61 protein-coding genes and 2 pseudogenes (1 of these 63 running past the window's edge) are annotated in these 53870 nt (G+C 53.3%); 40 read left to right on the top strand and 23 right to left on the bottom strand.

Translation table 11 applies throughout. From position 1 onward, the window contains the following. Positions 1 to 842 precede the first annotated feature (842 nt). Genes ACWR1S_RS21825 through ACWR1S_RS21840 form a run of 4 tightly spaced genes read left to right on the top strand, consistent with a single transcriptional unit; the run spans position 843 to position 2533 of the window. Complete coding sequence (locus ACWR1S_RS21825) at positions 843 to 1292, top strand: hypothetical protein (RefSeq protein WP_454564936.1); 450 nt, start codon at positions 843 to 845, stop codon at positions 1290 to 1292. A gap of 21 nt (positions 1293 to 1313) precedes the next feature. Continuing rightward, positions 1314 to 1709: a DUF6957 family protein gene (locus tag ACWR1S_RS21830; RefSeq protein WP_454564937.1), complete on the top strand. Its 396-nt coding sequence runs from the start codon at positions 1314 to 1316 to the stop codon at positions 1707 to 1709. A 41-nt stretch (positions 1710 to 1750) separates the two neighbouring features. Next, entirely contained in the window at positions 1751 to 2125 is a 375-nt protein-coding gene (locus tag ACWR1S_RS21835; protein WP_454564938.1) for a hypothetical protein, read from the top strand. A 12-nt stretch (positions 2126 to 2137) separates the two neighbouring features. Continuing rightward, entirely contained in the window at positions 2138 to 2533 is a 396-nt protein-coding gene (locus tag ACWR1S_RS21840; protein ID WP_454564939.1) for a hypothetical protein, read from the top strand. Positions 2534 to 2829: 296 nt separating this feature from the next. Here ACWR1S_RS21840 and ACWR1S_RS21845 read toward each other — a convergent pair whose 3' ends face one another. The 5 genes from ACWR1S_RS21845 to ACWR1S_RS21865 all read right to left on the bottom strand — a co-directional run bounded on the left by ACWR1S_RS21845 (position 2830) and on the right by ACWR1S_RS21865 (position 10895). Then, the gene (locus ACWR1S_RS21845) at positions 2830 to 5118 is read right to left on the bottom strand and encodes a DEAD/DEAH box helicase (RefSeq protein WP_454564940.1); all 2289 of its coding nucleotides are present in this window, start codon (positions 5116 to 5118) and stop codon (positions 2830 to 2832) included. After that, positions 5093 to 6388 carry an ATP-binding protein gene (locus ACWR1S_RS21850; RefSeq protein WP_454564941.1) on the bottom strand — a complete coding sequence of 432 codons (1296 nt, stop codon included), beginning with the start codon at positions 6386 to 6388 and terminating at the stop codon, positions 5093 to 5095. The genes ACWR1S_RS21845 and ACWR1S_RS21850 overlap by 26 nt, the downstream gene beginning before the upstream one ends. Continuing rightward, a complete protein-coding gene (locus ACWR1S_RS21855; protein ID WP_454564942.1) occupies positions 6385 to 8832 on the bottom strand; it encodes a tellurite resistance TerB family protein in 2448 nt (815 codons plus the stop codon). Before ACWR1S_RS21855 ends, ACWR1S_RS21850 begins: the two co-directional genes overlap by 4 nt. 364 nt (positions 8833 to 9196) lie before the next feature. Beyond that, complete coding sequence (locus ACWR1S_RS21860; protein WP_454564943.1) at positions 9197 to 10477, bottom strand: Y-family DNA polymerase; 1281 nt, start codon at positions 10475 to 10477, stop codon at positions 9197 to 9199. Then, a complete protein-coding gene (locus tag ACWR1S_RS21865) occupies positions 10464 to 10895 on the bottom strand; it encodes a LexA family protein (RefSeq protein WP_454564944.1) in 432 nt (143 codons plus the stop codon). The genes ACWR1S_RS21860 and ACWR1S_RS21865 overlap by 14 nt, the downstream gene beginning before the upstream one ends. 99 nt (positions 10896 to 10994) lie before the next feature. Here ACWR1S_RS21865 and ACWR1S_RS21870 point away from each other — a divergent pair, with 99 nt between their 5' ends. Continuing rightward, positions 10995 to 11705: an SOS response-associated peptidase family protein gene (locus ACWR1S_RS21870; protein WP_454564945.1), complete on the top strand. Its 711-nt coding sequence runs from the start codon at positions 10995 to 10997 to the stop codon at positions 11703 to 11705. Between the two features lie 256 nt (positions 11706 to 11961). Continuing rightward, positions 11962 to 12621 (top strand): hypothetical protein, encoded by a 660-nt coding sequence (locus ACWR1S_RS21875; protein WP_454564946.1) that lies wholly within the window; start codon positions 11962 to 11964, stop codon positions 12619 to 12621. A gap of 146 nt (positions 12622 to 12767) precedes the next feature. On the opposite strand, the gene ACWR1S_RS21880 is transcribed toward ACWR1S_RS21875, so the two are convergent. Continuing rightward, positions 12768 to 13667, bottom strand: coding sequence for a LysR family transcriptional regulator (locus tag ACWR1S_RS21880; protein WP_454564947.1), 900 nt, complete (start codon positions 13665 to 13667; stop codon positions 12768 to 12770). Between the two features lie 113 nt (positions 13668 to 13780). Here ACWR1S_RS21880 and ACWR1S_RS21885 point away from each other — a divergent pair, with 113 nt between their 5' ends. From ACWR1S_RS21885 to ACWR1S_RS21910, 6 genes and pseudogenes are all read left to right on the top strand, one after another. Further along, the gene (locus tag ACWR1S_RS21885) at positions 13781 to 14389 is read left to right on the top strand and encodes an FMN-dependent NADH-azoreductase (protein ID WP_454564948.1); all 609 of its coding nucleotides are present in this window, start codon (positions 13781 to 13783) and stop codon (positions 14387 to 14389) included. Positions 14390 to 14428: 39 nt separating this feature from the next. Further along, positions 14429 to 15025 (top strand): annotated as a pseudogene (locus ACWR1S_RS21890) (NADPH-dependent F420 reductase); the annotation flags it as partial. Between the two features lie 10 nt (positions 15026 to 15035). Further along, on the top strand, positions 15036 to 15881 hold the full coding sequence (locus tag ACWR1S_RS21895; protein WP_454564949.1) for a pirin family protein: 846 nt from the start codon (positions 15036 to 15038) through the stop codon (positions 15879 to 15881). Positions 15882 to 16060: 179 nt separating this feature from the next. Continuing rightward, positions 16061 to 17566, top strand: a complete 1506-nt coding sequence (locus ACWR1S_RS21900) for a DUF1254 domain-containing protein (protein ID WP_454564990.1) — start codon at positions 16061 to 16063, stop codon at positions 17564 to 17566. 11 nt (positions 17567 to 17577) lie between these two features. Continuing rightward, entirely contained in the window at positions 17578 to 18543 is a 966-nt protein-coding gene (locus ACWR1S_RS21905; protein WP_454564991.1) for a SphA family protein, read from the top strand. 149 nt (positions 18544 to 18692) lie between these two features. After that, a complete protein-coding gene (locus ACWR1S_RS21910) occupies positions 18693 to 19742 on the top strand; it encodes a DUF1254 domain-containing protein (protein WP_454564950.1) in 1050 nt (349 codons plus the stop codon). Positions 19743 to 19999: 257 nt separating this feature from the next. Here ACWR1S_RS21910 and ACWR1S_RS21915 read toward each other — a convergent pair whose 3' ends face one another. Then, the gene (locus ACWR1S_RS21915; protein ID WP_454564951.1) at positions 20000 to 20362 is read right to left on the bottom strand and encodes a response regulator; all 363 of its coding nucleotides are present in this window, start codon (positions 20360 to 20362) and stop codon (positions 20000 to 20002) included. A gap of 167 nt (positions 20363 to 20529) precedes the next feature. Here ACWR1S_RS21915 and ACWR1S_RS21920 point away from each other — a divergent pair, with 167 nt between their 5' ends. Beyond that, the gene (locus ACWR1S_RS21920; protein WP_454564952.1) at positions 20530 to 21675 is read left to right on the top strand and encodes a sensor histidine kinase; all 1146 of its coding nucleotides are present in this window, start codon (positions 20530 to 20532) and stop codon (positions 21673 to 21675) included. 21 nt (positions 21676 to 21696) lie between these two features. On the opposite strand, the gene ACWR1S_RS21925 is transcribed toward ACWR1S_RS21920, so the two are convergent. Together ACWR1S_RS21925 and ACWR1S_RS21930 are read right to left on the bottom strand one after the other, a co-directional pair. Beyond that, the gene (locus tag ACWR1S_RS21925; RefSeq protein ID WP_454564953.1) at positions 21697 to 24255 is read right to left on the bottom strand and encodes a response regulator; all 2559 of its coding nucleotides are present in this window, start codon (positions 24253 to 24255) and stop codon (positions 21697 to 21699) included. Between the two features lie 150 nt (positions 24256 to 24405). Next, positions 24406 to 24741, bottom strand: a complete 336-nt coding sequence (locus ACWR1S_RS21930; RefSeq protein ID WP_454564954.1) for a hypothetical protein — start codon at positions 24739 to 24741, stop codon at positions 24406 to 24408. Between the two features lie 470 nt (positions 24742 to 25211). Between ACWR1S_RS21930 and ACWR1S_RS21935 the strand changes: the two genes are divergently transcribed. Then, positions 25212 to 25688: a hypothetical protein gene (locus ACWR1S_RS21935; RefSeq protein ID WP_454564955.1), complete on the top strand. Its 477-nt coding sequence runs from the start codon at positions 25212 to 25214 to the stop codon at positions 25686 to 25688. Between the two features lie 514 nt (positions 25689 to 26202). On the opposite strand, the gene ACWR1S_RS21940 is transcribed toward ACWR1S_RS21935, so the two are convergent. Then, positions 26203 to 26583 carry a hypothetical protein gene (locus tag ACWR1S_RS21940; RefSeq protein ID WP_454564956.1) on the bottom strand — a complete coding sequence of 127 codons (381 nt, stop codon included), beginning with the start codon at positions 26581 to 26583 and terminating at the stop codon, positions 26203 to 26205. An 86-nt stretch (positions 26584 to 26669) separates the two neighbouring features. Between ACWR1S_RS21940 and tnpA the strand changes: the two genes are divergently transcribed. From tnpA to ACWR1S_RS21970, 6 genes and pseudogenes are all read left to right on the top strand, one after another. Next, positions 26670 to 27002, top strand: a complete 333-nt coding sequence (gene tnpA, locus ACWR1S_RS21945) for an IS66-like element accessory protein TnpA (protein WP_443201082.1) — start codon at positions 26670 to 26672, stop codon at positions 27000 to 27002. After that, complete coding sequence (gene tnpB / locus ACWR1S_RS21950) at positions 26999 to 27334, top strand: IS66 family insertion sequence element accessory protein TnpB (RefSeq protein WP_020352221.1); 336 nt, start codon at positions 26999 to 27001, stop codon at positions 27332 to 27334. Before tnpA ends, tnpB begins: the two co-directional genes overlap by 4 nt. A 61-nt stretch (positions 27335 to 27395) precedes the next feature. Next, positions 27396 to 28930 (top strand): annotated as a pseudogene (gene tnpC / locus ACWR1S_RS21955) (IS66 family transposase). A 55-nt stretch (positions 28931 to 28985) separates the two neighbouring features. Beyond that, complete coding sequence (locus ACWR1S_RS21960) at positions 28986 to 29465, top strand: GNAT family N-acetyltransferase (protein WP_454564957.1); 480 nt, start codon at positions 28986 to 28988, stop codon at positions 29463 to 29465. A gap of 788 nt (positions 29466 to 30253) precedes the next feature. Continuing rightward, positions 30254 to 30496, top strand: coding sequence for a hypothetical protein (locus ACWR1S_RS21965; protein WP_454564958.1), 243 nt, complete (start codon positions 30254 to 30256; stop codon positions 30494 to 30496). A 702-nt stretch (positions 30497 to 31198) separates the two neighbouring features. Beyond that, complete coding sequence (locus ACWR1S_RS21970) at positions 31199 to 31258, top strand: hypothetical protein (RefSeq protein WP_454564992.1); 60 nt, start codon at positions 31199 to 31201, stop codon at positions 31256 to 31258. Positions 31259 to 31267: 9 nt separating this feature from the next. Here the strand turns inward: ACWR1S_RS21970 and ACWR1S_RS21975 are convergent, their stop codons facing one another. Then, a complete protein-coding gene (locus ACWR1S_RS21975) occupies positions 31268 to 31594 on the bottom strand; it encodes a hypothetical protein (RefSeq protein WP_454564959.1) in 327 nt (108 codons plus the stop codon). Positions 31595 to 31989: 395 nt separating this feature from the next. Here ACWR1S_RS21975 and ACWR1S_RS21980 point away from each other — a divergent pair, with 395 nt between their 5' ends. Beyond that, the gene (locus tag ACWR1S_RS21980; RefSeq protein WP_116030831.1) at positions 31990 to 32355 is read left to right on the top strand and encodes a histone-like nucleoid-structuring protein, MvaT/MvaU family; all 366 of its coding nucleotides are present in this window, start codon (positions 31990 to 31992) and stop codon (positions 32353 to 32355) included. Between the two features lie 283 nt (positions 32356 to 32638). Then, entirely contained in the window at positions 32639 to 33904 is a 1266-nt protein-coding gene (locus tag ACWR1S_RS21985) for an APC family permease (RefSeq protein WP_454564993.1), read from the top strand. 216 nt (positions 33905 to 34120) lie between these two features. On the opposite strand, the gene ACWR1S_RS21990 is transcribed toward ACWR1S_RS21985, so the two are convergent. The 4 genes from ACWR1S_RS21990 to ACWR1S_RS22005 form a co-directional block, all read right to left on the bottom strand. Continuing rightward, complete coding sequence (locus ACWR1S_RS21990) at positions 34121 to 34795, bottom strand: HAD family hydrolase (protein WP_454564960.1); 675 nt, start codon at positions 34793 to 34795, stop codon at positions 34121 to 34123. Between the two features lie 86 nt (positions 34796 to 34881). Beyond that, complete coding sequence (locus ACWR1S_RS21995; RefSeq protein WP_454564961.1) at positions 34882 to 35064, bottom strand: hypothetical protein; 183 nt, start codon at positions 35062 to 35064, stop codon at positions 34882 to 34884. A gap of 256 nt (positions 35065 to 35320) precedes the next feature. Continuing rightward, a complete protein-coding gene (locus ACWR1S_RS22000; protein WP_454564962.1) occupies positions 35321 to 35641 on the bottom strand; it encodes a hypothetical protein in 321 nt (106 codons plus the stop codon). Between the two features lie 53 nt (positions 35642 to 35694). Further along, positions 35695 to 36192 carry a short chain dehydrogenase gene (locus ACWR1S_RS22005; protein WP_454564963.1) on the bottom strand — a complete coding sequence of 166 codons (498 nt, stop codon included), beginning with the start codon at positions 36190 to 36192 and terminating at the stop codon, positions 35695 to 35697. Positions 36193 to 36376: 184 nt separating this feature from the next. Here ACWR1S_RS22005 and ACWR1S_RS22010 point away from each other — a divergent pair, with 184 nt between their 5' ends. Next, positions 36377 to 36616, top strand: coding sequence for a hypothetical protein (locus tag ACWR1S_RS22010; protein WP_454564964.1), 240 nt, complete (start codon positions 36377 to 36379; stop codon positions 36614 to 36616). A 195-nt stretch (positions 36617 to 36811) separates the two neighbouring features. On the opposite strand, the gene ACWR1S_RS22015 is transcribed toward ACWR1S_RS22010, so the two are convergent. Beyond that, positions 36812 to 37066, bottom strand: coding sequence for a hypothetical protein (locus tag ACWR1S_RS22015; protein ID WP_454564965.1), 255 nt, complete (start codon positions 37064 to 37066; stop codon positions 36812 to 36814). A gap of 115 nt (positions 37067 to 37181) precedes the next feature. Next, a complete protein-coding gene (locus ACWR1S_RS22020) occupies positions 37182 to 37400 on the bottom strand; it encodes a hypothetical protein (RefSeq protein WP_042562089.1) in 219 nt (72 codons plus the stop codon). Between the two features lie 252 nt (positions 37401 to 37652). Between ACWR1S_RS22020 and ACWR1S_RS22025 the strand changes: the two genes are divergently transcribed. Further along, a complete protein-coding gene (locus ACWR1S_RS22025; protein ID WP_454564966.1) occupies positions 37653 to 38768 on the top strand; it encodes a sensor histidine kinase in 1116 nt (371 codons plus the stop codon). Positions 38769 to 38943: 175 nt separating this feature from the next. On the opposite strand, the gene ACWR1S_RS22030 is transcribed toward ACWR1S_RS22025, so the two are convergent. Then, entirely contained in the window at positions 38944 to 39393 is a 450-nt protein-coding gene (locus tag ACWR1S_RS22030) for a low affinity iron permease family protein (RefSeq protein WP_454564967.1), read from the bottom strand. 307 nt (positions 39394 to 39700) lie between these two features. Here ACWR1S_RS22030 and ACWR1S_RS22035 point away from each other — a divergent pair, with 307 nt between their 5' ends. From ACWR1S_RS22035 to ACWR1S_RS22085, 11 genes are all read left to right on the top strand, one after another. Further along, positions 39701 to 40339 (top strand): hypothetical protein, encoded by a 639-nt coding sequence (locus ACWR1S_RS22035; protein WP_454564968.1) that lies wholly within the window; start codon positions 39701 to 39703, stop codon positions 40337 to 40339. Then, positions 40339 to 40767 (top strand): phage holin family protein, encoded by a 429-nt coding sequence (locus tag ACWR1S_RS22040; RefSeq protein ID WP_454564969.1) that lies wholly within the window; start codon positions 40339 to 40341, stop codon positions 40765 to 40767. The genes ACWR1S_RS22035 and ACWR1S_RS22040 overlap by 1 nt, the downstream gene beginning before the upstream one ends. After that, a complete protein-coding gene (locus tag ACWR1S_RS22045) occupies positions 40764 to 41573 on the top strand; it encodes a DUF3618 domain-containing protein (RefSeq protein WP_122595647.1) in 810 nt (269 codons plus the stop codon). Before ACWR1S_RS22040 ends, ACWR1S_RS22045 begins: the two co-directional genes overlap by 4 nt. A gap of 127 nt (positions 41574 to 41700) precedes the next feature. Next, positions 41701 to 41949, top strand: coding sequence for a hypothetical protein (locus ACWR1S_RS22050; protein WP_454564994.1), 249 nt, complete (start codon positions 41701 to 41703; stop codon positions 41947 to 41949). 12 nt (positions 41950 to 41961) lie between these two features. Then, positions 41962 to 42468 (top strand): CinA family protein, encoded by a 507-nt coding sequence (locus ACWR1S_RS22055; protein ID WP_454564970.1) that lies wholly within the window; start codon positions 41962 to 41964, stop codon positions 42466 to 42468. Next, a complete protein-coding gene (locus ACWR1S_RS22060) occupies positions 42468 to 42986 on the top strand; it encodes a hypothetical protein (protein ID WP_454564971.1) in 519 nt (172 codons plus the stop codon). The genes ACWR1S_RS22055 and ACWR1S_RS22060 overlap by 1 nt, the downstream gene beginning before the upstream one ends. Positions 42987 to 42993: 7 nt before the next feature. Further along, a complete protein-coding gene (locus tag ACWR1S_RS22065; RefSeq protein WP_454564972.1) occupies positions 42994 to 43440 on the top strand; it encodes a DUF421 domain-containing protein in 447 nt (148 codons plus the stop codon). Between the two features lie 90 nt (positions 43441 to 43530). After that, the gene (locus tag ACWR1S_RS22070) at positions 43531 to 43758 is read left to right on the top strand and encodes a PLD nuclease N-terminal domain-containing protein (RefSeq protein WP_042559210.1); all 228 of its coding nucleotides are present in this window, start codon (positions 43531 to 43533) and stop codon (positions 43756 to 43758) included. A gap of 132 nt (positions 43759 to 43890) precedes the next feature. Next, positions 43891 to 44775 (top strand): manganese catalase family protein, encoded by an 885-nt coding sequence (locus tag ACWR1S_RS22075; RefSeq protein ID WP_454564973.1) that lies wholly within the window; start codon positions 43891 to 43893, stop codon positions 44773 to 44775. Between the two features lie 219 nt (positions 44776 to 44994). After that, positions 44995 to 45924, top strand: coding sequence for a ZIP family metal transporter (locus ACWR1S_RS22080; protein ID WP_454564974.1), 930 nt, complete (start codon positions 44995 to 44997; stop codon positions 45922 to 45924). 153 nt (positions 45925 to 46077) lie between these two features. Next, complete coding sequence (locus tag ACWR1S_RS22085) at positions 46078 to 46581, top strand: YciE/YciF ferroxidase family protein (protein ID WP_329696263.1); 504 nt, start codon at positions 46078 to 46080, stop codon at positions 46579 to 46581. A 152-nt stretch (positions 46582 to 46733) separates the two neighbouring features. Here ACWR1S_RS22085 and ACWR1S_RS22090 read toward each other — a convergent pair whose 3' ends face one another. Beyond that, a complete protein-coding gene (locus ACWR1S_RS22090; RefSeq protein WP_454564975.1) occupies positions 46734 to 46982 on the bottom strand; it encodes a DUF6555 family protein in 249 nt (82 codons plus the stop codon). A 326-nt stretch (positions 46983 to 47308) separates the two neighbouring features. On the opposite strand from ACWR1S_RS22090, the gene ACWR1S_RS22095 reads away from it, so the two are divergent. Continuing rightward, entirely contained in the window at positions 47309 to 47575 is a 267-nt protein-coding gene (locus tag ACWR1S_RS22095; protein ID WP_454564976.1) for a DUF1652 domain-containing protein, read from the top strand. 350 nt (positions 47576 to 47925) lie between these two features. Here the strand turns inward: ACWR1S_RS22095 and ACWR1S_RS22100 are convergent, their stop codons facing one another. Both ACWR1S_RS22100 and ACWR1S_RS22105 read right to left on the bottom strand, forming a co-directional pair. Beyond that, positions 47926 to 48336, bottom strand: a complete 411-nt coding sequence (locus ACWR1S_RS22100) for a response regulator (RefSeq protein ID WP_042559203.1) — start codon at positions 48334 to 48336, stop codon at positions 47926 to 47928. 267 nt (positions 48337 to 48603) lie between these two features. Further along, positions 48604 to 49827 (bottom strand): zinc-dependent alcohol dehydrogenase, encoded by a 1224-nt coding sequence (locus ACWR1S_RS22105; RefSeq protein WP_158828915.1) that lies wholly within the window; start codon positions 49825 to 49827, stop codon positions 48604 to 48606. 187 nt (positions 49828 to 50014) lie between these two features. On the opposite strand from ACWR1S_RS22105, the gene ACWR1S_RS22110 reads away from it, so the two are divergent. Together ACWR1S_RS22110 and ACWR1S_RS22115 are read left to right on the top strand one after the other, a co-directional pair. After that, the gene (locus ACWR1S_RS22110) at positions 50015 to 50716 is read left to right on the top strand and encodes a glycosyltransferase (RefSeq protein ID WP_454564977.1); all 702 of its coding nucleotides are present in this window, start codon (positions 50015 to 50017) and stop codon (positions 50714 to 50716) included. Between the two features lie 59 nt (positions 50717 to 50775). Then, positions 50776 to 50991: a hypothetical protein gene (locus ACWR1S_RS22115; RefSeq protein ID WP_371924487.1), complete on the top strand. Its 216-nt coding sequence runs from the start codon at positions 50776 to 50778 to the stop codon at positions 50989 to 50991. 67 nt (positions 50992 to 51058) lie between these two features. On the opposite strand, the gene ACWR1S_RS22120 is transcribed toward ACWR1S_RS22115, so the two are convergent. Both ACWR1S_RS22120 and ACWR1S_RS22125 read right to left on the bottom strand, forming a co-directional pair. Beyond that, the gene (locus tag ACWR1S_RS22120) at positions 51059 to 51919 is read right to left on the bottom strand and encodes an alpha/beta fold hydrolase (RefSeq protein ID WP_454564978.1); all 861 of its coding nucleotides are present in this window, start codon (positions 51917 to 51919) and stop codon (positions 51059 to 51061) included. Positions 51920 to 51976: 57 nt separating this feature from the next. Next, entirely contained in the window at positions 51977 to 52186 is a 210-nt protein-coding gene (locus ACWR1S_RS22125; protein ID WP_080896102.1) for a hypothetical protein, read from the bottom strand. Positions 52187 to 52595: 409 nt separating this feature from the next. Here ACWR1S_RS22125 and ACWR1S_RS22130 point away from each other — a divergent pair, with 409 nt between their 5' ends. Further along, on the top strand, positions 52596 to 53039 hold the full coding sequence (locus ACWR1S_RS22130) for a DNA methylase (protein ID WP_454564979.1): 444 nt from the start codon (positions 52596 to 52598) through the stop codon (positions 53037 to 53039). A gap of 45 nt (positions 53040 to 53084) precedes the next feature. Continuing rightward, positions 53085 to 53870: the 5' portion of an alpha/beta fold hydrolase gene (locus ACWR1S_RS22135; protein WP_454564980.1), read on the top strand. It continues 45 nt past the right edge of the window; the window shows 786 of its 831 coding nt (coding positions 1-786); the start codon lies at positions 53085 to 53087; its stop codon lies off the right edge, out of view.

The following is a 53870-nucleotide window of genomic DNA, read 5'->3' on the forward strand; positions in this document are numbered from 1 at the left end:
TGCAAGTGCAAGTGCAAGTGCAAGTGCAAGTGCAAGTGCAAGTGCAAGTGCAAGTGCAAGTCCTATGCCTCTGCAATCTCCTCTCGCGTCATCGAGCAGGCTAACGCTCTAACAACTCAATTCTAGTCAACGACGCAGAGCGCGCTCAAGGCAGGGCATTCCTCAACTTTCCAGAAATCACTGGCTACTTTTTCGTCCAGTATTCTCTGACCGTGGTCAATGCAAGTCCCAGTGTCTCGGCAGTCTGCCGTTGAGTCGCACCGGTCGATTTGAGACTCAGCACGGCTCTCTCATTCTCAGCATTCAACGGCTTACCCCGACCCCGCTTTATAAGCGAGCCATTCCCGTCAAATTGCTCGCTGAGCGCTTCCATTCCTCTACCAGCGTGAAAATCTGATACCTCGACCTCAGCTTCACGCATCACTTCAAGAGGCTGCTTTCCCTCTTGGTGAGCAATGCACAAGCTAAGCATCGCCACCGGACTAATCCCAAGCGACTCCGCTAGATCTGCAAATTGCTCAAGGGTGATGCTCGTCTGGGCATTTTCCAGCGCACTTACCTTTCGCCGGTGTGTGGCATCCGAGACGTCGGCGTACTTCGCACGTCGTATTACGCGGAGCGCACGAAGCACTCCTGCAAATGCGATTCTCAATTCCATGACTTGCCCAAAAGTCAGGATATAGCCACAATTGACCAGTACGAATAAACGTCAATATCGTGTATTATCCGCCAGTTACGGCTAACGTCAGCGCCAGCTATCCCGCGATATTGAGCCGTGGCGCATTGACCCTTGCCCTCAAACCTCAATGCATCGCCGTCGCGATGGATTTAACGAGAACCCGATGTTTAGAACAGACGATAATGATTTGGCAGGCGTCCCAGGAGTTTTCGGGGAGGGCCTTGCGCACTGGCATGCAGTTTCCAGGATGCTCAGGAAGCACTGGTTCCACCTCACTGTAAAAATGATCGTGAAGGGCAGGGCGCATGAGTTTGAGCTGATGGTCAATGACGAGCCCAAGCTCCAACAAGTGCTCAAGTCGCAAGACGATGAGGTCTTCGTCAAAGATATTCAGATTGTCACACCAGCTAACATGAATGGTGGCGACGCTTGGCGGATGGAGAAGGTCGTAAGCTTGGCTCTGGCGCACGATTCGGATGGTGACGCCGTCTGTGTAGTGACGGTTGAGGGTGGCTCGATTTACCACGACTCGTATCGTTCCAGTCTGGATGTGACGACGTTGACCAATATTCGACCCCTTTACGATCGCAGCGCTGTGCAAGGCATGCACTGACTTGTCGGAGGAGCAGCGTGAATGGCTAGCGCGGATGATAATGAGCTGTTGAATGATGACCATACTTTTACTGACGGTGTATCGCTGAGCCTAGATGAGGCTCGCGCACTTGTGTCTGACCGCTTTCAGAGGAAAGCTTATTGCGTGGTCGAGCAGTGGACTCTTTTCCAAGCAGACGTATCCGCTGATGATCTGGCCAAGATTCACGCCGCTGGGCATCTTCCATTGGTGGTCTTTGCCCATCGAGTAATAGAAGATAGCCGTGGTCGCTTTCAGCCAGGCGATTGGGTGCGGTCGAGTATGTGCACATCGTTCGACGGTAGCATCCTGGCTGAGACGAAGAACACGGTGTATGTATTGGTCGGCCCAGGTCGACGTCAAACGGCGAGTCTCAAAACGATTTTCTCTTTTTTCTGATCGCGTACAGCAGTGGTCAGTCCATCTGGTAAGGACACTTAATGCCCGGCTCCATCGATGTAGATTTTCACAGCAAACAGCATTCTGACTTTGATCTCCAGTGCATAGCCGGAGCCGTTTCCCAAGGCTTCGCTGAACCGGTTACTGCCTACCTCACTGAAGCCTTCATTAAGTCCCGGACATGTGTTGGAGTGGTATTCGGACATCAAGGCGATGACGCTCATGGAAGGTTTGAAGATGGTCGCATTATTCAAACTGGTGTTGTGGTGATAGCGCAGAAGGAGGGTGGATATTGGGTGTTATCAGATGAGGCGGGCGGCAGGTACGTGCTTGTTACATTTCGACCGGATGGTGGAAGCGAGAGTCTGCTGAATTACCTAAGAACGGCAGAACCGCAACCAGAGCGATCTTGCTGAGCTGAGCTGTACATGAACGATACTCCAACAAACGGCCATGCCTTACCTGAAATCAAGATTGAAGAGTTCAGAGCGCGTTATCCGCAGCTTTTCTCGGATCCTAGAGTCGATGAGATCTACTGTGATCCAGGTTGGCGCGGTCTACTCTTGGCTCTTTGCGATACTCTGCAGGAGCATCTAACACGGCATCCTAATGTCGTGCCGGTGACTGTAGGTCAGATCAAATCAAAATTCGGCGAGCTTCATTTCTTTTATGAAGGTGGTGATGCGTACTGCCGTGGAGCAGTTGATTTGGCAGCCGGGCTTTCGCTGAAAACTTGTGAAAGGTGCGGGGCTCCTGGCAGGCTTATAGAAGGGCAGTGGGTTAGCACGCTGTGTTCGACCCACGACGGTAGCAGTACTGAATAAAGCCGAGGATCCGACTGATTTAACTGGGGTGGCGTGCCGCTTTCGCGGACGGTTGTCGTAAACCGAGCCACTACGCGTCTCGGCCCTGCCGGGCTTCCATCCTCACGTCTTCGGCCGAAGGCCTACGCGCTCCGCTTGCGGGTGGATGAGCCACGCTCCGGTCAATGCTCCATGAAGCGGAGTGCATTTTGATCAGACGGCTGAACCTCATCGGCCTGATCGATAGGTTTCGCCCTTGCTGACGACAGTATTCTGAATTCACGCGCGGACACGAACTCGGCTACGTGAACTCAGTGTTAATGGACGGTAGTGCTTTCAAAGGCGCCTCCACTGGGCAGCCACCGAGTAGTGAAGAACTTTGCAAACTCTACCGCACCTTTGAAATTCAACTGAGATGACGCATAGGATTTCATGAGTAGTGAACGGGGCAGCGTCCAATCCCACTTTTCCCTGATGAGATTCTCGACTCCTTCTAGTAAGGCTTCGATGTCGTCAGGGTCTAGCTCAGCGATCCTAGCGAGGGCGTCAGCGACATTTTTTTGTGACCCGCCGACGGACAACGCAAGACCTGAGCTCTCGCAACTCATTCCCACATGATTGAACATGAGCACCAGAGCGTCATTGGTTTGGTCACCACGCCAGGTCAGTAGATGAGTTTTCGAGTCAGACCCGTAGGTAAATTCATCTGCCAGCCCGAGAGATTTGAAGGATTTACGGGCTTCGCTCAGTAGCTCCTGCGCTTTGCTATCGATGAAGGGGCAGGGCGTAGTTTCGGTCAGTACGGCCCGCATCTCCTCTCTCACATGGTCATGTACCATCGCACCAAGCCCGTCGAATTGGGGTGGCTGACCGCCCCGAGCGGCGGTTACGACGATCACCTTTTTTTCGATATCTACATCCAGTACGCGCCAACGCCGGCCACCGAAGATAATTCGCTGCCCCTTCATTAGAGGCCGACTGACAGGTATCGACCCAAGCGGCTTACCTTCGCGTATCAGCCGAAATTCTTCATCGCTTGTGAAGGCGCTGTAGAACTCATAATGGTTGATCAATCGCTCGCCGACTTCTCCCGGTAGCAGGTGACCTGAGCTATCCTGCACGATCAGTTTCTTCTCGCCGAGTCCCTTCAGTAGAGCAAAGAAGTCGGGCTTGGAAATGCTTTTGAATGTCCCGCTTTCAACGAGACCACCCCATAGCTGAGCAGCGCTTGCGCCGCCTTGCTGGGCGATCACTGACAAGATTTGCTGTACCAGAGTAGAGGCGTGCAAACCTTCAGCTCTTGGTGGCTCGAACCAGTTACCAATAAGCAGCCTGATCATCGCGATGGTTTGGACGAGGTTCTGGCGAAGTAGGTCTGATAACAACGATTGATCTGTAAGCTCACGTTCCTGACAGTAGGCTCGCAGCGTAGCAGGTTCACCGTTCCGGCGACCTGACCGACCTAGACGTTGGCGAAGGCTTGCGACTGATGGCGGAGAGCCTATCTGGACGACTGTCTTGATGTTGCCGATATCTATCCCCAGCTCCAAGGTAGTGGTGCATACAGCAGATGCTGGCGGCGTACCTGCTTTGAGCGCGCGCTCCGTGTCTTCTCGAAGATCTTTCGAAAGGCTGCCGTGATGAGGCAGAAACTCATTGGGCATACCGCTGATCTCACACAGCCGGCGCAACCGATCTGCGTACCATTCCACTTCTTGGCGGCTATTCGGGAATATCAGGTTGTTGCTGCCGCGCAGCACTTTGTACATGTGCGTCGCGATGGCATGCCTGGAGCCAGATTCGTCTTCCTCTTCGTCTCCATCGACGTCTTGGTCGCTGTCGGCGGCCGGTGGTTCTACCTGTCGGAGCTTTTGCATGGGCGGCATCATGTACCCCCGCACTTGCACCTGAAGATTCTGACCAGATGATTTCGATTCAACCACCTGAACTCGTTGAGGGTGCCCAGGCCTGAGAAACTCACTCGCTAGCGACATGTCTCCCAGCGTGGCGGACAAACCGACCCTCGGTAGGGTTCTCCCCGCTACAAGCTCTACACGCTGCATCAATGACTGGAGCTGTTTTCCACGCTCGCTGCCAATGAAAGCATGCAGCTCGTCAACCACGATGTAACGCAGGTTCTGGAACAGCCCGGCCAAACTCGAGCCCCGGTTTACGAACAATGCTTCCAGAGACTCAGGTGTAATCAGCAGGACGCCGCTGGGAGACTTGAGAAACTTGTGTTTTTTGCTTGCTGACACATCGCCGTGCCACGCCACAACAGGGAGATCCAGTTGTTCACACAGTCGACTCAGTCTGTCCCACTGATCGTTGATGAGTGCCTTTAGTGGGCTGATATAGAGGACAGCACCTGCAGGGGCGGGGTGATTCATCAGGTTCGTGAGGATGGGCAAGAACGCAGCCTCAGTTTTACCCGCAGCTGTTGAGGCCGCGATGATCACATCACGGTCAGCATCGACCAGCGCGGAAATCGCCCATTCCTGGGCGTCCCGCAATGCTGTCCATCCTTGGGCCCAAACCCACTGTTGAACGTCTGGATGCAGGCGCTCGAAAGACGAGGATTCAGAGTTTGAAACTGGTGAGCTCATCGTCTGCCTCGATGCTTAGATCCTGCATGGCGCCGTCGTCCTGAGCAATCTGGACAGCGCCTACTAATGTACGCCAGTCCGCTCCAGGGTTCTGCTCCAGTACGGCGAGCAAGTTGATGAACGCCGTAATAGTCGTACGTGGCGTCCGGAAGTAGGCTTCCCCCAATCGTTGGTTGCAGTGCGACATGAAGGCAGGAATTGCCTCATCCGGCATCAAATACTTGTCCGGGTCGCCGTAAGCATAAACGGTGCGCAGCTTTTGAAGCAGTACGTAGAAGTCTTCCGGAGTCAGGCTGCTTAGGCGGATTACTGGCCCGGAAAGGTCGATCAATCCAGATTTGGCAAACGTGTTTTCAGCAAGCCGTGACTGCAAGGCGGGGTAACTGTAGAGCCCGCGACGCGTATCCATCAAAAACTCTGGCGTACCGCCAAGCACGAAACCTAGACCCTCAGTCGAGCCTTGTAAGGAATCATTCAAAATCCGCAAGATCTGTTCGTAGTTGGCGTTGCGTGCCTGGGTGTTCGCAAGCTTGTACAGGTTCACTAGCTCGTCCAGGCAAATCATGAGGCCGCCAAACCCTGCAAGCCGGATGAAGCGCGACAGCAACTTCAGCTGATCGTAGACCGATGCGTCATCAATAATGGTTCGGACACCAAGCGCCGAACGAGCATCTGTCCTGGTAGTAAATTCTCCTCGTAGCCATCGAATGGCATCTGCCTTCAGCTGCTCGTTGCCTTGTTCAAACCCTTGGCAGTATTTGGCAATTACGTCGGCGAAATCGTAGCCGTTTACCATCTCAGTGAGCTCGGCCAGAAATTCGCGAATAACGGCTTCGCTCTCGACACCTCGAGTTTTGGCTTCAGATTTGGCTTGAGAAATGAATTTCTCAACAATACCTTGCAGCGCGCCACCGTCAGGTTTCGTCCGAGTGGACATGTTTTTAGCGAGCTCTGCATACAGAGAGCGTGCTTGTCCTCCGGATGCATGAAGCCTGCGGTCGGGATTCAAATCGGCATGCATTGTGACCAGCTTTCGCTCCATCGCAATGCCTCTGACAAGGTTGAGAAAAAAGGTTTTCCCCGCACCATATTCGCCTACAACGACCCTAAAAGCGGAGCCTCCGTCAGCTAGTCGATCTATATCTTTCAGAAGAGCGTCCAGCTCTCCCGCTCGACCCACCTGAATTAGATGTTGGCCTGCACGGGGGACTACACCGGCTCGCAATGACTGGATGACCGCATCGCGATCTTTGGCGCGTATCGTGCTCATAAGGCTAATTCTTCCAGGATATCTGGGTTGATCTCGATGGGGTCATCCCCCTCGGAGACTGGCATGTCGAACCGTTCAAACGCCATGTCGTTGATGTGCTCGAGAGCGCCATCCAGCATGAGCTCCATATCAGTGGCAACATCTTCCAGCTCTTGGCGGCTCCATTCTCGGCGTGACACGATCATTCGTAGAAACGCTGAGTGTTCTGTGTCGAGCCCATGTACCGTAGCCGCATGATCAGTAGGCTGATCCCGGATATCCAATTTTACGATAGGTGGTTCAGGAGACTCATCATTGAACACCTCTGCCAGCAGTGCTGACACCGCTGCCGTTTCGCGTTGAAGCTGCGCAATTTTGTCCATGTCCAAATTGAAGCCTCGGGAGGCGTCATTAATGCTTGGCGTACCACCGGCCTGGTTAGGACTAGATTCGGCACCAAGTGCGGGCGTAGAGGACAAGTCCCTAGGAGGGTTGATGGCCGCGCCGTGTAAGTCCCCGTAAAGCATCTGTGGATCCAGCTCAAGTGTTTTATATACACGTTCCAGCAGCCTGACTTCCTGAGGCGAAACGTGTCCGTCAGCTTGAGCGAGATGAACGAGGAATCCAGCTATGGTGCGTTTGGCATCGGCATTAAGAGGGCTTAACTTTTTCTTTAGACTCGCCAGAGTAGGCGGCTGCAGAGTTTGGATTTGCAGGTGGGCTTTGAGCCGTTTCCGATGAGATACGCAAAGATGACTCCAGGAATCGATATGCCGCGCTAGCTGGGTCATCTCATCGCTTGAGCTTTCACCATCTACGGCCGCAACAGCGCTTGCCAAATCCAGTGTTACCACAGCAGCGTGATAGTCCGAAGTTGTCCGCAGGCTTCCATCATCGTCACTCGTCGCGAACAATACGATCGTGTCCGAATTTTTGGGAGTACGGCTACCGGATAGTACATCTGGCTCAAAGCCGATACTCAATGACTCGAGGGCTCTTGCCAAGGCTACGGTTGTCCCGCGAGTCAAAGCTCCTGAAGATCCTGAAGATCCAAAGCGCCCTGCCAGATCCCCGAAAGTCATGACCAACTGCTCATCACCGACTTGGAGTTGCAGTTCAGCGATTACATCCTTCGCCGGTGCCGGCCATAGGGCAACCGGCAGATGCAGAATACCCTCCAGATTTGAGGCTCCTTCAGGGTTTCGACCTAGGTATCTGCTGTATGGGTCGAGCACCATCGTGCATTCATCCACTATAGCCTGCAGCTTGTTGCGCGTTGCTGACGTAGCGGAAACATCCGGTATATCACCCAACGCAATTTCGGGAGCGCTTAAGCGGGAAGAGGCGGAACGATAGGCGATCTTGAGCAGAGTCTTATTTTGGGTGAGTACAAGGCCGTTCGGATAGCGGGCGGAATATTGAGCCACGAACAGCGAAGCAAACTGATCCGCGCATCTGCTCACGGCAGTGCGGCGGCTGATGTTAGGGTCTGACTGTACCCATGCCATTGCCCACGCCGCGTTCAAGGGATGTTTGTCCAGAGCCATTTGGCCTAATGCCAGTCGTAGCGCAATCGGCAGTTCAAAGCCATTCGACTCAAATCGAGGCGGTGCATTCAAGTACATCTGCGGTTCCACATCCATGAGTTGTATGTGGTTGAGCAAATTCGACGCGTAGTTTCGAAACGATGAGTTATCCCCGTAGAGGTTTTTGAGACGATCAATCTCATCAGCGATGGTCGGCAGTTCCGAGCGCGCGGCCTCATCTGTAATTGAATCAACGATTACCCGACGCTCGAGACCGTAAAAGAAGATGAAGACATACCCTATATCCACACTGGGTGCACAGCGTCCCTCGGACAGCCATTGCAGGTACCCACGTCGTGCTGCAGGAGAAATTCCACTGTAACTCGGCCAGTAGCCGGTGAGCTTTTCAGTGAGATCCATGTGCGTAGTTTGCACAGGCAGTTGGCCGTCAATCAGCGAGGGCTCATGGTTGAATGTGCGATCTGTTTTCTCAGCAAAGTAGACCATGCGAACCGTAAGAGCCTGACAACCGACATTGATGGTTTCATCTTTTCCAATCCATCGCGCTTTCGGAGATAGATCTTTAGGCCTAGGAATCGTGAATTGCTGCTCAGGCGTGCTCACCCTGATCGTATGGAAATCTGAGCCAGCGCGGTCTCCGCTGAACACATCAAGACTAATTTCAGATTTTTGCTCGTGATTTGACAAGGAGGCGGTCTGACCTATTGAGTCGGCAAGGATATTCGTTTTCAACCGAGGAGGGCGCTTCGGTAACTCTGCCGAAGATTTCTTGATCAGCCAGATGACGCCAGTGATTCCGACCAAAAATGCAACTGTAAGCCGCAGATTCGATGGAGCAGCTGCGATGGCCCCGACCAATATCAGTATCAAGGTCACCACGCGCCACATGCCTGGGCTGCTTTTTTGCATCCGTGCCATCAAGTGCTCCATGAGGTTCGGCTGGCTTATTGGCAGTATCTGCATTTTTTCGATTGGCGCCAAGCATGGCATACGCTGTCAGATTGCACCGGCGGAGGTTGAATTCCTTAGGCGACGGGCGTTTTCTGCCTCTCGTGATGGGACAAAGACTGCCAGCACGAGATCCACCAAGGGCTTTTCAACTCATTGGGTTTAGCTGAAAGCTCCCCGAGCTGATATTCCGACTAGCTTCGCCAACGAACGATGCTGTCAATTTACGGCTGACTGTTTCCGTTATTGGGGCCGCTCGCAACGGCTGCTCATAACCGAAAGCAGCAGTCACGATATCTCGCTGTGCACGTCAGCGTGAGCTTATGTCGGCCTACTACCGAGCCTTCACTGTCCACAGTTGATCCACCTTCGTCGTATAACTCTGGCTCATCAACTCCCGGCGCATAGCCCAATCAGGCGCCGCCGGCACGCTGGCCAGGCGAAGCACTGCCTTTCCCCAACGGCCATTGATCTCATCGAGGACGGTCATCACCTTGTCCGCCGTAACGGGCTGGGAATACGCAAAAAGGTCATCAGTGAACTCACCGGGCTGTCGCAAATCCATCAAGAGAACCTCCGCCTTGCTGTACTTGAAGCCCGGTCGGAAGAGGCGATTGACCGCTTCGGTCGCAGTCTTGGTCATGAGTCGAACATCGTTTGTCGGGTAGGGTAGTTCGGCAAGTGCGCCATTCGCATACTTCGCTTCTTCGGGATTGAACATGCCTGTCCTGATACTCACGCGGATCTTCTTGCACAGCGAGTTTTGCGCTCTGAGCTTTTCCGCCGCACGCTGGGTGTAGGTCGCGACGGCTTCTTTAATCGGCTCGATCTGCGTGAGTCGCGTACCGAACATCCTGCTACAGCAAATCTCCTGCTTGGGTGGGTCAGCATCACCTAATTCCAAGCATGAGGTGCCGGCGAGCTCGCGAGCAGTCTTCTCGATCACCACACTGAATTTCTGGCGAAGCATCGACGGGTCGGCCTTCGCCAAGTCCATTGCGGTCTTGATGCCCATCGTTTCCAGGTGTGCCTTCATGCGACTACCGATGCCCCAGACCTCGCCGACATCGGTGTTGCGCAGCGTCCAGTCCCGTTTGAACGGGTCGCACAGATCCACCACACCACCGGTGATATCTAACAGTCGCTTGGCAGTATGGTTTGCGAGCTTCGCCAGCGTTTTGGTGCGGGCAATACCCACCCCGACTGGAATCCCCGTGCGCTTGAAAAGAGTGGAACGCATATGCCGCCCAAAAGCAGACAGATCGCCTGGGACGCCGGTCAGATCGGCAAACGCCTCGTCGATGCTGTAGACCTCAAGCGCAGGCACCAACGACTCGATGATCGTCATGACGCGCTCGCTCATGTCGCCATAGAGCGCGTAATTACTGCTGAACGCGACAATACCGTTTCGGCGCAGGTGATCTTTGATTTGAAAGTACGGCTGGCCCATTTTCACAAAAGGCTTGGCGTCGTAGCTGCGCGCAATTACACAGCCGTCGTTGTTAGACAGCACCACGATGGGCGTCTTTGCCAGGTCGGGTCTGAACACTCGCTCGCAGCTCGCATAGAACGAGTTGCAGTCAATCAGGGCAAATACAGGTTCACGTGTTGTCATGATCGCGCACGCTGTATTTCACCACACCCCAGATCACCAGCTCATCGCCCTCCATGACATGCCTTGCAGGATATTTTGGGTTCTCCGATACAAGCATCACGGCGTTCTCACGCAGAAGCAGGCGCTTGCAGAATGGCTCCGAGTTCAGCGCGGCGATGACGATATCGCCACTGACCGCATCGATGCTTCGATCAACAACCACCAGATCCCCTGAATAGATTCCTGCGCCCTGCATGCTGTCCCCATCGATTCTCACCAGGTACACATGCGGGGCTCGAATATCGAACAGCTCATCAAGGGAGATGTGCTTTTCGATGTGATCAGCCGCAGGGGAGGGGAAGCCCGCCGGCACCTTGGATGAATAAAGGGGCAGCTTCATACCGCCAGTAGCGAGTGGGCCGAGGATGGTGATGCTCATGATGCAAGCCTTAAAGTTTTAGACTGTACGTATATACAGTTAACGATTTGCTTCGCTTGCGGTCAATCTCAGAAGCATCACTATTCGACGGGTGACAGCATGTGCGGACGCTACTCGATCTACGAATCGATGGATCATTATCTGAAGGAGCTCGCGCCAGAGCAGGTTGTGATCAACGGCTACGATCTTTGGCCAGTAGAGCGATACAACGTCGCACCCTCGACTCGTGTGGAGATCATTCGGCCAGTGGACGACCAATTGAGCGTAGATAAGGTGAAATGGGGATGGTCGCCATTTTGGGCGAAAGGAAAGCGTCCTGATCCGATAAACGCCAGGGTTGAAACAGTCATGGGCGGGAAATTCTTCAGTCAGCTCTGGCCAAACGGTCGCGTGCTTGCACCGGCGAACGGGTGGTTTGAGTGGGTCAATGATCCGGCTGATTCAAAGAAAAAGCAGCCGTACTTCATAACCCTGAGGGAGCAGGCTCCGATGTTCTTCGCTGGTTTAGCAGAGGTTCACCAGGGCTTGGAGCCAGACCCTCGCGACGGCTTCGTCATCATCACCGCCGCCAGCGATCAAGGGATGGTAGATATCCATGATCGGAAACCGCTTGTTTTGGCTCCTGAGCATGCCCGCAAATGGATCTCCTCAGATACTTCGCCTGAACGTGCGCGGGAAATCGCGACGGATCACTGCCGGCCTGTTACCGATTTTCATTGGTACAAGGTACGCAAGGCTGTGGGTAGTGTTCGTAATCAGGGCCCAGAATTGGTTAAGCCGCTCTCAGAGGCGTCAGACCTCGATGAATGATAAACCTGAGTCGTACATCCCTTTGGCTGTAGATGTTGATGGACGGCAACTGGAGCGTTGTCCTGCCTGTCCATGAGTCGTTCTTGTCAGCTTTCATCAAGAACGGACATCGCTTAGATCAACCACCAGTTTTGACACCCGGCATACCTGAGACCGTCCAGGTAGCGGCTGGTACTGTAGAAGTCATATGGTGGGATTATTCGCCCCGAAGATTTGGACACCATTCGGGTGGCCTGACATAAATTAAGGACAAAATATGTTCAGCAAATCTCAGATTATTACCATTCCTGCGCTGATCTCATCGGTACTTTTACTCACCGGCTGCCCGCCACCAGCGTCCTTCACACAATGGAAACGCGCTTCTACCTCTGTAGAGGGCGTCAAGGCCGCAATGGCTGAATGTGGCGACCCTGTAGCAGGGCCACAAAACCATTTCCCAATAAACGAACAAATAATCCACTTCCAGTGTATGCAGCGTCTCGGTTTTACTCGAAAAGACGGCTTTGAATACTGCGACATAATGAAGAATATGCCGGCCTGTGTGGAAGAAAGGCAGGGCCGTCCGCTCAGCTTGTCCCAGCTCGAAGCGTTACCGTTTGTCGAAGATGAAGCATTTCACCCAATCAAGCCTAATTCAGGCCGGGATGAACGTATGCAGGTCTCATGGCGTAAGGCGGGAGCATCACTCCATTTCTCATTCGAGGTAGCCAATGACAGTGAAGCTCTGCCGGTGATGTATGCCTGCGGCTATGCAAAACCACTAGGGTCAAATCTAGATGTCGCAAGCATCGGGCGCACAGCCAAAGTGCAACGTTGCATGATTGATCATGGCTTTGAGCCCAAAAATAAAAATATGGTGGTTTGCAAGACCTACCCAAAGGTGACGGGCTGTTTGTTGACAGCGCCACGGAGCTGACGCAGGTAGAGAACAGAGCTCAGAGGGGTTCGCTTGATAAAGATAAGAAAGCTCCCTAGACGCATGAAGTTTCAATCATCGCCCCGACTGCGTTTTCTAAATTGATTTAACCGATACCAACTTTACGTACTGATTTCGAACATCCATCAAAAAATTGGATTGAGACTGAGCCGGTCAATCAACCACCGTCCAGCAGGGCCAGGCAGTGAATTTGACGCATGGACTGCAGAGATATCTATTTTTATCCCTTCGTGCGGCATGCTCTCCACATCCAACTTAGCCAGAACGCCGTTTGCTAAATCTTGCTCCACCATGTGTAGCGGCATGCTGCCCCACCCAACGCCGTCTCTGATGAAGGCGTATTTAGTGGATAGATCTGCGAGACGCCAAGTCGATGGTGAGATCACCCCGTAATCCTGGCCAGCCAGTAATTCAGACCGATCCGTCAGTACCAGTTGAACGTACTTGGCGAGTTCGTGCTTGGGGATTTTTCCTTTCAGCGCGGAGAGCGGATGGCCAACCGCTGCCACCATCACCAGCGAGAACTCTCCGATACGCTGACTTGAAAGGGTCGGAAACGTGATCGGTAGCGAAGCTAGAATTCCTAAACTGCATCGACCATCAAGGATCGGTTGATAGCCGGCGCTCAAACCCTCGACGAAGATTTTTAAGCGGGTGAGAGGGAATTGTTCCGCGAACTCCTTCACCACAGCAGTGATGGCAGACGTTGGAAAAAATACGTCCACTACCACCGACAACTCCGGCTCCAATCCAGACGTCATGAGCTTGGCACGCGCTTTTAGAGTATCGACAGCTGAGACAATTTTGCGTGCGTCTATCAGCAGTAGGTTGCCTTGGGGCGTCAGTTTGGGAAAACGTCCGGAACGGTCAAAGAGGGTGATGCCAATTTGATCCTCCAAGCCCCCAATCCAGCCGCTTACAGCCGATTGAACTCGGTTCAATTTTCTAGCCGCCGCAGAAAAACTGCCTTCGTCCACAGCGGCAATGAACGTTCTCAGTTGGTCTAGCGACACCCCGTCGAGCATTGTTCAGTCCATCTCAAATAAAGATACATGGCATCTCAATATACCGTCTATTCAGATGCATATGAAAGGGTCATCGTTCAGTTGTCTCTCAAACCGAAAGCTAGGTGAACGTAATGAAAATCCTCCATCTCGATTCCAGCATTCTGGGTGCCCATTCAGTCAGCCGTAACCTGTCTGCGGAGATCGTAAACCGCTTGGTCGAGCTTCATCCTGACAGCCAAGTGGTTTATCGGGATCTCAGTCAAGACCCTGCGCTTCACCTTTCCCCTGAGCATTTGGCTGCATGGCAAGGTTCGGTGACCAAAGACCCAGTGTTGGTGAACGATCTCTTCAAGGGTAATGCCTACCTGCAAGAACTCCTTGATTCGCAATTCGTGGTCATCGGCGCACCTATGTACAACCTGACTATTCCGAGCGTGCTCAAGGCTTGGATTGACCGGGTTGCCATTGCAGGTAAAACCTTCCAATACACCGCAACCGGCCCTGAGGGACTCTTGAAGGAGAAGAGGGCTTACATCGCTTCTTCTCGTGGCGGCATGTACTCGCCCGGCAGTCCTGCGGCGGGTCTGGAGCATCAAGAGAGCTACTTGACCGGGCTCTTGGGCTTCCTTGGCATTACTGACACCCAAGTAGTGCGCGCAGAAGGTTTGGCTATCAGCCCGCAATTCAAAGACGCCGCGTTAATTGGCGCGCTCAAAGAGATCGCCATGATTGGCGCTTGAGCCAACCCTCCAAATCTATTTGAGTCATCGAGGAGTCAAAAAATGAAATACGCCATCATCGGTTCCGGTAATCTCGGATCCGCCATTGCTCGTCAATTTGCCCGTGCCGCTATTCCAGTCGTCATCGCAAACACTCGCGGGCCAGAAACGATCCGTTCACTGGTCGAGGAGTTGGGAGAGGTCGTTACCGCGACCTCCTTGGACGAAGCGCTTTCTGCCGACGTTCTGTTTCTGGCGATTCCGTTTGTTTCTGTAGAGGCGCTCGCTCTCACTCGATCTGACTGGGCTGGAAAAATCGTCATCGATCAGACTAATGCCTATGGCGTCTCTCCGGAAACTTTGGCCGGTCGCCTCTCATCTGACATCGTTGCCGGCGCACTGCCTGGAGCCTTGGTTGTTAAAGCCTTTAATCAGCTGCCTGCTGGCGTGCTAGCACGCGATCCGTCTCAGGATGGCGGACGGCGTGTCGTGTTTGTCTCCAGCAATGAAGAGCAGGCTGCTGTGACAGTGAAGGAGTTGGCTCAGCAACTCGGTTTCTCGCCGATTCTTGTTGGTCGCATTGATGAGGGCGGTCGTCTTTTACATATCCCCGGCCCGCTGGTTCTCCACAACCTGGTGGAGCACCCATTTAAGTAGGTTGATGAGTATGAAAACTGATGAACCAATCCACCTTCGTGACGTGGCTCGTATCGTGAACCCAGAAGCGTCGGAGGGTCGTGTCTTCGGCCATCACGCTCGTCGATTAATTGGGGGAGATACTTCCTTCTCCGATCCCTTCGTAGTGATGGCCGAGGACTGGATGCCTCCCGGTGCATTTCCGCGTCATCCACACCGAGGAATGGAGACAGTAACGTTTGTTATCGAGGGCGCTGTCGAACATTCCGACAGTGCCGGAAATAGCGGCGTGATCTACGCAGGCGATGCTCAATGGATGACTGCAGGTCGAGGGATTTACCACGAAGAAAATGCTCCTTCTGGAACGATTGCTCATACCTTGCAACTTTGGGTGAATATGCCAGCGGCTAAGAAGATGACCTCGCCGCGTTATCAGGACTTGGTGGGCAGTTCTATGCCTGTGAGGCAGGAAGCTGGAGTGGAGGTTCGTGTCTTCTCTGGCCAGTCAGGCGACGTAATTTCCCTCACGCTAAACCATGTGCCAATCACGATGCTGGATGTGCGAATTGAGTCGGGAGCTATGTTTCAACAGAGTCTACCAGCCGATGACAATGCGTTCATTTATGTGCTGGCAGGGGCGCTGAGAATTGGGAATGCGAGAGCACGTGTTACCGCTGGCCAATTGGCGTGGCTGACCCGCTCAGAGGGAAGGGAGCGATCAGAACTCTTGATAAGTGCTGATGATGAGGATGCTCGCTTGCTTGTCTTCTCAGGGCGCCCCTTGCGCGAACCTGTCGCACTAGGAGGCCCATTCGTGATGAACACACCCGAGGAAATTCAACAGGCATTTGATGACTTTCAGACCGGGAAATTTTGAATAGGAAGCTGCTTCAGGTGTTTGTACCTGTTTCAGGACGATTGCGCGCTCAACGGTGAATACTGACGGACTTCAATAGTGGAGAGGAACCAGAATCTAGGCTACACCCATTAGGCAGGAATCCTACGTGCACAAAACGGGTACCGACGCTCGGCGCGGTCTACGGACGAGGTTTGAGTATGGAAGTGACAAAGCGCCAATTCAATAAGCTGTTTTTGGTAGCTGCTGTAGCTGCATTTGGCCGCAATACTGCCATGGCCGAAACGTTGGTCAGCAATCCGCAAGTACCGAAAACAACGTCCAAAGAGGATTTGGCTTTCCGTGCTTTCAGAACGTCCCCCGCCAAGAGTTGGGACGAGCAGCAAGTCTACCAACGGGGTATCGAAGCGGTTATTTGGGCTATGCCTGCCGTTAGCATGGCCTTTTTTCGTGACAGTGCTTTCAAGGCTTACGGAATCACTTATCACGACGTCATTGCCTTCTCTCACCCGGCGCAACCTCGCCATGAACTACTGACATCAAATGCTCAAGTGCCTTACGTTTTCACTTTCTTTGACCTGCGTGATGGCCCTGTTGTGATGGATGTTCCTGCATCCAATGAGCAGTCTCTGCTCTATGGGCAGGTTGTGGATGCCTGGCAAGTCAGCATCGCCGATATCGGGCCGTCAGGAGCAGACAAGGGTACTGGCGGAAAATATCTTTTTACTCCGCCAGGATGGAAAGGAGAGGTGCCGTCAGGTTACCTGCATGTTCCTTCACTCAGTTACAGGCTCAATATGATGCTGCGCTCGGTGAAGCGTGGTTCCGCCACCGACGCCGATGCAGAGGCCTATTCGCATCGACTGAAAGTTTATCCATTGAGCAAGGCAGACGCGCCGACGACCCGCTTTGTCGACGGTTTCGCCAAATCATGGGACAGCCTTCCGCACTACGATATGCGCTTCTTTCAATACATCGTTGATTTGCTCAACGTAGAGCCGGTGCGTGAGCGCGATAAAGTCATGATGGGCATGCTTTACAGTTTAGGTATTGCCCCCAATCTGGCTTTCAGGCCCGACGCGCGCGACACCGTCATCCTTGAGCAGTGCGTAGTGGATGCCCGCGCCATTCTTGAATCGTTTTTCGAAGATTGGGGTAAAGCGATGTCGAAGTTCTACCCCGACCGTCAGTGGGGGTACCTCGCAATAAATCCTAAACACCTCGAAGCCTTCTCCTACGAAACTGACACCACGCTTTATTATGATGATCGTGCGGGCGGCATGTTCTATGGGGCGACCTTCTTACCTAAAAGCCTTGAGGGCGGCGGAGTGTTTTATCTGTGCTCGCTCCGTGATTCCAAAGGTGAGTTATTTAAAGGTGATCGGGCTTACAAGATGCGCGTCCCCAAAGAAGTGCCAGCTAAGGATTTTTGGGCGTTGGTTGCCTATGACCTGGACAGTAAATCTTATATTTTCAATGAGCTGGATCGTGGTGGGCTGTCCAGCTACGACAAAGCCAAGATGAAGCTGAACGAAGATGGCAGTGTCGATCTTCATCTGGGGGCCAAGGCACCGGCAGGCCTAGAAAGCAATTGGATACCCACATCAGGTCGCGACTTCTTTCTGTTCTTTCGTTTTTATGGGCCTGAACAGTCAGTCTTTGATAAAAGCTTTGTGCTGCCCGATGTCGAGAGGCTTGACGCTTGAGCAGCATCCTTATGGGCGCTGTGAAGCTTAGTCTTTTCAAGCGAAGGTTAGTCCTCGCCTCGCTAGCTCTGGCTTGCAGTCCGCTCGCATATGCCGTCGAGGGCGGCGTCGGCAGACCCATCACCGGCCAGCAGGTATTTTCCAATGCAGGAATAATCCCCCCAGAGCCTGGGACGGTGGTGTCTATCACCAGCATTTACTACGACGGTCAGCTCAAGGGTAGCCGCTCGGTTCCCATCAACGGCGAGATCAGCGCCGGGTTGGACATGAAGATTTCTTACACCTTGGCAAATTTCACGCACGTCTGGGACACGGAAAAAGGACGGTGGAATTTCGCGTCGGCAATCGGTGTTCCGGTGCAGGACACGAGGATCGACGCAAGCGTCACCGGCCCTCGCGGGCGTACGTTAGGCCAAAGTGACTCCGCAACCCAGTTTGCGGATCTGCTCATTACTCCATTTGCCGCCGGCTATCACTTCAGCGCGACCGACCACATTTCTTTTTCGATGCCAATCTACCTACCGACTGGCGCCTACAACGAAAACCGTTTGGCAAATGCTGGGCAAAACACCTACACCTTCATACCTACCGTCGCTTTCACTCACCTTGACGGTAAGGGTGGTGAATTCAGCTTGATGAGTGCGGTAGAGCTGTACACCCGGAACGATGCTACCGACTATCGCAACGGCTCGGTGTTCACTTTGGATGGCCTGTGGACTTATGGATTTGGAGAAGGCTGGAGCGCCGGCGTGGCAGGTGGCCTGGTCAAACAAATCACAGACGACAAAGGGTCTACTGCCGACGCCCTTAACGGTTTCCGGGGACACTCATTCGGCGCTGGCCCAGTTGTCGGCTGGAGTGGCAAGTTTTCGGATGTTCAGACCAGCGTCAACCTACGCTGGGTACCAGAGTTTCATTCCGAAAAGCGGCCTGAGGGTGACGGGGTTAGCTTGAACCTTACGATGCTCTTTCTCTAACCATTCTGGGCGCCTTATCGGAAGCGCACGGCTACAACGTAGAGGACTTCAAAATTTGTAAACCATGGGCACAGCTCGCGGATGTCTAATCAGTTCGTCGTCCTTCGTCGAGGCAGGCCGATGAAGACATCTTCACAAGGAAGGGACGCATGAAAACGACAACCATCGCGGGATGCCTAATGGCGGCTACAGCCATGACAGCAGTGAGTTTTGCAAATGGTCAGGATGCACCATCGACAGTCGCAGGTATCCCAGTGACGGTCGATAACTTCGTCCGTGCGGAGAGCGATTTCTATATCGATGCTTTGGCCAAACAGGGCGGATTGGGAAAGCTCCTTCACCGCCGCGAGGCCGCTTCAATTGAGCACCAGACCGTTATTCGCCTTAACCGCGACACGTTGTACTCGTCCGGCGTATTCGACCTAGATGCAGGGCCTGTCACCATCACAATGCCAGACTCTGGTAAGCGCTTCATGGCGTTGCAAATCATCAACGAAGACCACTACACACCTGCGGTCTTCTACGGCGCAGCTACTCATGTGCTAACCCGTGAAAGTATTGGGACTCGGTATGTCGTCACAGCTGTCCGCACCTTGGTTGATCCGAACGACCCTGCTGATCTCAAACAGGTACATGCGCTGCAGGACGAGATAAAGGTGGAGCAGAAAGGTGTTGGAACGTTACAGCTCCCACATTGGGACGCAGTCAGCCAGAAAAAGGTGCGCGACGCATTGCTGGTGCTGGCGTCCACAATTCTTGATTTCAAAAAAGCGTTTGGCACAAAAGATGAAGTCGATCCAATACGGCGTCTGATTGGGGCTGCGTCAGGATGGGGAGGGAATCCTGACAAAGACGCGACCTATCTCAACCTAACTCCGGCAAATAATGACGGCAAGGCGGTCTACAAGCTCAACGTCAAGGACGTACCGGTTGATGGCTTCTGGTCTGTGAGCGTTTACAACGCTGAAGGATATTTTCAGGAGAATAAAGCCGGAGCTTATACCCTCAATAACCTGACGGCGAAGAAGTCAGCGGACGGCTCCATCGCAATTCAATTTGGTTGCTGCGAGGCGAAAATCGATAACTGCCTGCCGATAGTTGCGGGTTGGAACGTGACAGTCCGACTTTACCGACCTCGCGCTGAAATACTCAGTGGCGCTTGGAATTTTCCTGAGCCTATGCCATCGGGGAGCAAGTAAACCCTTTAGCATTTAAAGGGAGCCTGATCAGCCCGCTGAGCAGGCTTTGCACCATTGAAAGAGCATCTACTGATGCATTGATGCAACGTCCGCTGCAGAAATGAGCTTTGGAGATGCCGCCCGCTTTAAATTGACGATGGGGGTACGTAAGTTTTTTGGCGCAGCTAAGCGGAGGCTGCATCGAGGATTGGAGCAAATTAGCCAGGATCACCGTCAAAAGCGGCGACGGATTAGTTGTGAGAATCTGCAAGGGCTCGTTAATTGAGCCCAAGCAGCTCCTGGACAGTTCTATGTAACGTATCCAAAGAAACCGGCTTGGGTAGGAACCTTGCATTGGGAGGCAAGAATCCAGGTGGAAGCACCGTATTTCCAGAAACAATTATGACTGGCAGATCAGGCCATCGAGTCCAGATCAACCTGCTCAATTCGAGCCCATCGACGCTCCCTGGCATGCGAACATCCGTTATGACTAGCGACAGGTCGAGACTCGCTTCGAGCAACTTAATAGCCTCGTCTCCATCTGCGCACTCAATCACGTCCAGGCCGAGAAGCAAAAGCGCTTCAACCATAAGCGGACGAACGATTTCATCATCCTCTACAACGAGTACACTCAAAGCCATGATGCGCTCCATGTCTGATGTCATAGTTTAGTCGACGCTTACAGCGCGAGCGTTTCACCTAGCTGACGAAGGGCAATGAGGACTAAATTCCTCGCACTCATTGGCTAGCCCAAACCAAGGCGCCGGGCACGGCGGCGCTCAAACTCGCACTGTTCAGGGAGGCCATGGTGAGACTTTTCGACTTCATCCAACAAAATATGGAGCAAATACTCCAAGCTTGGGAGGACTTTGCAAGGTCTGTTGACACTCCTCTGCCGACCATGAATGCAAAAGGTCTGCGCAATCACGCGCAACACATCCTGCTGACGGTCGCGAAAGACATGCGAACCGAGCAAGATGAAAATCAGCAGATCGCCAAATCACATGGGCAGGCCCCGCACGGCGATCACTCCACACCTGCAGAAACCCATGCCATGACGCGTCTGGTAGCAGGTTTCTCGCTTGATCAGTTGGTGTCTGAATACCGCGCGTTGCGATCCAGCGTACTCAGGTTGTGGCTGAACCACGATTCATTTGGGCAGAAAGATCACGTACAGGACATGGTTCGGTTCAACGAGGCGATAGACCAAGCACTTGCAGAATCTATCGCAACTTATGGCCAAGCTGTTGAGACAACGAGGAAAACCGTTCTGGGCGTACTAGGACATGATTTACGCTCGCCGCTCGGAGCGGTGCTGATGGCAAGTGATCTTATTCGCGAAAATAAAAAGTTGCCTGAACGTGAGCAAGTGCTCGCAGGGCAAATCGGTAAGAGTGCCCGCCGCGCTAATCAAATGGTCAACGACTTGCTTGATTTGGCTCGATGTAATCTTGGGGCAGGCATCCCTGTAAACCTAGAAGCTACAGACCTAAGAAACGAGTGTCAGTCAGTGATCGGTGAACTGCGCACCGCTCATCCTGAAGCTCTAATTGTCGACTGTTTGGGCGAGTCAATAACAGGACAATTCGATCCATCACGTCTTGATCAGGTATTTTCAAATTTGATCGGTAACGCGATTCGCCATGGAGCGAAAGAACAACCTATCCATGTGACGCTCTCGTCCGACGGTGACTTCGTGGTTTTTGAAGTCCAGAACCAGGGTGAGGCAATTCCTGCCGAAGCCATGCCTTACCTGTTCAACCCAGAAGGCCGCTATTCAAGTTATGCCGCAGGCGAGAACGGGCCTTCGGCTGGCCTTGGCTTAGGGCTGTACATCGCTGCGGAGATCGTCAAAGGACATGGTGGAAGGATTGAGGTGACATCGGAGGTGACGGCGGGCACGGTATTCAAAGTAGTTCTGCCCGCAAATGACGATTTGCGCGCAATCAACTGATTACTGTCGATGCTCGGCGTATTAATTGGAGACCTTGAGCATCTCAAAAACCGTGCTTGCCAAATCCTGATTATGGAACGGCTTGGGGAGAACCTTCACGTCACCGAAGTGCTCTTGAGAAGGATGGGTGTACCCCGTGATGATCAGTACCGGTAGCGAGGGAAACTGCGTCCGGAGCTCTTGGGATAACTCGATGCCTGTTTTACCCGGCATCATCTGATCACTGATAAGCAAGTGCGGCGTGAAGCCACTCTTGACGGCCTTGAGCGCGGACTCCCCGGAACTCATCTCAACAACTTCATACCCCAACTCGCGAAGTAGCAAGGCTGTTGTAAAGCGAACCGCGTGGTCATCATCGACCAATAGAATCTGCGCTGCGAAAGGTGCTAGAAGCAGATCCCCGGGTTCAACCGTCTTTTTTTGCTTGAGCTCGCAGCCCGCTACCGGCAGCCACAGAGAAACGACAGTGCCATCCCCTTCTTTAGAGCTTATCGAGAATCTTCCCTCAGATTGAAGCGCCAGTCCCTGCACCATTGAGAGCCCTAACCCAGTTCCCTTACCAATGCCCTTTGTAGAGAAGAACGGCTCAACGCAACGCCGTAGGACGTCATCGCTCATCCCACTACCAAAATCCCGCACTTGCAGACAGACGTATTCTCCTGCAGGTTGTGCCAGCAAAGCATCTGCGAGTAGCTGCTCAGGAAATGCATGGATCTCTAATCTTCCCCCCTTTTCCATTGCATCGCGGGCATTAACCGCCAGGTTTAGTATGGATAGCTCCAATTGGCGCGGGTCAATGAGCACAGTCGGCAGTTCAGAGTCGATATTCATTACGACTTGATGCAGCGGCGTCAAGGATCGCTGGAGCAGATCCCGCATATCATCGAGAAGTGCACGAAGATCTACCACTTCCGCCGTTAGAGTCTGGCGTCGGGCGAAGCTCAGTAATTTACCTACAAGAAGGCGTGCGCGTTCTGCGGCTTGAAGCGCGGCATCAATGAGTAGTGGTGCCCGAGCCCTGTTTGGCCGCCGCTGGAGCAGTTCCATCGATGCAATGATCGGGGTGAGGAGATTGTTGAAGTCGTGAGCTATTCCGCCACTGAGTTGACCAACCATCTCCATTTTACGGGCTTCGTGCAATTGGGTGCTCGCCTTCTCACGCTGAGTGATCATCTCAGCCACCCTTGCTTCTAGGCTGCTGTTTATCGCCCTTAGCTCTTCTTCAGCCTTAACTCGGTCGGTGATGTCCACGCTCACGTAAAGCGAACCCGCAAGCGAATCGCCCGTCTCATTGATCGTTGTTAGGTGATGATGAACCCATGTTTCACTCACACCCGGCTCACCAAGAGAGGACACGAAATCGTGGGGAGCAAGCTGAGGGAGCCGCGCATCAAAGTCTCTTTCAACTCCAAGACCAAGGCGGGATTGGTTAAAACCAAGTAGGTCATCACGTCCCCGACCCACAAGATTGCAGTAGCGGTCATTAACCCTTTCAAACACGCCAGTTGGCGAGCAGATGGCAATACCTACCTTGGCTTGGTCGAACATGGCTGAAATCTGCGCAGAGCTACGCCTAAACGCCATCTCAGAACTGGCATGTTTGGCCCACATCCAAGCCAGCGTGGTCGCTTCGAATGCAATACTGACAGCGTGCCCCGAAAAACCATTCTGTTGACTGGCATCTAGAATGAACACAGCCGCCAGCTTGCCCTGGTCGAGCAGAGGAACACACAAACGTTCATTAACACCGATTTGGTCGTCAACAACCCAATGAACTCTCTTGAACTGAGGGTCTTTGCCCTGCCCAAAGATAACGGCGTCACCTCTACCTAAAACGTTGAGACTCTCAGGGCCAAGGTTTATCTCATCGGCGGCAGATGCTGCACTATCAGAGACATGTTTATAAATGATCTCAAACGCCGCTTGGCTTAGCTGTTTTTGAGCTATCAGCATTCGACTTGGATTGAGCTCGGCTGCAAGGCGATCAAACAGTATTGAGATAATGGCTTCAGGGTCGTTAGCCCCATGCATTGCTCTACCGAGGTCGAGCAGGACGGCTTGCAACCGCTCGAACTGAACGCGCTCAGTAGTCTCGGTCACAATACACAGCACACCTCCTACTGTTCCGTCCGTTTCCGAGACGGCAGAATATGAAATGTCGAAGTTGACGTGCTCTCCGCGTCCGTGGCGCTCAAGGTAGAAAGGGCGGTCTTTTGCTGAAAACGTCTTGCCTGTGTCGCGGACGCCTCTGAGCAATGGCTCCAGATCGTGCCAAAGCTCGCTCCAATATTCTATGCCGGGGCGACCGAGAGCAGCCGGGTGCTTGTCGCCAATGGTCGGGGCATAGGCGTCGTTATAAAGGGCAACGTATTCAGGGCCCCAGAAGACCACGATCTGGGACTCGACTGGCAGGATTGTGCTCATCAGTGTCTTGAGGCCGGGCGTCCACTCAGCAGGGTTGCCCAGGGTTAGAGTCCCGAATGCTGGATCACGAAGGAATGTGGCGACCTGTCCACCGTGTGCAGCAAATGCCAAAGGGCCCATCTTCAATCCCAACTGGTCGAATTCCAATTCATCCATACTCACACGTGATGATAAAACCCAACATGCAACGCAAGATGGGCGGGCGATTAAGATTCAGGCCGCATCAGAATACGGTAGTTCCGCTCCTGTCGCAGATAGTCGAGATGCCTCTCAGCGCAGGACATTTTGTATAGTGAGACGCCTTATCTACATCGGTTTGACCGAGACAACTTCCACGTATTTGTACTTTTTCTTCGCTGCCTTTACCGCTTCCTGCTCTGCGAGCAAAGTGCTCAGCGTATCAGCCTCGTGAGTCAACTCGAACGTTTTGCCTTCAAAGTCATTGCCTACCCGCAGCGTGACGCGCAGCCGTGGTGTAAAAGCCTTGGCAACTTTCTTCTTGACTGCAGGAGCGGCGACAGGTTTGGTGAAAACAATTTCGGGCAAAGGCTCCTGGGCCGCAGGGGAAGTCGCTTCCACCTCGGGTTGAACACTGCCAAACAGCGCCTGGCGCATTTCTTCTTCAGTCAATTCTGAATTCATCGCGTGTCTCGAAGGATCGGTAAGTAGCTCAGTAAATTATAATCGGGTTGCTGCTCGCTGGCGTCCTTGGGGGCAACTATGTGAACCTCAGATTCCCAAGTCGATTTCGAGACATGAGCCTCGCCAAGCGCGTGAAAGCTTTGCTTTCGGTAATCGCGTGATGAGGCCGTCCGCGAGTTCACTGGCGTGCCTTGAGTACAAAGTAACTGTGCGTGACGCTGCAATCCGACCCGGTACGAAGGCACCCACTCGTTCTTGCGCAATTTTCAGTATATTTAAGACTTGTTGGCTCAGTCTGCCGGCGTCGAGGTGTTCGACCAATGGCCTGGGCGGAAGAGGAATGCGGCTCCAGATTTCGATCACTAGCTCAAGGAGCCCATCAGGGCCGAGATGCTGGAGAGCCATATCCCACAGCTGGCCTTCTTGCGCCATATTTAGGCGGTTCCTAGCCATTAAGGAGCTCTGAAAGCATGAGGCTTTTTCTTGATTCCGAATTCACTCAGCTCTCGGCGGCAGCAAAGTTGATTTCTCTGGCGCTGGTCGCGGAGAACGGGCGCGAATTCTACGTGGAATTGCTCGACTCTTGGCAAGAAGACTGCAGTGATTTCGTGAAGGAAATCGTGCTTCCGCAGCTGTGTGGTGGGAGCTACGCGTTGCCTATCGTCGATGCCAGGATGTCGCTGCTCAGGTTTCTGACGTCGTTCAAAAAGGAGGTCGAGATCGTCACGGATGCTCCCCAGTACGATTGGGAGCTTTTTTGCGATCTAGTCTATGACGGCGGGCGATGGCCCAGAATCGTTCGTAATTTCCCTACTGACGCGACGACCCTTTCTCCGACTAGCGAAGGTGAAGAGCTGCCCCATCATGCTTTGCTCGACGCCAGGATTATCGCTGGCATGTTTGCATCTGTGAGCCGAGGGAAGCCCGGTGGAGCCGAGGTTGGTTAGAGGGAACTATACCTCTTGCTGATTCGCTGGATTTTCTTGATCTCTGATCACACCAAATCTCGTACAAACCACAAAAAGTAAACTCAAATACTCGGCTTTTGTTGGCAAAAACGAGCCGGGGCCTACGGCCCCAAATTGACGAGCAGGTTACAAGACGCGGGAGGGGCAACCCTAAGCGATGGTATCTGCTTGAGAGTGAGCTCAAAAAGCTGTCAGATAGAAGAAGTCACATCAAAAAAGCAGTCGGCAAACCTGCCTAATTCCTACAAGGAAAAAGGAGAGGCCCAGGCACCGCTACTTTTCTTTTGAGTTCAAAATATACATCTCCGGTTTTGAAAAACCGTTTCAAGGGGGAGCATTTCAAATGGTCGCAAATCCGACATAAATGTCGCCTGAATATATACCCCAATGGTCAACCAAGGCGGCAGGCCTTTCTCAAGCGGAGGTTTGCCGGCAATTAGAACTGCCCAAGAGCACAGTTAACCGGTTGTGGTACGTTGGCGGTAGACCGTGTTCAAGTCTCAAACTCAAGAATATCAGCGTCCTGCCTCGCAACGAGAACAACGTTCCGATCAATAGGGTCTGATCCCTGATCGGGTCGCTCAAGATATGGAGACTCAGGAATCTCCCGTCGGTAATGCTTTAGGACGTACATCGCCCGCTTTCGCTTGCCACGAAGGGAAATGAAATCTTGACCCTTGGAAACCGTCTCCGCGACGTTTTTCATCTCACTATTCAGTCTTGCCTGGTCTAGAGATGGCGCCATTTCCTCAGCCTCATCCGCAACCTGCTCAAATCTGTCGAGTGCCTCTATGAAGTCCTGGTAGTCACCTACCTCACAAGCCATAGCGACTAATGCTGCCCCGCAGGTAAAGAAACGTAAGCGTCCGGCCAACTCACCTTCCTGACCCCGACGCCAGAGGCGATGGTGTCCACCTAATTTAGGTGGACACCATTTCTAGCCTTTAAGCGGGTCTTTCCATGCAGCCACAACGCCGATCCTATTCCAAATCCTTCAAGGCCCAGGTAGTCCAAGAGTGCGCTCAGCCCGGCGCGTCGATTGCCAGCGTCGCGCAGCACCACAGCCTTAACGCGAACCTCGTCCATAAATGGATTCGGGTACAAACGAACAAAGCTCTGGAGCTGCAACCTGCTTTCATTCCTCTACCTTTGCAGCTCGCCGGAGGGCATTCGCAGGCTCCGTCATCGAGCATCTGCGTTGAAATCCAGCACTCGCGTGGCACCGTCAAAGTGAATTGGCCGACCGAAAGCGCTGCCGCCTGTGCCTCCTTTCTGCGAGACCTGTTGCGGTGATTCGAATCGATGCGATCTGGCTCGCCACCGAACCGATGGACATGCGCGCCGGCACCGAAACGGCGTTAGCCCGGGTCATTGCGGTGTTCGGTGCGGCGAAGCCGCACTGCGCTTATCTGTTCGCCAATCGCCGCGCCAATCGGATGAAAGTTCTGGTGCATGACGGCGTGGGTATCTGGCTGGCGGCGCGACGATTGAATCAAGGCAAGTTTCACTGGCCCGGCATTCGGCACGGATCGGAGGTCGAACTCGATAACGAGCAACTTCAGGCTTTGGTACTGGGCTTGCCATGGCAACGGGTCGGTGCTGGCGGCTTGATCACAGTGCTGTAACGCCTGCCATTAGCCCATCGGTTTATCGCTGCTGACTTCCGGCTCTGGCACAATCAGCGGCATGACTTCCTCGCCCAATCTCGATCAAATGACACCGGAACAGCTACGTGCCTTGGCCGAGCAGGCCTTACAGTTGCTGTCCCAGGTCGACTCGATGGGCCAGAAAATTCACCGCCTTGAAACGGTCAACGAGCAACTCGCTCATGAGATCGCCATCCTCAAGCGACACAAGTTCGCCAAGCGCAGCGAACAGCTAAGCCCTGACCAAGGTAGCTTGCTCGACGATCTGCTCGACACTGATATCGCGGCCATCGAGGCCGAGCTAAAGGCGGTCAATCCGCCACCTGCACCGGACGAGCTACGTCAGAAACCCAAGCGTGCGCCGCTGCCACCGCAGTTCCCACGTACAGTGATCCGTCACGAGCCAGAAAACACCCAGTGCGTCTGCGGCTGCCAACTTCAGCGCATTGGCGAAGACGTCAGCGAGAAGCTCGATTACACACCCGGCGTGTTCACCGTCGAGCAGCATGTGCGTGGAAAATGGGCCTGCCGCCAGTGCGAAACACTGATCCAGGCGCCGGTGCCGGCCCAAGTGATCGACAAGGGCATCCCGACCGCAGGCCTGTTGGCCCATGTGATGGTGGCGAAGTTCGCCGACCATTTACCGCTGTACCGGCAGGAGAAGATTTTTGCTCGGGCCGGGCTGGCGATTGCTCGCTCGACACTGGCGCAATGGGTCGGACAGACCGGCGTACAACTCCAGCCTCTGGTCGATGCGCTGCGTGAACAAGTGTTGGCCCAAGGCGTGATCCACGCCGATGAGACTCCGGTTCAGATGCTCGCGCCAGGCGAGAAGAAAACTCACCGCGCTTACGTCTGGGCCTACAGCACCACGCCGTTTTCGGCGCTCAAGGCTGTGGTTTATGACTTCAGTCCCAGTCGTGCAGGCGAGCATGCGCGCAACTTCCTTGGGAGGTGGAACGGCAAGCTGGTATGCGACGATTTCGCTGGCTACAAAGCCGGTTTCGAGAAAGGCATCACCGAAATTGGCTGCATGGCCCACGCCCGTCGCAAGTTTTTCGATCTACACGTGGCGAACAAAAGCCAGCTGGCTGAACAAGCGCTGTACTCGATTGGCGGCTTGTACGAAGTTGAACGCCAAGCTCGGGACATGAGCGATGAGGATCGTTGGCGAATACGCCAGGAAAGGCAGCCCCGATCATCAAAACGCTGCATGACTGGATGTTGGCCCAGCGTGATCTGGTGCCCAACGGATCGGCAACAGCCAAAGCCCTGGATTACAGCCTTAAACGCTGGGTAGCGCTAACGCGCTACCTGGACGATGGTGCTGTACCCATCGATAATAACCAAGTGGAGAACCAGATCAGACCATGGGCACTTGGGCGCTCAAACTGGTTGTTTGCCGGATCGCTTCGCAGTGGCAAACGGGCGGCCGCGATCATGAGTCTGAGCCAGTCGGCGCGCATGAATGGGCATGATCCGTATGCCTATCTCAAAGATGTACTGACGCGGCTGCCAACGCAAAAGGCAAGTCAGATCGAACAACTGCTGCCGCATCATTGGATAGGTGACTGATCTGCGCGAGGCCTATTTCCCGTACCCTCACGGACAAACGACACTAAGGACAGATATGCGCATTCGAGCAACAAGCGAGAACGACTGGATGCTACTCAAGCGCGTCAGGCTTGCCGCGCTTCTGGATACGCCAACAGCCTTTGGCGTCAGTTACAAGACTGCTGCTGACTATGACTGCGACCAGTGGAAACAAAGAGCCTCATCTACGGGAACCGAGTTCTGGCTGGCGTTCGAGGAAGGCAGGCCCGTCGGGATGGTCGGTGCCGCAGTCAGTGAGTCAGAGCGCTTCAATTTGATTGGGATGTGGGTTGAGCCCGTAGCTCGGGGGTCTGGCATCGCAAAAGAACTGGTGGATATCGTAAAGGCTCGATCCACTGAGAGAGGTTTTGACGGCGTTTTTCTGGATGTCTCTCCTGAAAACGTTAGAGCCTCAAGCTTCTATTTGAAACAGGGGTTTGTCTTCCTGGATGAATGGGAGCCATTGGAAAGTCATCCGCATATTACTGTTCAGACTATGGTGTGGACGAGGCAGTGACCTCACCCCTAAAAGGGTTGCAGCTAGCCCATCGCAATGTGACTTCCCAGGACGCTTACAATTCACAAAGAGGATGGGACGATTCAAGAGGAACGTACCTTTCCTCGTGCCGCTGACCCTAGGAAAACAAAAGGCTGAGTCGAATTTAAAATAATGGGCGGTTGAAATGGTGACTTTCGATCATTATCAAGAAAGTCAGATTTACCAGGAGTTCGCTTTGCGTTCCGCCTGCGCATCTCTAACAACAGGAACTCTTCAATGGTAATTGCATGTCTAGGATGGGGATCCCTAATTTGGAAACCTGGAGCATTACCGCTCGCAAGCAAATGGTTTTTGGATGGGCCCAGTTTGCCCATCGAATTTGCGCGAGTCGGTGATGGTGGAGAGCTCGCAACGGCGATCTGCGCGAATGCGCATCCATGCACTGTTCTATGGGCAGTGTTGAATGTAAAAAACCTCGAGGAGGCATGCGAGGCATTGCGTGTCCGAGAGCAAATTCCAGAGGACAGGGAGGATGGAATTGGTGTTTTTACTACCAGTAGTTCCCCAGTGGGAGTAATCGCCGAATGGGCACTCCTTCACCAATTGGACGCAGTTATCTGGACTGCGCTGCCGCCCAGATTCGAAGACATTGAAGGTTTGATCCCAACCGTTGATGACGCTGTTTCATATCTAGCTGGTTTGAGTGCAGATGTGCAGAAGCACGCACGGGACTACATTAGGCGGGTGCCGGCTCAGATCGATACGTCCTATCGAAGGGAGATAAATTCAAGGCTTGGGTGGCATCAATGAGCGCACAGAGCCAAGCTCAAATCGGCGCCATCTTTGATCAGCTGTTGGCTCTGCGAGAGAGCGTCAACCGTCTTCAGCAGGTAGAGGGTGAAAGAGTAGGTAAGCTTCGTGGCCACCAAACCGTGGATGTGGACGGCGCTTTCCTATTGGTTTTTCAGAAGCTTCAAGACAACATCGCCGATATGGAGGAGGCTTTGGCCACCATTGCGGAAGCCACAGGCGATATACCAAAGTTTTAACACATCCATTTTCCGTGACTGTCGCGCGCCCTGATGCCGACGGACTTTTGGCAGGATCTTGGACGCTTCAGGGTGCTTGACCCTGTGCATCCGTCCGGCCAACTCATCTACTCACTCCCGCATAGCCAAGATAGCGCCCGCCCATATAACTCAGGACAGGTATTGGGGACGGTAGCTCCCACCAGTTGGACGTCTAACTATTATGGTGTCGTTTGCCGGCGATTGGCTTAAGGCGCCGATAGTTTATCTCGCGATTGGCGCGGCGGTTGGCAAACAAATAAGCACAGCGCGGCGGCGCCGCTACGTACGCGGCGACCATGCGCATAAGCGCGGTTTCAGTTCCGGCGCGTATTTCCATGGGGTCGGCGGCGATTCAAATGGCGTCGATGCGAATCATCGCAACAGTTCTGGAAGGAAGGTCGCGCAGGCAGCCGCGCTAAGGGTCGTCCAGCTCACATTGACAGTGCCACGCGTGTTCCGCATTTCAACGCAGATATTCGTTGAAGCAGCTTGCGAATTTTCTCCGGCTAGCTGCATGGGAAACCTTTGCCACAAAGGGTGAGTGCACCGACGATCCTTTTTCAATCTCCCGACCCTAGCCTACCGGGAAAATCATGGGCATACAGGGTGCGATCAATGGTCGGTGGGACAGGGGTACAATTCAATGCACCTGCCGATCCCATTTGGGGGATGCGGAGGGAGATGAGGAGCCAAAGTTTCGCGACGCGTACCGATCAGCTCTGGACTGTTTACTGCAAGTAGTTGCGAGCTTTACTTTGCTTGCTTAGCAGCGAGAGACTTATGCCATTCCGAATAGGGCGTATTTTTCACCTGGCACTGATTAAAGTCGGGGGAACCATCAACCCACCATACTGGCCCTCGCTCACCTAGCTCAATCTTGGCCTTCTGTACCTTCGCTCTTGCGCCCTTCAGTTGCCCCTCATCACCTGACGCTTTAGCGATCTTTACTTCACGGCGCGCGTCCATAAGCCCGTTAACGAATTTCTGCCGGGCGTCTGCGGGTAGTGACGGATCACTGCACCGCCAGAGTTTCCCATTTACTACAAAGTAGCGGCCATCTGGTGTTGTCGGATACATCTAGGGGCTCCAGAGGGCTCGCTGAGCCACCGTGTCACGTCTTTAGCATCAGCTTGAGTTGGTGTTAAACGATGACGCCTGACGCACGATTAGACATTCTCAACGAGGGTAGCCACGGGGTGTTAATGGACGATGGGGTGGGAGCGACGCGCGATCCGCAATACGCCCCACAGCATAGAAATCACTATCGACATCCATGCGGCCATGATGCTGAAGATTGTCATTGCAAGGCTCATAAATTTCTCCCGCTGCTTTGTCGTCTTCTATTCTCCTTATAGGTGACCATGCCCTCGATTTGGGATTCAATTTTTTTCGGGCGGGTGCTGTCAGACGTATCGGTTCATCCATGAATCTTTTTTTGTGTAATGTAACAACACATCTAGAAGAGGTCTCCAATGTCTAAACTCGCAGAATTTCGTCAACTCGAAAAACACCTTGCTGAGCAACTCCAGGCGCTCGAAGCGCTTAAAGGCGACGCCGGCCTTAAGAAAGAAATAGAATTCGAGACCAAACTGCGTGATTTGCTCGCAAAATATGGCTACAGCCTTAAGGACGTGATCAACCTGCTTGATCCGCAAGCAGGTCGTCGCGTACCAGCAGGCGAACGTAAAGCTGGAGCCCGCAAGGCTCGTGAAGTGAAGATTTATAAGAACCCTAATACCGGTGAGACGATTGAGACCAAGGGTGGAAACCATAAGGGTCTCAAAGAGTGGAAAGCGAAACATGGCTCCGACACGGTCGAATCCTGGCTGACCAAGTGATATTGGTTTGAATACAAAGGGGCCCGATACGGCCCTTTTTTGTTATCGATTTTTAGCATCTTGAGGTTGATTCCAAAGCTCTAATTAGCTTGTGGGGGCGGCACCTTCTACTTGCCATTTCGGCAAGATATGTGAACTTTAGTGATAATCGAATTTCCATTGCTTGAGAGTGAAGCTGCCTAGCTTTCAGCCCGATAATCGGCTCTCGCAACATCAAGCCAGGAAGTTGAACGTGAAGACCTTGCCCCCCAAGACATCCCTGCGCCGCGTCGTTACTGGCCCGATGCTTTTTTTGTTTATTCTCGGAGATGTTCTCGGGGCGGGCGTTTATGCTCTTGCCGGAACAATCGCAGGGGAGGTAGGTGGCGCAATATGGGTGCCCCTGCTAATTGCTCTATTTTTCGCGATGCTCACTGCAGGTTCCTACGCAGAGTTGGTGACAAAATATCCCCACGCGGGCGCCGCTTCAGTTTTCGCAGAGAAAGCGTTCCGGTCACCACTCATTTCTTTTCTCGTGGGTTTTTGCATGCTATCTGCGGCTGTCACGAGCGCGGCGGGTTTATCGCTGGCGTTTGCAGGTGATTACCTAGCGGCTTTCATCCGTGTACCGCCTCACATTGCAGCCTTACTGTTCCTTCTCGTTATCGCGCTACTAAATGCGAGGGGAATTAAAGAGTCATTGGGAGCCAACCTGGTGATGACAGTGATCGAGCTGACAGGTCTTCTTTTGGTCGTTGTTGCGGCTGCTTGGTATTTCCGTACTGGCGAAGCGGATTTGGGTCGCAGCCTGGAGTTCAAGCCGGGGATCAGACCGATGTTAGCCGTTTTGGGCGCGGCATTGATCGCCTTCTATTCTTTTGTAGGATTCGAAACATCCGCCAATCTCGCGGAAGAAATTCGAGACGTTCGAAAGGTTTACCCGCGCGCATTATTTGCTGCATTGCTAACCGCCGGAGTCGTCTACATGGCCGTCGGCGTCGCGGCATCTTCCGTACTGCCTATGGAAAAACTTGTGGCAACGTCGGCTCCTCTTCTTGAAGTGGTTCGGGCGTCAGGCTTAAACATTCCGCCTCGCGTCTTCGCCTTTATTGCACTGATCGCGGTAGCCAACGGCGCGCTGTTAACCATGATAATGGCGAGTCGCCTTACTTATGGCATGGCCTGTCTAGGACTTTTGCCGACCGCCTTGAGCAAGGTGCTGCCTCGGCGACGCACCCCCTGGATCGCGGTCGTCGCTACCACCCTTGTAGCAATCGCACTCACGCTGACGGGAACGCTAGCTACATTGGCTGAGACCGTAGTCCTGCTCCTGCTGTTTGTGTTCCTCAGCACCAATTTGTCCGTGTTGATCCTACGTCGTGACGAGGTTGCGGAAGATCACTTTCGGGTGCCTACGTGGGTTCCGGTACTTGCTATCGTCTCGTGTCTGGTGCTTCTCAGTCAGCAAAGTCTGGAAACGTGGATGCGGGGAGGGGCGTTGATCCTGATCGGAATGCTGCTTTTCGTCTGTGCAAGAGTGGCACTGCCGACGCCAGTGGAGCCCAGCTAATCCTGCAAGCGCTTCTCCTGTCTATCGCAGCGTAAAACTTGTCGAAGTAATAGGAGTGCGGGGTGGGCGCAGTTGTATCGGGTGCATGCAATGCCTCGGATCGTCGATTCTAAGGACACTGGAACACCACCCGATCAATCGTCTGGCATGGCTGCATATCTGAACGTCGCCTCGAGTGGGTGAGCACACTAACTCAATCCGCGTGCTACAGATTGATCACGGACGGGAAGCAACCTCGTCCAGGTGCCGCAGCAGTGCCAGTGGATCCTCGTAGACGCGGAGTGCCCCAGCGCGTTCAAGCTCTCCGGTGTCGTAACCACCAGAAAGCAGGCCTATACCGGTGGCCTTACAGCGGCGTGCGGCAAGCATGTCCCAGATGGCGTCGCCGATCACCAGGCAATCTTCGATGGGTACATTGAGTTTGCTTGCAGCGGCGAGGAAAAGGTCGGGGTCGGGCTTGCCGTACTTCACGTCATCACGGGTGATGAGATTGACCTCAGCGATATCCAAGCCCAATGCCTTCAGATTTATTGCTGCAGTATCCATCCCACCGCTGGTAGCGATGCACCATTTGAGCTGATTGCGGTTTAAGGTATCGAGAAGCTCTATAGCGCCAGGAAGAGCGGTTATCTGGCCTTGCAGATCCTTGTAGGCTTTATCATGTTTATCGCTCAGCCTTTTGGCCTGGTCTGATTTGATTTCCAAGCCGGTCTCACGGGCTAACGTCTTAAGCATCAGTCCTCCGCTCATACCGATTTTTCTGTGAATACGCCACATGGCCAACGGTATGTCTTCTGAGTCGAGCGCGGTTTTCCACGCGAAAACATTCTGGTAGACGCTGTCAGTCAACGTGCCATCCAGATCAAATATGAATGAGGTTTGCTGGCGCATACGTGACAGCTCCATTAAGCAAGTTTCAGGTAGTAGATGTCGCGTATTGGAAATATGGGTCGCATCGAACACCAAGGGAGCTGACGTTAATCCTTGAGTCTTTCCAAGTCGGCTGGGCCGGGTTCCACACGTAGTTCGTCGCCAAGAAACTCATCTTCCCTAACGACTCGTTCGTCATCTGTTAAACCTGTTTCTGACACGTCTGAGACGAGAGCAGAATCTTTCAGTGCTTTGCTGTTTTTGGATGAAACGGAGTTTTTTTCAGTCATGAGATTTCTCCTCGACCCTCGAAATTTGAAGCGTTCAATTTTTCGAAAGCACATGGTCTGAGTCGTTCCGTCTTTCGCAAATTTCGAAACGCAGTAGCCGTAGAGCATGAATGGCACTGCGGTTTGCTTTGCCTTGCTTCCGCTTTTTCGACGACGTTTTTAGCGCGAACAGATTTGGTTTAAGTACAAAAAGGGCCTTGGACGGTCTTTTTTATCTGCCGGCAGTGTCTATTAGATATTTACCTTGAGCCAAGGGTTAATCAGACACATGAAGCAAGTTGAACCATTCAGCATAAGGGGAGTTAGTGACCCGGAATCTATTGAAATCAGGGCTGCCATCAACCCACCAAACAGGGCCCCGTTCACCAAGCGCTACTTTGGTCAGTTGTACCTTTTCCCGAACGCGCTTCATCTGCGATTCGTCTTCCGAATCCTTTGCTCTCTTCACCTCGCGTCGAGCTGCCATGAGCTCATCGACAAGACGCTGGCGCACGTCCTCTTCCAATGACGGGTTTGAACAGCGCCACAGCTGCCCTTTGACAACGAAGTAACGACCGTCAGGTGTTACTGGATGCATTTCTCACCTTCGATCTTCAAAGTGCGCCTCTCCAGATACCTCACGAAAGACGACTACCTCAGCTTTCGAATAGGAAGGCGTTTAGCTTGTTTGACCCCAAACAGTATTCCCAGTAATAGCGCTGCGCCCGCCGCCAGGAGTATGGGATAGGGATGTTTACCTGACATCCAGACGCCCTCAACTCCGTGTTGATCGCTTGGCGAAGTAGGGCGATGTCCCGATGACGATGGATTTCGACTGATCGGAATGTCAGAGGGATCGATCTCTGCTTCGTAGGGCATTTCGTTTAAAGATAAACGCGCACCGTCTGCAAGAACGAGGGTGAGGTCTTCGACCGTGCCGGCGAGTCGATTGGGAAAAACTGGCTCACCCGTGGGATCAAGCTCATCGTAATAAAACTGCTGTCCTTCTAGCCAACCTATTGCCGTCATCAATTCGGGGCCAAGGTAATATTTCCCGTCGAGGAAGAAGCCTGGGAAATGTCGTGTGCGTTCGAGACTTTCTACGATGTAACGCTCGCCTGCCTTCATACCGGTTGCTGGGTTAATCATGATGAAGCCCTCAGATTCGCTGGTGTTGCGATAGAGGATGGGGTGTGGCGCAACGTTCCATCGAGATGACTGAAAGGCTGAGTGGCAGGGAGGTGACGGTCGGTAAGCCAATAAATCGAACACTCGAAATACAAACCCTCTCCAAGCTACATGCCCCCACCATTGAGGATACTGAGAGGTGTGTATGAATAGCGATCCAAAGCCGCAAGGCGGGATGGTTGAGGATGACCCTATGCCGACATCGCCTGATCCATTGAGCCCAGGCCGCACCGAAGTTGATCCAATGAAAGAGGAAGGAGTTGACGAACTTCCGGATAACGAAGGTGAGCGCCCGCTTGATGATGACGACGTCGGGCTCGACCCTGAGCGTGTGCGGGAGGAGACGGATAATGCGGTGATGGACAATCAGCAGGATCCGCGCTAACCCTTGGACACCCCTTCCGCGATCCTCAAGTGAGTTGGCCATGGAGGGCGAACTCGGATGGACAGCATGCAGAGCTGGACAGTTGATTCCATATTTGGCGCAAAAAAAGACCCGCGATGGGGGGCGGGCCGGGAATCACTAAAGGAGCTGTTACAACCGTACACCTGCAAATGTGAAATTATCGTGACGGGTGTTTCACCGTTTTTCAGAACCAAGATTATTCAATGATACGGGAGTGGCCTTCTGTAGCGAGCTCGGCAGCTGGTCTTCCAGTTTGGGGAACGCTGCTTCTACAAGGGGCCACTGGGTCGCGAAGCTCTGATTTTCTGTCGGAGCAGAAAGCTTGTGATGCAGATATTCGATCTGCTGCCCTACAAAATGAGCTGAGTACGCTGCGGTTGAGATGACGACTGCTACTCCTAGAATGGCAATCGTCCTGAAGGCTGACATGGCGCTTCCTTGTCTGGCTACATCGGCTCAATCATAGTTCGTCCCGAAAGCGAGGAACAAGATAGGCGAGAAGCAATTGACTTGTTCATGCTGGACGGACAGTTGGAACCGATGCCTATGACTGACGTAGCCGCAAGATTGCGTCCGTAATCCCCTGAGCGTTCCTGTCTAACGTTTCCATGGCAGTGAGGGCATTGATCGCAGAATTCCCCGCTCCGTTGTTCGAAAGCCACGTCGTAACCTCTTCAATGGCCGCGCAAATTGCATGCTGGTTATGCAGAAGCAACGTAAGAGCGTCAGCTGCAGCTACGTTTGCTTGAAAGCTATCGTGCATGGACTCGTCCTTAAATGAAAACAGCTGAGCTTGCAGATTACGGGTGATTTTAGGATCTAACCGCTCATCTCCCATGAAGTCCAACAAATTTGAGATTACACCTTAGAACATCCTGTGTTGCAGTCATCAGAAAATGCTCCAGATGCGGTATGCTGAATTTCCTCACTTTCTCCATCAGCACGCGCAGCCAATGCATTTGATTCCTTTGAATTTGATCGCACTGATGCTGCTTGCCCTAATGCTGGAGTCCTAATGATTGCGCAACGTATCACTGATCCATGCGATTCGCCGGAACGTCTTGCCGTACTGCATGGATATGAGATCCTCGACACCCCGCGCGAGTCCGATTTCGACGAATTGGTAAGTTTGGCTGCTTCCATCTGTGATGCGCCTATCTCAGTGATGAACCTGATCGATAGCCATCGGCAGTGGTTCAAGGCGGAAGTCGGATTGAAGATAAGTGAAACGCCATTGGACGTTTCCATCTGTCGTCATGTCCTTCTCCTACCAGGTGTCACCGTCATACCGGATCTGCGAGATGATCCACGGATGAGTTTCAATCCTCTCGTGACGGCGGATGAAGGTCTGCGCTTCTACGCTGGCTGCTTATTGGAAACACCGGATGGCTATGGTCTAGGGACTCTATGCATCCTCGACCGTCAGCCAAGAGAGTTAACCCCGCAACAAAAGTTCGCCCTTGCAACGCTGGCGAAGCAGGTAATGGCTCAGTTGGAGTTGAGACGGTCGCTAAAGCAGAAGAGTCGACTTCTTGAACAGAAGAACATGCTTCTCAAGGAGATCAACCATCGAACGAAGAACCACCTGCAGCTGATCATTGGCTTGATTCAGTTACAGATACGCCAGTTGGCAGATCCGCAGGCGCGGGCAGCACTCGTCGATACCAGTAGAAGAATCACCAGCATCGCGGCAGTGCATGAAAAGCTGTATCAGGCTGATCAAGTGGAAACCGTGAACGCGGGAATTTACTTGTCTGAGTTGATAGACGGCCTACGTGGCTCAGCATCCCTCCATACGAGCTTCGCAATCGATATGGAGGACGTAATTCTGCCGCTGGATAGAGCAATACCTTTGGCTCTAGTCCTGAATGAGCTAGTCACCAACGCCCTTAAATATGCTTATCCAGACAAGGCAACCGGCGAGGTATTTGTTGAGTTAAAGGCGTCCACTGACCAGGTACTGTTGAGAGTGACTGACAGAGGGAGGGGACTTCCGGAAGGGTTCGATCTCAAAAAGCACTCGTCGGTAGGAATGAAGATTATCAAGTCGCTGACACGCCAGCTTCGTGGCGAAATTTCGATGCTGAACCAACATCCTGGACTGCAATGCTCTCTAGAATTTCCACGTTGAGGAGAGAGGGCGCTACACAGCTTTTGCTACCAGCCAGGCTCAATTATAAGAATGTTAGCGAAAATTGCTTACCTCACCGGTCGCTTTAGGGGCGGGCCGATTGGGCCCCAATCGATGAGGTTAACAAGAAGGCACTAGCTCAGTTGCTCTCTTTCCGCAGGCTACTTCAATGCCCTCACCTTTGCAGACCTCCAAGGTCAGAGTCAGGCGATTTAGATTGAAGAGGTATTTCACCAGAAATCGTCTCATCCGTACTGGCAGCACCGAGATCGACCTGATCATTCTCACCTAGAGAGCTGTACTGATCCCGGAGCTTGCGTAGGTCTCTCGAGCCCATTTTATCAAGGCATAACGTCGCGTTTTGTGCGTCCTTAGTTGCCCGAATCAGTTCGTCGATCTTCAGATGTAGAATGTCATTGTCGCGGTTTTGCGTGTTCTGGATCAGAAACACCATTAGGAACGTGATGATGGTTGTCGACGTATTGATGATCAGCTGCCACGTATCGTTGTAATGAAAATACGGCCCCGTGAGCGCCCATACTCCGATCAAAGCGATTGCCAGCAGGAAGGTTTTTGAGCTGCCTGCCCAGTTGGAAAGGGCTTGGCAGAATCGTGCGAATTTCATGATTACTAACTCTAGTTGTAGGTAAGAACTAGACAACCGGTACACCTGAAATACTTTATTACAATTCGACCTTTCGTCGGCATCTCGAACCTCGAAATCGTTTCCTTGCAGCTAAAATCTAGCGACAGAAGCGTCTGATATAGGAGCGCCGTAACTTAATTCCGCGCCACTTAGATGAAGCACTTTTGACGCTCATCACCCTCTTTGAACTCTAGCCTGAGCTGCCCCGTCCTTTGATATGAGGGGCTCAGGGCAATTCTGCTGTGTAGTCCCATTAAACGTTTTCACACGGAAAGCGAGGGGCCACATGAATACTTCAGACAGCAGGGCGGGGTCGCAAACAGGCGATCCTGCAGACGTTAAGCCGGGACAAGACTTTGAGCATTTGAAGGAGGACGTCACCGAAGCCCTCGGTGGCGCCAGGCAACAGGCCGATGCGCAGTTCGGCCAATACCGCGACACCGCCGCTGATCAAATCGAGGCGTTGGCCCAAGGCGCGAAAAGCTTTGTCTCCGAACTGGAAGACAAGGACACACTGGGCATGTCCGACTATCTCACCGATATGGCCGAGTCGATGACTGGTCTTGCCGGAAATCTGGGCGGCAAGAGTGCCGAACAACTCCTGCATGATGCCGCCGATCTGGCGCGCAACAACCCCGCACTGTTTATCGCCGGCAGTGTGGCCATCGGGTTCGGTTTATCGCGCTTCCTGAAGGCCGGCACCTCGGCGGCGGCCACCGTCAGCGCGGGTAACGACCCAGCCACAGGCAACTCGACGCCGCCCTCCGAAGGCTATGGCATATATCGGCCTTACGAAGCGTCCACCGACCCAAACCCGGGACGCGCGACCGGCATCACACCTGCATCGCCCAATGAACACGACCATCCCACCGACTTTGCCGGTGCATCAGGCGCAGTTTCGCCCAGCACCAAAGGAGCATTGTGATGAACAGAGACGATCCGGATCTCCCGGGAACAAGACCGCTCACACCCACTGACGACGCTTCAATGGTTGGCCTGTTACGGCAGTTATCCCGCGAAGTCCCCGCGTTGTTCACCAAGGAGCTGGCGCTGGCCAAAGTCGAGCTGCAGACCAGCCTCAATACGCTCAAGGCCGGCATCGCTGCGGTGGCGGGCGGTGCGATTGTGTTTCTCGCGGGCTTCATCATTCTGCTGATGGCGGCGGTTTACGGCTTGAGCCTCTTCATGGCGCCGTGGCTGGCTGCGCTGATCGTCGGCGTGGTGGTGATGATCATTGGCTTCGCCATGCTGCAGTCGGGCAAAAAACAGTTTGAGCCATCCCACTTCAAACCTGACCGGACACTCGATGCCTTGAACAAGGATCAGGAAGCGCTGCGGAGGAAAGTCTCATGAACACTGAACTGGATATCGAATCGCAAAAGAGCCCTGAGCAGATCGAGCGGGAAATCGATGCGCAACGCGCAAGTATCGGCAACATCGTCGACAAGCTGGAAAGCAAATTCACCCCCGGCCAGATGTTCGATCAAGCGTGGGGCATGATGCAGAACAACGGCTCAACCTTTATCAGCAATCTCGGCACCAGCGTGCGTAACAATCCAGTGCCTGCCGTGCTGACGTCGGTCGGATTGCTCTGGCTGATGATGAGCCAGAACCGGCCACCGGTGCCGCAACCCACCTACCGCTCCGGGCCTGACCAAGACAAGGCAGGCGAGTGGGCCGATGGTTTGGCTGAGGGTTTGGGCAGTGCCCGCGAGCACATGCACCAGACCGCTGACTCGATCAAAGGGGGCTACCAGTCGCTCAAGGGCAAGGCCGCCCACTTAGGAGAAAACGTCGGCGCGGCGGGTGAAAATCTCAGCCACGCCATGCACGACGCCGGTGATCGGCTGACGCGCAACTCCCAGGTATTGGGGCAGCAATTCAACCAGTTGCTCAGGGAACAACCCTTGGTGGTAGCGGCTGCCGGCATCGCGCTCGGAGCCTTGCTTGGCGCAGCGCTGCCGACGACCCAAACCGAACAACGCTACATGGGGCGAACCAGTGCTGGGCTGGTCGACAAAGTAAAAAAGCAGGCGCAAGAGGGTTACGAAGCGGTACGCGATACCGTGACGAAAACCACTGAGCAGACAGGGTCTGATGCTTCACCCGCTACAACGTCGGCGAGCGCAGACCTTTCCCGAGGTTTGGGTACCGCCTGACACTGCGGCACGGGAGGCCCGCAACAGGCCTCCCTCTTGCTTCTTCAGGTCTTCCGGTTTTTCGTCAGACATTTTGAACCTAACTCAACCTCGGTTGCTCAACCGGGAAATATTCGGGGTGAGCGAGATGAGCGCTTTTAAGAACCAACTGACATGTGCACAAGAAAACAAATTGCTCGCTCTGGATGCCTGGCATCGTGCTTTGGAAAATATTGAATTGCGGATGGAATGCCCAGACGCCTATCACGACGAATTGCTGCGCCAGTCGGATGAAATGGATCGGTTGGGAATTCTAACTTGGGACGAGTGGCGCGACCTGCGAAAAGAAGCTGACGGCGCGTACTTGCGTGCAGTTGCTGGAGACGATTACCACTGAGGTTTTTAGGTCATGTCCATCGCCTGCGACACTGTCCAATACCTGCGTGATAACGGATTGGTGATCACCACGGCAGAGTCGTGTACGGCGGGAAAAATTGTCACGCTATTATCCGAGGTGGAGGGCAGCGGCAAATTTATTGAATGTGGTTACGTCGTTTACTCGCCCCAAGCTAAAGAGCGTCTACTCCATGTCAGCCCCCAAACTAGCAAAACCTTCAACCTCACCAGCGTCGAGGTGGCGAGCGAAATGGCTACGGGGGCCTTGCGAGATAGCACCGCAAATGCCGCAATTGCGACTACCGGAATACTCGGGCCTGACGATGTCGATGGTATCCCGGCAGGCACGATTTGTTTTGCCTGGGCGTCTCAGTCGGGTGATAACTGCTGTGTCTTCAGTCACGAACACAGGTTTTTTGGAGGACGTTGTCAGGTTCAAGCAGAGGCAACGGAGTATGCGTTGAAGTGGCTACCGCATTTTCATCGTCGTGCGCGCGCTGGCGGGAAGGTTGAAGCCTAATGAATGAAGATTCCGATAACGCAGACCTGAGAAGCCGCGAACATCCGATTCGCGAAGACATGACCTATCAACTGAAGGTCTGGCGTTTCGAGCGCGTTGGCTGGTACGTGTTGGTATTAGTAGTTTTGATGGGGTTGATGGGCGTCTTTTCCAGAGGCTTGCTCAGTTCAAGAGATGCCCGCAGTGAGGACGGTAAAGTCAGAGTGGAATATGAAATGTTCCATCGCAATGGTTCGACTAATTCGATGATAATAACGTTGAGTTCAACGCCAGATTCTCAGGCAGAGCTGGAGCTTGCAGGTCAGCTATTAGAAGGCTTCAGCATTGAAACTCTTCAACCCGACCCTTTGCGCTCAAGAAGTTCTTCAAATGGCATCAGGCTCTGGCTACAGACCGACCTCGATGGTCAAGCGACGCTATATATCACCCTGCGAGGGGATGGCCTTGGCTTCTACCGCAGTCATGTCTCTTCACCGGGCACCAATGGCATAAAACTTGTGCAGTTCATTTTCCCCTAGGTGATTTATGGATACGGTTTTGCGTGCTGGTGCGATGTATGTGGCCCTCATGGTGCTCTTCAAGATCGCTGGGCGGCGCTCCTTGGCGGAACTGACTACCTTCGATTTCATTCTGTTACTGATGATCGGTGAGGCGACTCAGCAAGCCCTGCTGGGCGATGATTTTTCGCTCACTAATTCCGTGATCGTCATCGTGACCCTCGTCGCCATCGATGTGGGCCTGTCTCTGCTCAAGCAGCGCTCGCGGTGGATCTCACGGCTGATTGATGGCGAGCCGACCATAATCGTCGAGAACGGAAAACTGCTCCACGAACGCCTTCGTCGTGCGCGATTGTTAGAAGCGGATGTGATGGAGGCTGCACGTTCCAGCCAGGGTATCGAGAAGCTGGAAGAGATCAAGTTCGCAATCCTAGAGCGCAACGGCAAGATTTCAGTCATCGCCCAGAAAGACTGACTCGCGAGAGTCGAAATGTATTGGCGGAATTACTTGAACACCCTTGGATTCGTGGGGCCTAAGCAATATCAATCTGAGGAGGGCTTGGCCATGTCGGAAGCTACCAGCTATTTCGCAATTGCCGTCGCGGTGATCATTTTACTCGTTGATCTGTGGGCCATCGTAAGCGTGTTCCGCAGCGACAAGACGGTTGGAGTCAAAGCCGGCTGGGCTATCGGGCTCATCATCTTCCCAGTCATCGGGTTAATCGTTTGGGGTGTTGCAGGGCCTCGTGGAATCAAAGAAGGCCCCTCGTCGCCTGAACACAGTAAAGGGTAAGCAGCATCCGTTGGTCGCTAGTGCAGAAGGTTTTTGAAATTAACCCAGACGCATTTGTTTCAGATGATTGTGGGTTGGCATTCGGTCTCTTACCGAGTGAACTGCAGCCCTAATTCGCCTGAGGAGAATGTCATGTTCCTACATAACAAACGACTTCAATACACCGTGCGGGTTGCCCAGCCAAACCCTGGGTTAGCAAATTTATTACTGGAGCAGTTTGGGGGAGCTCAGGGCGAGCTCGCAGCCGCCTCACGCTACTTCACACAAGCATTGGCGGAAGATGATCCAGGCAGAAAAGATCTGCTTATGGATATTGCCACCGAGGAGCTCAGTCACCTTGAGATCGTCGGGTCAATCATCGTGATGTTAAACAAGGGTGCTAAAGGACGAATGGCCGAAGGTGTCGAGGAGGAAGGCGAGCTATATCGCGCCATCAACGGCGCCGGCAACGATTCCCACATCACCAGTCTGTTGTACGGCGCCGGTGCTCCGTTGACTAACTCGGCGGGCGTACCTTGGTCAGCGGCTTACGTCGACACCATCGGCGAGCCCACAGCAGACATGCGCTCAAATATCGCCGCTGAGGCGAGAGCGAAAATTGTCTATGAGCGTTTGATGAATGTTACCGACGATCCGGGCGTGAAAGAGGCCTTGGGATTTCTGATGACGCGTGAAATCGCCCACCAGTTATCTTTCGAAAAAGCACTGCACTCCATCCAGCCAAACTTCCCTCAGGGCAAACTGCCGGGCATGCCGGAGTTCACCAACGTCTACTTCAACATGTCACAGGGCGAAGGCAGCACTCGCGGGCCTTGGAACGAAGGCGACGATTGGGACTTCGTGGAAGAACCGGCGCCTGCAGTGGATGGTGGGGACGGCACCGCATCTGTGCAATTGAGCGCTGAGGACGAAGCGCTGCTCATGGACATGAAAGCCAGGACGATGTCCGACCCAGACAGCAATCCGATCACAGGGGCGGACTTAGGGGCGGGGGTACAAGGCGAACCACAACCTTAAAGAAGCAGCCGCACGTCATCTGGCGTGCGGTTTTCCATCTAATTCAGAGGCTCACATCATGGTTTCCAGAAAATCAGCGCGTCGAACTCCAACTGTCCCGGAGATGCTCTTTGCTACCAGTGTCGCTTTTGAACGTGACGCCCAGCGTGTAACCAGGCAGTTCCTACGGTCGCTTTCCGGATCTGCAAAAAAAGCGACTTAAGCAAATAGGAGGTTTCCATGCCCGAGCCTTTGACGTCATCAGGCGCATCACCTCGCGCCTGGTTGGCCCGTTTCTCAGGATCTGGATGGAGCGGGCGCGCCTTCTGGTCAATTCTGATTGGCGTGACATTGTTCTTACTCATTAGCGGGTATGGCGCCTTCGTCGGTGTGAACAAACAAAATCTGCACTTCGCTTTTCTCGGTGGCATGTCAGGTTTCGCTGCGACGGCGATGGGGGCTGTCGTAGCGATTGCGTTACGAGACATCGCCGCCCGCACACAAGACATCATGCTGGGCTTCGCCGCCGGCATGATGATGGCCGCCAGCTCCTTCTCGCTCATTCTCCCGGGTATCGAAGCAGCTCAGGCCCTTTGCGGAAACCAATTGCTCGCAGCATGCGTAGTTGTTGCTGGATTGGGATTGGGCGTTGCACTGATGGTTGGCCTTGATCGTTTCGTCCCTCATGAGCACGAGAAAAGCGGGCGCCGGGGGCCGGACGCGCAGCGTATCAATCGTGTTTGGTTGTTCGTCCTGGCAATAACTCTGCATAACCTGCCCGAAGGCATGGCTATTGGTGTGAGCTTCGCCAATGGCGATATGAAGGTCGGACTGCCTCTCACCACTGCCATAGCCATTCAAGACATTCCCGAAGGTCTGGCCGTCGCCTTGGCATTACGCGTGACGGGCATCTCAGCACTGCGCGCGGCGCTGATTGCAGTGGGTTCGGGGCTGATGGAGCCGATTGGCGCCATCGTCGGCTTGGGTATTTCCAGCAGTTTTGCATTGGGCTATCCCATTGCGCTCGGTCTGGCTGCGGGCGCCATGATTTTTGTGGTGTCCCATGAGGTCATTCCCGAGACTCATCGCAACGGTCATGAGACCCCCGCGACTTTGGGACTGATGCTCGGTTTCGGTGTGATGATGTTTCTCGACACTGCTTTGGGTTAGCGACAAACCTTTTGTCCGTCACCCTGAAAATAATCGGAACACGTGTTAAATGACATTGGTCAGTCTTCAGGCACGGCGAGTTTTGCAATGCATGTTGATCCCATGCGGACGCCCATCAGGCGACGCCAATACTGACCAGAAGGAAGTTTGGAAATGGCTAGAAAAACTGTCGAAGACTTGTTTATCCATGAACTCTCTGACGTTTACAGTGCGGAAAAACAAATCACCAAAGCATTGCCGCGCTTAGCGAAAGCCGCGACTAATCCACTGTTGGCAGACGCGTTTACGTCCCACCTGGAGGAGACCCATGGGCAGATTGAGCGCATCGATCAGCTGGTGGAACTCACCGGTCTGAAACTGAAACGTATGAAGTGCGTGGCCATGGAGGGACTTGTCGAAGAGTCGAAGGAGCTATTGGAAGAAATCGACAAAGGAGCTGTGCTCGACGCCGCACTAATCGGTGCGGCTCAAAAAGTGGAGCACTATGAAATCGCTGCCTACGGCACCCTGATTGCGATGGCCAAGCATCTCAAACTAGATGACGCTGCAGCTCTGTTGGCCGCAACACTTGCTGAGGAAAAAGGAGCCGATGAAAAGCTGAGCAAGATTGCAGAGCAGGGCGGTAATCAAGCTGCGACCTTGGAAAAGAAACGTTAAATAAGCAACTTTTGGGTAATCGGTAACTCGGTGACGGTGGGCGTTCCGCCACCGAGTCTTATTCAGTTCCAGACATCTACGCATTACGCATTTGATTGGCGATTCTGTTCCCGTCCAATGTGCTACAGAATACCCAATGAGGCGGTCACCCCCTACGCTTCCGTCCAGACTAATGCTGCCGTCTCACGCCATTTCACCTCTGTCACTCCGAACCGTTCCGCCTGAGGTTTCGACATGACCTTCAATGGCGGTTTTCCAGGTTTAGGAATCGGTACTAAACCGGCGTCGCAACTCGCCCAGTGCCATGCGTCAACATTGCGCATCGTCTTTACGCGGATGACGAATGACTTTGGTTCCCCGTGCAATTTGTACTCGATAACAAAAATATCTGTCTGGCTCATGAGTTCCTCCTTAACGCTCATAGAGAAAGAGTGGTGCTCGCAGAAAAAATTCCAACCAATTCTGAGCGTTACATTGAGCGTGTTTTCGGATCGCTCTCTGTGCCCGAAACCATCCCCTTATTTCTGCGCTTCGGTGAACAGTGCTGTTCTAGAGCGGTCAGAGCGATGCATAGGTCGTTTCAAAAAAATCAATGCAGCGCAGTTATGTAGGTGCAACGTTTCAGCGGGGTAGGCCAGACATGCCTTGTCGAATAATGCTTACGCGAATCTTTGACTACCCCCACATTTGGACAACAATCAATGAACACTCCCCTAGGACGAACACGATGATCTCCGTTCTTGAGCTCCGACACATTATTGAATGCGGCTTCCTGCCGCTATCCTGCTCATGCACGCTGAACGTGGATGGTTCGTTGATGATCAAGGTAACCGAGCCTTCATCAGGGAGTGTTGAGCTGTTAGTCACGGGGGTGTCGACAATGCCGCTGACTTCAAGTCGTGCAATTGCCAACCTGATAGGTGAGCTTCGGGGTGAAATGTCCGCACGGAGAACTAGCTTTAAATCGAACGAACGCAGCGCTGTGGGACATTGAGATGATAAATGTGCGAGGACAAGCGTAATAAACAACCTTTGATGTCAAACTGATATCGGCCATACTATAGCTTCATTTTCATGGAGCCCGTCGTGTGTCCTCCGATAGAACACAGCAACTTGAGCAAGCACTTCTAGCCGTTATAGCGGCAGCCACCAAGATGGGTGTGAGCTGTGATGCTCTTTGTGCAGAGGCGGTTGGCGGCCTGATGGCAGATCGCTACTGGCAGTGGTCGCTCACGGAGCATAAACACGGCGCTGCTGATGAGATTGAGGAAGCACTCACCACGCTTCTAATGAGAGGAGTTACAAAGTCGAACCCGACCTACCTCGCATCTCCGATCCTGTAAATCAGGCTTTGTGAATCGCAATGCCAGGTTGTAATAACGTCGCCATAGCGATCACGAAATCATCCAGCGACCACGGCTTGTGCAGATAGATGCTAGAGGCTGGAACAGCTTCTGGATCTATCAAATATCCAGACGTCAGGATTGCTGCAATTGATGGCCATCGACTACTTACCATCTCGATGAATTCGATCCCCTGGATCTGGCCGGGTACGCCATGGTCTGCGATCACCAAACGACACTGTTCATGAGTTTGAAGCAAATAGGTTAACGCATCATCTGCAGTCTCAAAGGAGATCGCCTTCCCGCCGACCTCCGATACGATTTCTTCCATCAGCGCTCGCAAGGTCGGATCGTCCTCGATGACGATCACCGATCCTTCAATAGGCAAAAAACCTTCCCACTGTACGATCAATCCGAGATCCCTTAGCCGAGCGCACCTGTCGGCGTTTGATGAGTCAGTTTGTGAGTGTATTCGCATTTCAGGATTTTGTGGCCCCTTGCGAATCTATTGATGACCCAGATCACAGATCGTCTTCAGTACCTGAACGAACTGGAGAGTCGAGGCCGACCAGGGTGGAAAAACGCTGCCTTTTTTTTGGATCGCTCCCCCAAATGGAAAAAGGACGAGATTTTTCGGTATAAAACCGAACCATCTCGTCCTTTTCACTTACCGGTAGACTTAGGTAGTCAAGAGTGTTGCGCTGCTATCGCTCTCCGGAATATCGATGTGGCTATCTCCGGGTGTCAGAATGACTTTTCGGCAGTCCTCTTCTTTTTTATCAAAGATTTTATATCCCTCAGCGGCCTGTTCCAGTGACATGCGATGGCTGATGATGACTTCCGGTGAAAGACGACCTGTTTCGATATGGTCGAGGAGCTCAGGTAGGAAGCGATGCACATGAGTCTGACCCATTTTGAAGGTCAGCCCCTTGTCAAATGCGTCTCCGAACAGGAAGCCATGGATGAACCCTGAATAAACGCCAGGAACACTCACAATGCCGCCGCGTCGAACGGCGGCGATGCACTGACGTAAAGCCTTGCCGCTGCTGCCCTCAAGCTTGAGTGTCGCGAGAACGGTTTCCGTCGTACTACCTTTTGCTTCAAACCCCACCGCATCCACGACGCCATCGACACCCCGCATTCCTTTGGTTTGTCGAATAATCGTATCTGCGGGATCGTCGTCTTCATCGAAGTTGATCGGAATTACACCGTATGTTTTCTGCGCGTATGCCAAGCGGTAAGGATGGTGATCGACCATGAAAATTTGGTCGGCACCGAGCATTCTTGCACAGGCCGCACTCAACAACCCTACGGGGCCTGCACCATAGATGGCGATGCTGGAGCCATTACCAATCCCCGCATTCGTTACGGCCTGATAAGCAGTTGGAAGGATGTCTGACAGGAAAAGAACCTTTTCATCCGAGAGCGTCCCCGGCACTTTAAACGGCCCGGTGTTGGCTTTTGGTACGCGCACGTATTCGGCTTGCCCGCCAGGCACCCCGCCGTACATGTGACTGAAGCCGAACAGCGCGGCTCCCGGTGGTATGCCCTTTTTATTTATGATCGCTCCGCGTCCTGTATTTGTTGTTTCGCAGGCCGCGAACAGATCCATTGCGCAGAAGAAACAGCTACCGCAGGCGATTACAAACGGAATTACCACACGGTCGCCGGGTTGCACGGCGGTCACAGCTGAGCCTGCCTCTTCAACGATTCCCATAAACTCATGGCCGAATATATCGCCATGCTCGACAGTTGGAATCTTTCCCCGATAGAGGTGGAGGTCAGATCCGCATATCGCCGTTGCGGTAACCCGAAGAATGATGTCATCACTTTCTTCAATAACCGGATCGGGAACCGTGTCGACTTTGACGCTGTGCGCGCCGTGATAGGTGAGTGCTCTCATGACGTCTTACCTACTTCAGCTGGATGGTAAGTGGGAGAGGAGGATCGGGGAAAGTAAGTTCAGAGCGATACAGACGCAAATGACTAGCGGTCGCCTATACACGCTCGCTTGTAATTTTTTAAACCTAATGGAGCGAAATTAGGTCGACTGCTGGAGTCTGTAACTCAGATAGTCGGAGGTGACGTTAATGATCGGTGTTGTCATACCTGCCCACAATGAAGAGCATCACATCTCTGCGTGTCTAACATCTGTTCTGTCCGCCGCTGCACATCCTGCATTAGCAGGCCAGCGAGTCTGCGTAGTCGTCGTTTTAGACGACTGTGCTGATCAGACTGGACAGATCGTTGCAGCACACGACGTTAGCGGGATCGAGGTTTCCTTTCAGAACGTGGGCAAGGCGAGAGCAACCGGTGCAGATCATCTTCTAGCCGCTGGCGCGGAGTGGCTTTCCTTCACCGATGCTGACACCGTAGTGCCACATGATTGGCTGGCGCGTCAGATTGAGCTCAAGGCTGATGCAGTTTGTGGGACAGTCGAGGTGGATAGCTGGAATATCCATGGAGATTTGGTTCGGTCAAAGTACATGGAGCTTTACCAGTTTATCGAGAATCACCGGCACATCCACGGCGCCAATCTTGGACTGAGTGCCGAGGCCTACCGGAACGCTGGCGGGTTCCAGCATCTTACTGCACACGAAGACGTCCATTTGGTTGCTGACCTGAAGCGGGTTGGTGCTCATATCGTTTGGACAGCCACGAATCCGGTAATAACCAGCGCCCGCAAGGATTACAAATGTCGCGGAGGGTTTGGAGAGTATCTGGTCAATCTGGGTGCCTCACTGGGATTGCCTGCGCTTGATCCACAGGTTAGCGCCGGCGTCTCTCTTTGAAAGTGCTGTCGGAAGGAGGTGGCTAGTTGGAGTACATCGATTACCTGCAATGGCCAGCCATGGTAGTGACGGTAGCCTCAGCGTGGTTTATCGGTTCGCAACGAGCGTATAGGCGCATGATCGCCTTTTGGGGATTTATCACCAGTAATGCGCTTTGGGTGATCTGGGGGTTTCACGCCGACGCTTACGCGCTGATCCTGCTCGAATGCATACTTTTGGGGATGAATGCCCGAGGCTTCAGGAAGAACCTCAATGCTTCCGAGTCATCAACCTAAGACATGTAGCTCGAATGACTTTGACCCTACGTAGCCCTAAGCGATTACGGATTAGTGTACTGAGAGATCATTGTTCACGCAGGAACTCGATTATTTCTCTCGCGAGCTCGTCGGGCACTTCCTCCGCCATGTGATGCCCACAGTCGAGCCCACGACCACGTTGTCGTGTTGTCCACGGTTCCCACACGCCTAAAACATCGCCGTACAGAAGCTCAAGATCATCACGTAGCGACCATAAAATCATTGTCGGGCACTCGACCTTGCGGCTCTCGCGGCGGTCGACTTCATCGTGAATACGGTCGATTCCAAGGCCTGCTCGATAATCTTCGACCATGCCATGAACGGTTGCTGGATCATGGATAGCTGCTTGATAGTCTCTGTAGGCGTCTGCACCCATCGCCTCGGCTGTGCCGCCGTACCATCGATCAGGGTCGGCCAGGATTGCCTGCTCCGGTTTTTCGAGTTGCCCGAAGAAGAACCAATGCCACCATTTCGTCGCGAACTGGGCGTTACAGCGCTCGAGAGCTTCAAGTATCGGTACACCGTCCAATATGCCTAGATGTGTGACGGCCTCGGGATGATCCATAGCCATGCGAAAGGCAGTGTAACTACCTCGATCATGGCCAATCACGGCGAACCGCTGATAACCCAGATGTCGCATTAGGGCGATGCAATCCCGGGCCTTAGCGCGCTTGGAGGAGCCTGCATGATCGGATGTATCCTCAGGCTTTGATGACTGGCCAAAGCCTCTTAGATCAGGGCAGACAACATAATGATTTTTTGCCAAGAGTGGAGCAACGCGATGCCAGGTCGCATGAGTCCTAGGATGCCCATGGAGTAATAAGACGGGAGAGCCGCTGCCACCATGCCTGACTCTGAGGGTTGCCTCTGGGAGTTTTACGATATCGAGCGAAAAGTTATCGAACATTCCAATGTCCTTGGCGGTGTCCACTGCTCTTCGATTAGCAATGACCCTGCTGGCTGACTATGTTTCATTGGGGCTTGAGTTTTTCTTGAGCCCTCGAAGGTTCATCAGGAAAAGACAAACCTGTAATACGATCAATGCATACGCGCCTGCGTAAAATCCCCAAATCACCCACAAAACGTTGCTCACACTGAAGCATACAAATCCGATCATCCGCCGTCCTGGCCGCTGCGATCCGATTAGCCATGCGGCGAGAACGGTAACAACCATCGCTGGCCATTGAATCCAATCCAGATAAGCCAAGTCATTCCCCCCTTTCAGTTCAGCGCAGTAAATCTCTTTACCAATGGCACCCTATTCAATCGAGCTTTTGATGGTTGGATGAGGTTTTCGATTTGCCGAGAATGTAGCAAGGATGAAGCTGACCATTGGGATGGGTTGTGACGACCACAGATATCAATGACCAGCCCTCGTGAAGCTTAAGGTTTGCTTCGTTGGCTGACAGCGCTTCCATGACTTGGATTGTGTCGGAAATATGCATTTCGTCTTTCTCAAATCGTAAGGTTCAACCATTAGGCGTCGAGCATGAATAAGGGTTCCTTTGTCGCTGCCTCGCTCAGCTGGATAATTCGCGATAGCGCCTGGTCTACATTGAGACCATCGCTTGAAGGGTGAACCAGTGAGCAAAATCATCAGCGCACATGACTTACAAATCGACCTTCAAGATGCGAACGAAGCTGGGTTATTCAAATGGCTGCTTGCCAGTTTCCTGATGGGCAAGCGAATCCAGGGGCCAATTGCCGCCAAGGCCTATCAAGTGATCGTGAAGAAACACCATCGGGATACGCCGCACAGATTGGCGAGCTGCACTCACCGCCAGTTGGTAATGATGCTTGGTGAGGCTCACTACGTGCGTTACGACGAGACCACCGCGTCGCGGTTATTGGCATTAGCTAACAAGATAAATGCTGAATATCACGGCAAGATTAGCAACATCGTCGCGGCAAGCGCAGATCGGAAGGCCTTCGAAAAACGGCTATCTGAATTTGAAGGGATAGGGCCGAAAACCATCGAGATTTTTATGAGGGAAGCGGCTGCGGTGCTCTTCGGAGCTTCCTCCTAGGTCTCACCACTACTGCCTCCCAATTGCGTGCAGCAAGGAGAAATCATGGCAACGCACAGGCTAATAGCGAAGGGCTTGCAGTTGAACGTTTCGATCTGCGGTGAAGGCTCGCCGCTGCTTTTGCTCAATGGTTTAGGTGGCTTGATTCGTACCTTCGATCCGTTGCGCGATGAACTGGAAGACTTCACGACCATCACGCTGGACGTGCCAGGGGTCGGCAAGTCGCAAATGCCCCGTTGGCCCATTCGCCTGCCAAGCCATGCCGACGTGATTGCAGAGATGCTCCAGCAATTGGGAATCGACCAGGTGGATGTGTTCGGGGTGAGTTGGGGAGGTGCACTGGCCCAAGAATTCGCTCTTCGTTACCCGAACATGGTACGCAGGCTGATCCTCGCGGCGACCTCTCCCGGCCCAGTGCTGTTGATGAAGCCCGCTGACGTTATGGATTTTTTCCGCAAGAGTAAAAACGCCAAAGTGCGCAAGCAAGATAGCTCCCGCAATTCAATTCACACGCTGCTGCGGTTCGGTGTGATGAAAGGCATGCTCTCTGTTAATCCGCGAGCCTACTATTTCCAGCTCGCAGCCTTGATCGGATGGACAAGCCTGCTTCGGTTGTCCCGGCTTCCTCAACGCACGCTGGTTCTTACCGGCGACCGCGATCCGTTAATACAGGCATACAACGCCCATATCCTGCGCCGCACGATTCGACGTTCAGAACTTCGCATTCTGAAGGGCGAGGGGCACTTCTTTGTGGTGACCAGCGCTAGACGAACTGCCGTCTTAATCCGCGAATTTCTTAGCCGGCAGTATGAGGATGAAGAGATGGCACCG

The organism is Pseudomonas sp. AIG (assembly GCF_977020205.1).

Excerpts from the sequence above, each read along its gene's own strand:
- ACWR1S_RS21990 (WP_454564960.1), bottom strand. The coding sequence starts at position 34,795 with ATGCGCCAGCAAACCTCATTCATATTTGATCTGGATGGCACGTTGACT.
- ACWR1S_RS21875 (WP_454564946.1), top strand. The coding sequence starts at position 11,962 with ATGTTCAGCAAATCTCAGATTATTACCATTCCTGCGCTGATCTCATCG.
- ACWR1S_RS21860 (WP_454564943.1), bottom strand. The coding sequence starts at position 10,477 with ATGACAACACGTGAACCTGTATTTGCCCTGATTGACTGCAACTCGTTC.
- ACWR1S_RS21925 (WP_454564953.1), bottom strand. The coding sequence starts at position 24,255 with ATGGATGAATTGGAATTCGACCAGTTGGGATTGAAGATGGGCCCTTTG.
- ACWR1S_RS21885 (WP_454564948.1), top strand. The coding sequence starts at position 13,781 with ATGAAAATCCTCCATCTCGATTCCAGCATTCTGGGTGCCCATTCAGTC.
- ACWR1S_RS21880 (WP_454564947.1), bottom strand. The coding sequence starts at position 13,667 with ATGCTCGACGGGGTGTCGCTAGACCAACTGAGAACGTTCATTGCCGCT.
- ACWR1S_RS21870 (WP_454564945.1), top strand. The coding sequence starts at position 10,995 with ATGTGCGGACGCTACTCGATCTACGAATCGATGGATCATTATCTGAAG.
- ACWR1S_RS21965 (WP_454564958.1), top strand. The coding sequence starts at position 30,254 with ATGAGCGCACAGAGCCAAGCTCAAATCGGCGCCATCTTTGATCAGCTG.
- ACWR1S_RS22000 (WP_454564962.1), bottom strand. The coding sequence starts at position 35,641 with ATGCATCCAGTAACACCTGACGGTCGTTACTTCGTTGTCAAAGGGCAG.
- ACWR1S_RS21835 (WP_454564938.1), top strand. The coding sequence starts at position 1,751 with ATGCCCGGCTCCATCGATGTAGATTTTCACAGCAAACAGCATTCTGAC.
- ACWR1S_RS21845 (WP_454564940.1), bottom strand. The coding sequence starts at position 5,118 with ATGAGCTCACCAGTTTCAAACTCTGAATCCTCGTCTTTCGAGCGCCTG.
- ACWR1S_RS22115 (WP_371924487.1), top strand. The coding sequence starts at position 50,776 with ATGGTAGTGACGGTAGCCTCAGCGTGGTTTATCGGTTCGCAACGAGCG.
- ACWR1S_RS22025 (WP_454564966.1), top strand. The coding sequence starts at position 37,653 with ATGATTGCGCAACGTATCACTGATCCATGCGATTCGCCGGAACGTCTT.
- ACWR1S_RS21985 (WP_454564993.1), top strand. The coding sequence starts at position 32,639 with ATGCTTTTTTTGTTTATTCTCGGAGATGTTCTCGGGGCGGGCGTTTAT.
- ACWR1S_RS22050 (WP_454564994.1), top strand. The coding sequence starts at position 41,701 with ATGAGCGCTTTTAAGAACCAACTGACATGTGCACAAGAAAACAAATTG.
- ACWR1S_RS22035 (WP_454564968.1), top strand. The coding sequence starts at position 39,701 with ATGAATACTTCAGACAGCAGGGCGGGGTCGCAAACAGGCGATCCTGCA.
- ACWR1S_RS21830 (WP_454564937.1), top strand. The coding sequence starts at position 1,314 with ATGGCTAGCGCGGATGATAATGAGCTGTTGAATGATGACCATACTTTT.
- ACWR1S_RS21995 (WP_454564961.1), bottom strand. The coding sequence starts at position 35,064 with ATGACTGAAAAAAACTCCGTTTCATCCAAAAACAGCAAAGCACTGAAA.
- ACWR1S_RS21840 (WP_454564939.1), top strand. The coding sequence starts at position 2,138 with ATGAACGATACTCCAACAAACGGCCATGCCTTACCTGAAATCAAGATT.
- ACWR1S_RS21935 (WP_454564955.1), top strand. The coding sequence starts at position 25,212 with ATGAGGCTTTTTCTTGATTCCGAATTCACTCAGCTCTCGGCGGCAGCA.
- ACWR1S_RS22110 (WP_454564977.1), top strand. The coding sequence starts at position 50,015 with ATGATCGGTGTTGTCATACCTGCCCACAATGAAGAGCATCACATCTCT.
- ACWR1S_RS22005 (WP_454564963.1), bottom strand. The coding sequence starts at position 36,192 with ATGATTAACCCAGCAACCGGTATGAAGGCAGGCGAGCGTTACATCGTA.
- ACWR1S_RS22015 (WP_454564965.1), bottom strand. The coding sequence starts at position 37,066 with ATGTCAGCCTTCAGGACGATTGCCATTCTAGGAGTAGCAGTCGTCATC.
- ACWR1S_RS22085 (WP_329696263.1), top strand. The coding sequence starts at position 46,078 with ATGGCTAGAAAAACTGTCGAAGACTTGTTTATCCATGAACTCTCTGAC.
- ACWR1S_RS22055 (WP_454564970.1), top strand. The coding sequence starts at position 41,962 with ATGTCCATCGCCTGCGACACTGTCCAATACCTGCGTGATAACGGATTG.
- ACWR1S_RS21855 (WP_454564942.1), bottom strand. The coding sequence starts at position 8,832 with ATGGCACGGATGCAAAAAAGCAGCCCAGGCATGTGGCGCGTGGTGACC.
- ACWR1S_RS21910 (WP_454564950.1), top strand. The coding sequence starts at position 18,693 with ATGAAAACGACAACCATCGCGGGATGCCTAATGGCGGCTACAGCCATG.
- ACWR1S_RS22065 (WP_454564972.1), top strand. The coding sequence starts at position 42,994 with ATGGATACGGTTTTGCGTGCTGGTGCGATGTATGTGGCCCTCATGGTG.
- ACWR1S_RS22070 (WP_042559210.1), top strand. The coding sequence starts at position 43,531 with ATGTCGGAAGCTACCAGCTATTTCGCAATTGCCGTCGCGGTGATCATT.
- ACWR1S_RS22020 (WP_042562089.1), bottom strand. The coding sequence starts at position 37,400 with ATGCACGATAGCTTTCAAGCAAACGTAGCTGCAGCTGACGCTCTTACG.
- ACWR1S_RS21900 (WP_454564990.1), top strand. The coding sequence starts at position 16,061 with ATGGAAGTGACAAAGCGCCAATTCAATAAGCTGTTTTTGGTAGCTGCT.
- ACWR1S_RS21825 (WP_454564936.1), top strand. The coding sequence starts at position 843 with ATGTTTAGAACAGACGATAATGATTTGGCAGGCGTCCCAGGAGTTTTC.
- ACWR1S_RS22120 (WP_454564978.1), bottom strand. The coding sequence starts at position 51,919 with ATGTTCGATAACTTTTCGCTCGATATCGTAAAACTCCCAGAGGCAACC.
- ACWR1S_RS22030 (WP_454564967.1), bottom strand. The coding sequence starts at position 39,393 with ATGAAATTCGCACGATTCTGCCAAGCCCTTTCCAACTGGGCAGGCAGC.
- ACWR1S_RS22075 (WP_454564973.1), top strand. The coding sequence starts at position 43,891 with ATGTTCCTACATAACAAACGACTTCAATACACCGTGCGGGTTGCCCAG.
- ACWR1S_RS22095 (WP_454564976.1), top strand. The coding sequence starts at position 47,309 with ATGATCTCCGTTCTTGAGCTCCGACACATTATTGAATGCGGCTTCCTG.
- ACWR1S_RS21980 (WP_116030831.1), top strand. The coding sequence starts at position 31,990 with ATGTCTAAACTCGCAGAATTTCGTCAACTCGAAAAACACCTTGCTGAG.
- ACWR1S_RS21975 (WP_454564959.1), bottom strand. The coding sequence starts at position 31,594 with ATGTATCCGACAACACCAGATGGCCGCTACTTTGTAGTAAATGGGAAA.
- ACWR1S_RS21930 (WP_454564954.1), bottom strand. The coding sequence starts at position 24,741 with ATGAATTCAGAATTGACTGAAGAAGAAATGCGCCAGGCGCTGTTTGGC.
- ACWR1S_RS21905 (WP_454564991.1), top strand. The coding sequence starts at position 17,578 with ATGGGCGCTGTGAAGCTTAGTCTTTTCAAGCGAAGGTTAGTCCTCGCC.
- ACWR1S_RS22105 (WP_158828915.1), bottom strand. The coding sequence starts at position 49,827 with ATGAGAGCACTCACCTATCACGGCGCGCACAGCGTCAAAGTCGACACG.
- ACWR1S_RS22010 (WP_454564964.1), top strand. The coding sequence starts at position 36,377 with ATGAATAGCGATCCAAAGCCGCAAGGCGGGATGGTTGAGGATGACCCT.
- ACWR1S_RS22040 (WP_454564969.1), top strand. The coding sequence starts at position 40,339 with ATGAACAGAGACGATCCGGATCTCCCGGGAACAAGACCGCTCACACCC.
- ACWR1S_RS21895 (WP_454564949.1), top strand. The coding sequence starts at position 15,036 with ATGAAAACTGATGAACCAATCCACCTTCGTGACGTGGCTCGTATCGTG.
- ACWR1S_RS22125 (WP_080896102.1), bottom strand. The coding sequence starts at position 52,186 with ATGGTTGTTACCGTTCTCGCCGCATGGCTAATCGGATCGCAGCGGCCA.
- tnpA (WP_443201082.1), top strand. The coding sequence starts at position 26,670 with ATGCAGCCACAACGCCGATCCTATTCCAAATCCTTCAAGGCCCAGGTA.
- ACWR1S_RS21865 (WP_454564944.1), bottom strand. The coding sequence starts at position 10,895 with ATGAGCATCACCATCCTCGGCCCACTCGCTACTGGCGGTATGAAGCTG.
- ACWR1S_RS21850 (WP_454564941.1), bottom strand. The coding sequence starts at position 6,388 with ATGAGCACGATACGCGCCAAAGATCGCGATGCGGTCATCCAGTCATTG.
- ACWR1S_RS22060 (WP_454564971.1), top strand. The coding sequence starts at position 42,468 with ATGAATGAAGATTCCGATAACGCAGACCTGAGAAGCCGCGAACATCCG.
- ACWR1S_RS22080 (WP_454564974.1), top strand. The coding sequence starts at position 44,995 with ATGCCCGAGCCTTTGACGTCATCAGGCGCATCACCTCGCGCCTGGTTG.
- ACWR1S_RS21960 (WP_454564957.1), top strand. The coding sequence starts at position 28,986 with ATGCGCATTCGAGCAACAAGCGAGAACGACTGGATGCTACTCAAGCGC.
- ACWR1S_RS21915 (WP_454564951.1), bottom strand. The coding sequence starts at position 20,362 with ATGGCTTTGAGTGTACTCGTTGTAGAGGATGATGAAATCGTTCGTCCG.
- ACWR1S_RS22045 (WP_122595647.1), top strand. The coding sequence starts at position 40,764 with ATGAACACTGAACTGGATATCGAATCGCAAAAGAGCCCTGAGCAGATC.
- ACWR1S_RS22090 (WP_454564975.1), bottom strand. The coding sequence starts at position 46,982 with ATGAGCCAGACAGATATTTTTGTTATCGAGTACAAATTGCACGGGGAA.